Origin of the sequence: Pseudomonas sp. G166, from assembly GCF_037027455.2 — a bacterium.
GTDB lineage: Bacteria > Pseudomonadota > Gammaproteobacteria > Pseudomonadales > Pseudomonadaceae > Aquipseudomonas.
Window position 1 is genome coordinate 1830991 of the sequence record NZ_CP146985.1, and the last position, 57671, is coordinate 1888661.

Consider the following 57671-nt stretch of genomic DNA (forward strand, 5'->3'; position numbering starts at 1 on the left):
CCGGCCAGATGTGTTGTTCGAGCCAGGTCATCAAGGGCAGGTCGTCGGCCAGGCCACGGAATAAAGTCATTGCCGCGTGGCCGTGGGCGTTGATCAGGCCCGGGCTGAGCAGCATGCCCGGTAACTCGCGGACCTGGGTGGCATTGCACTTCAGGGCTTCGGCCCGCGGGCCGATGAACACGATGCAGCCGTCGCGAATGCCCAGGCCATGATCCTTGAGCACCACACCGGCGGGTTCGACAGGCACCAACCAGGTCGGCAGCAGTAATAAGTCGAGCGCAACGGCAGGCTTGGGCATCGTGGAACGGTTCCATGGGTTATAAAGGATGGCGAAGTATACCCGAGCGTCTTCGCGGAGGGATCGCTATAATCGGCGGCTTTTGTTCATGAGTGCGGGGTGAGGGATGCGCGATCGACTGTTGGCTGCGGAGAAAGTGAAGGCCATCGATTGGCGGGATGGTGCCCTGTACCTGCTGGATCAGCGTGTGTTGCCGTTCGAGGAAAACTGGATCGGCTACACCAGCGCCGCTGGTGTAGCCGAGGCCATTCGTTCGATGGTGGTACGTGGCGCGCCAGCCATTGGCATCAGCGCCGCCTATGGCGTAGTGCTGGCCGCACGGGCCAGAGTAGCCGAAGGGGGTGACTGGCAGGCGGCGCTGGAAGCCGATTTCGCCTTGCTGGCCGATTCCCGGCCGACAGCGGTGAACCTGTTCTGGGCTTTGGACCGCATGCGTGAGCGGCTTGTGCGCTTGAAAGAGCACGCCGAGCCATTGGCTGCCCTTGAGGCCGAAGCCATCGCCATCCATGAAAGCGACCGCGAAGCCAATCTGACCATGGCCCAGCTTGGGGTCGACCTGATCCGCAAGCATCAGGGCAACGCCCAGGCCATCCTGACCCACTGCAACACCGGCGCCCTGGCCACCGGCGGTTTCGGCACGGCCCTGGGGGTGATTCGCGGTGCGTTCCTCGAAGGCATGGTCGAACGTGTCTATGCCGACGAAACCCGACCATGGCTTCAGGGCTCGCGCCTGACCGCGTGGGAGCTGGCCAACGAAGGCATCCCGGTGACCCTCAACGCTGACTCCGCCGCCGCCCACATCATGAAAACCAAAGGCGTGACCTGGGTGATCGTCGGCGCCGACCGCATCACCGCCAACGGTGACGTGGCGAACAAGATCGGCACTTATCAACTGGCGGTCTGCGCCATGCACCATGGGGTGCGCTTCATGGTGGTGGCACCGAGTTCGACCATCGACATGAACCTGGCCAGCGGGGACGACATTCCGATCGAAGAACGCGACGGGCGCGAGCTGCTGGAAGTCGGCGGCAAACGGGTCGGGGCGGATGTAGAAGCGTTCAACCCAGTGTTCGACGTCACTCCGGCGGACCTGATCGACGCCATCATTACCGAGAAGGGCATTGTCGAACGGCCAGACACGGCGAAAATGGCGCAGTTGATGTGTCGCAAGCGGTTGCACTGAGGGCTCTCAGTGCCTGATCTGCCGCCTTCGCGAGCAGGCTCGCTCCCGCATTGGTTCGTGTTGTGACCCGAATCTCAGGCATGCACAGTCTCCTGTGGGAGCGAGCTTGCTCGCGATGAGGCCCGTAAAGCCAGCAAATGAGCCTGAATCGGGGCGAAAATCTTCATTCGCAGCGTCTCTGAGCCCCTCTCGTCCTCTATCAGCCTGTCACCGGTCAACTAACTATGCTCCATGCGCATCAGGGGGATAGGTGCGTGGCGGCTCTTGTGATAACATCCGGCGGTTTCCAGGGCTGCCTCGCGAGGTAGCCTTTACTGCGCAGATCCATGGCATAACTCGTTGATTTGTCGTAAGTCGCTGCATGGCACTTGTTCTGCAGCGGCGAGCTTCGTTCGTCCCATCTGGATGTGACGAGGTTTCACCAGAAAAAGGAATCAGGCTTCTCATGGGCGAACTGGCCAAAGAAATCCTCCCGGTCAATATCGAAGACGAGCTGAAACAGTCCTACCTCGACTACGCAATGAGCGTAATCGTCGGGCGGGCGCTGCCGGATGCGCGCGATGGCTTGAAGCCCGTGCACCGGCGCGTGCTGTTCGCGATGAGCGAGCTGGGCAACGACTTCAACAAGCCGTACAAGAAATCCGCCCGTGTCGTCGGCGACGTGATCGGTAAGTATCACCCCCACGGTGACACCGCCGTGTACGACACCATCGTGCGGATGGCCCAGCCATTCTCCCTGCGCTACCTGCTGGTAGACGGCCAGGGCAACTTCGGTTCCGTGGACGGCGACAACGCCGCGGCCATGCGATACACCGAAGTGCGCATGACCAAGCTGGCCCACGAGCTGCTGGCCGACCTGCACAAGGAAACCGTGGACTGGGTGCCGAACTACGACGGCACCGAAATGATCCCGGCGGTCATGCCGACCCGTATCCCCAACCTGCTGGTCAACGGCTCCAGCGGTATCGCCGTGGGCATGGCGACCAACATCCCGCCGCACAACCTCGGTGAAGTCATCGACGGTTGCCTGGCCCTCATCGACAATCCCGAGCTGACGGTCGATGAGCTGATGCAATACATCCCCGGTCCGGACTTCCCGACCGCCGCGATCATCAACGGTCGTGCCGGTATCATCGAAGCCTATCGCACCGGCCGTGGCCGCATTTATATGCGCGCCCGCTCGACCATCGAAGACATCGACAAGGTCGGTGGCCGCCAGCAGATCGTCATCACCGAACTGCCGTACCAGCTGAACAAGGCTCGTCTGATCGAGAAGATCGCCGAGCTGGTGAAAGAGAAGAAACTCGAAGGCATCACCGAGCTGCGTGACGAGTCCGACAAGGACGGTATGCGCGTCGTGATCGAGCTGCGTCGCGGCGAAGTGCCTGAGGTAATCCTCAACAACCTCTACGCCCAGACCCAGCTGCAAGCGGTGTTCGGTATCAACATCGTGGCGCTGATCGATGGTCGTCCGCGGATCCTGAACCTCAAGGACCTGCTGGAAGCCTTCGTGCGTCACCGTCGCGAAGTGGTCACCCGCCGCACCGTGTTCGAACTGCGCAAGGCGCGCGAGCGCGGTCACATCCTCGAAGGCCAGGCTGTTGCCCTGTCGAACATCGACCCGGTCATCGCCCTGATCAAGGCCTCGCCAACGCCGTCGGAAGCCAAGGAAGCGCTGATCAGCACACCTTGGGAGTCCACCGCGGTGGTGGCGATGGTCGAACGTGCCGGTGCCGATTCGTGCCGTCCGGAGAACCTCGACCCGCAATACGGCCTGCGCGAGGGCAAGTACTTCCTGTCCCCGGAACAGGCCCAGGCCATCCTGGAACTGCGTCTGCACCGCCTGACCGGTCTGGAACACGAGAAGCTGCTGGCCGAGTACCAGGAGATCCTCAACCAGATCGGCGAGCTGATCCGCATCCTCAACAGCGCCACGCGCCTGATGGAAGTGATCCGCGAAGAGCTGGAAGTGATCCGCGCCGAATACGGCGATGTGCGTCGCACCGAGATTCTCGATGCGCGCCTGGACCTGACCCTGGGTGACATGATCCCGGAAGAAGAGCGCGTGGTGACCATTTCCCACGGCGGCTACGCCAAGACCCAGCCGCTGGCCGCCTACCAGGCCCAGCGTCGTGGCGGCAAAGGCAAGTCGGCGACTGGCGTCAAGGACGAGGACTACATCGCCCACCTGCTGGTCGCCAACAGCCACACCACGCTGTTGCTGTTCTCCAGCAAGGGCAAGGTGTACTGGCTCAAGACCTATGAAATCCCCGAGGCGTCCCGCGCGGCTCGCGGTCGTCCGCTGGTCAACCTGCTGCCGCTGGACAGTGACGAATACATCACCACCATGCTGCCGGTGGAGGAATACACCGAAGGTCACTTCATCTTCATGGCCACCGCCAAAGGCACCGTGAAGAAGACCCCGCTGGAATCCTTCAGTCGTCAGCGTAGCGTTGGCCTGATCGCTCTCGAATTGGACGAAGGCGACGTGCTGATTTCCGCCGCCATCACCGACGGCGAGCGCGAAGTCATGCTGTTCTCCGACGGCGGCAAGGTCACCCGCTTCAAGGAATCCGACGTTCGCGCCATGGGCCGTACCGCCCGCGGCGTACGAGGCATGCGCCTGCCGGAAGGTCAGAAGCTGATTTCCATGCTGATCCCTGAAGAAGGCAGCCAGATCCTCACCGCTTCGGCGCGTGGTTATGGCAAGCGCACGGCCATCAGCGAGTTCCCTGAGTACAAGCGTGGCGGCCAGGGCGTGATCGCCATGGTCAGCAACGAGCGTAACGGTCGTCTGGTCGGCGCTGTCCAGGTGCTCGATGGCGAAGAGATCATGTTGATCTCCGACCAGGGCACCCTGGTGCGCACGCGAGTTGCCGAAGTATCGAGTCTGGGTCGTAACACCCAGGGTGTGACACTGATCAAGCTGGCCAATGACGAAACGCTGGTCGGGCTCGAGCGGGTCCAGGAACCATCGGAAGTCGAAGGCGAGGAGCTGGAAGGCGAGGAAGGCGTGGCGTTTGACGGCACCCTTGGCGCCGATGTCGACGACATGACCGGCGATCAACCGCTCGACGCTGCCGCTGACGAAGAAGAACCGCAGGACTAAGCGGACACGCAGGGGGCGGATGAAGATTCGCCCCCTTGTTGTTTGTCCCGTTTGAAAATTTGCGACACTGCGCATTCCGCCCTTTGTGGGAGCGAGCCTGCTCGCGATTTCGGTGGGTCAGCAGCATTGATATTGACTGACACACTGCAATCGCGAGCAAGCTCGGTCCCACATTGGGCCCTATGTGCAGAACACAAGATGTATGTGACCACCAGATCAGAGCGAGATTGGATGTGAGCAAGAGAGCCTATAACTTCTGTGCCGGCCCGGCGGCGTTGCCTGAAGCGGTCCTGAAACGTGCCCAGGGTGAACTTCTCGACTGGCATGGCAAGGGCCTGTCCGTCATGGAAATGAGCCATCGCAGTGATGAGTTCGTGTCCATTGCCACCAAGGCCGAGCAGGACCTGCGTGATCTGCTGAACATCCCGTCCAATTACAAGGTGTTGTTCCTGCAGGGCGGCGCCAGCCAGCAGTTCGCCCAGATTCCGCTGAACCTGCTGCCCGAAAGCGGTAAGGCCGACTACATCGATACCGGTATCTGGTCGCAGAAAGCCATCGAAGAAGCCTCGCGTTATGGCCACGTCAACGTTGCCGCCACCGCCAAGCCCTACGACTATTTCGCCATTCCGGGTCAGAACGAGTGGAACCTGTCCAAGGACGCGGCCTACGTTCACTACGCGCCAAACGAAACCATTGGCGGCCTGGAGTTCAACTGGATCCCGGAAACTGGCGACGTGCCATTGGTGGCCGACATGTCTTCGGACATTCTGTCGCGGCCTGTGGATATCTCCCGTTTCGGCATGATCTACGCCGGAGCCCAGAAGAACATCGGCCCGAGCGGCATTCTGGTCAGCATCATCCGTGAAGACCTGCTGGGTCGCGCCCGTTCCCTGTGCCCGACCATGCTCAACTACAAGGTCGCGGCCGACAACGGCTCGATGTACAACACCCCGCCGACCCTGGCCTGGTACCTGTCGGGCCTGGTGTTCGAGTGGTTGAAAGAACAGGGCGGTGTCGAAGCCATCGGCAAGCTCAATGAAGTGAAGCAGCGCACGCTGTATGACTTCATCGATGCCAGCGGCCTCTACAGCAACCCGATCAACAAGACTGACCGTTCATGGATGAACGTGCCGTTCCGCCTGGCCGATGACCGTCTGGACAAACCATTCCTGGCCGGTGCCGACGAGCGCGGTCTGCTGAACCTCAAGGGCCACCGTTCGGTCGGTGGCATGCGCGCCTCCATCTACAACGCCGTCGACATCAACGCAGTCAATGCGTTGATTGCCTACATGGCAGAGTTCGAGAAGGAACATGGCTGATGTCTGAGCAAGAACTCAAGGCGCTGCGCCTGCGCATTGATGCCCTGGACGAAAAAGTCCTGGAGCTGATCAGCGAGCGTGCGCGCTGCGCCCAGGAAGTCGCCCGGGTGAAGATGGCTTCCCTGGCCGAAGGCGAAGTGCCTGTGTTCTATCGCCCTGAGCGTGAAGCGCAGGTTCTCAAGCGCGTCATGGAACGCAACAAGGGGCCGTTGGGCAACGAAGAAATGGCGCGGTTGTTCCGCGAGATCATGTCTTCGTGCCTGGCCCTTGAGCAGCCGCTGAAAGTCGCCTACCTGGGGCCGGAGGGCACCTTCACCCAGGCCGCGGCCATGAAGCATTTCGGTCATGCGGTGATCAGCAAGCCGATGGCGGCCATCGACGAAGTCTTCCGCGAAGTGGCGGCCGGGGCGGTGAATTTTGGCGTGGTGCCGGTGGAGAACTCCACCGAAGGCGCGGTCAACCACACCCTGGACAGCTTCCTCGAGCACGACATGGTGATCTGCGGTGAAGTCGAGCTGCGTATCCACCATCACCTGTTGGTCGGCGAGAACACCAAGACCGACAGCATCAGCCGGATCTATTCCCACGCCCAGTCCCTGGCCCAGTGCCGCAAGTGGCTGGACGCCCATTATCCGAACGTCGAGCGCGTGGCGGTATCGAGCAACGCCGAAGCGGCCAAGCGGGTCAAGGGTGAGTGGAACTCGGCGGCGATTGCTGGCGACATGGCGGCCGGCCTCTACGGGTTGACCCGCCTGGCCGAAAAAATCGAGGACCGCCCGGACAACTCCACGCGGTTCCTGATGATCGGCAGCCAGGAAGTGCCGCCGACCGGCGACGACAAGACTTCGATCATCGTCTCCATGAGCAACAAGCCTGGTGCGCTCCACGAATTGCTGGTGCCGTTCCACGACAACGGTATCGATCTGACGCGGATCGAGACCCGTCCGTCGCGCAGCGGTAAATGGACCTACGTGTTCTTCATCGATTTCGTCGGCCACCACCGCGATCCGCTGGTAAAAGGTGTGCTCGAGAAAATCAGTCAGGAAGCAGTGGCACTCAAGGTGCTGGGTTCCTACCCCAAGGCAGTTCTTTAAGGGCGGATAGCAAATGAGTGGCAACTTCCTCGCTCTGGCACAGCCAGGCGTGCAACAACTCTCGCCTTACGTTCCAGGCAAGCCTGTGGACGAACTGGCCCGCGAGCTGGACCTGGACCCGGCCAGCATCGTCAAGTTGGCGAGCAACGAAAACCCGCTGGGCGCGAGTCCCAAGGCGCTGGCGGCGATCCGCGACGAGCTGGCCGAGCTGACCCGTTACCCTGATGGCAACGGCTTCTCGCTCAAGAGCCTGCTGGCCGAACGCTGTGGCGTGGAGCTGAACCAGGTGACCCTGGGCAACGGTTCCAATGACATTCTCGAGCTGGTGGCGCGTGCCTACCTGGCGCCGGGCCTCAATGCGGTGTTCAGCGAGCACGCGTTTGCGGTCTACCCGATCGCGACCCAGGCCGTCGGCGCGGACGCCCGTGTGGTTCCGGCCAAGAACTGGGGGCATGACCTGCCAGCCATGCTGGCCGCCATCGACGCCAACACCCGTGTGGTTTTCATTGCCAACCCGAACAACCCGACCGGTACCTGGTTCGACGCCCAGGCCCTGGATGACTTCCTGCAGGATGTGCCCGAGCACGTGCTGGTGGTGCTGGACGAGGCCTATATCGAGTACGCCGAAGGCAGCGACTTGCCCGATGGCCTGGACTTCCTGGCTGCCTACCCGAACCTGTTGGTCTCGCGTACGTTCTCGAAGGCCTATGGCCTGGCCTCGCTGCGAGTCGGCTATGGCCTGTCCACCGCGGTGGTGGCCGATGTGCTGAATCGCGTGCGTCAGCCGTTCAACGTCAACAGCTTCGCCCTGGCCGCCGCCTGCGCTGCATTGCAGGATGACGCCTACCTGGCCGAAAGCCGCCGTCTTAACGAGGCTGGCATGCAGCAACTGGAAGCCGGGTTCCGTGAGTTGGGCCTGAGCTGGATTCCATCGAAAGGCAATTTCATCTGCGTCGATGTCGGGCGTGTCGCCGCGCCGGTATTCCAGGGCTTGCTGGGTGAAGGCGTGATCGTGCGTCCGGTGGCCAATTACGGCATGCCGAACCACCTGCGTATCACCATTGGCCTGCCAGCAGAAAACAGCCGTTTCCTCGAGGCGTTGAGCAAGGTCCTGGCTCGTGGTTGATGTCACTTCACTGCAACCTGCTGCCCCTATGATCGGTCGCCTGGTGGTGGTGGGCCTGGGGTTGATCGGCGGTTCGTTTGCCAAGGGCTTGCGTGAAAGCGGCCTGTGCCGTGAGGTGGTCGGTGTCGATCTGGATCCGCAGTCGCGCAAGTTGGCGGTGGAGTTGGGGGTGGTCGACCGCTGTGAGGATGACCTGGCAATCGCTTGCCAGGGCGCCGATGTGATCCAGTTGGCGGTGCCGATCCTGGCCATGGAAAAATTGCTGGTGCGCCTGGCTGCCATGGATCTGGGGAGTGCCATTCTCACGGATGTCGGCAGCGCCAAGGGTAACGTCGTACGTGCTGCCGCCGAAGCCTTCGGCGGCATGCCAGCGCGCTTCGTGCCCGGGCATCCGATCGCCGGCTCCGAGCAGAGTGGGGTGGAAGCCTCCAACTCGGAACTGTTTCGTCGTCACAAAGTGATATTGACGCCGCTGGAGCAGACCGACCCGGCTGCGCTGGCGGTGGTGGACCGTTTGTGGCGCGAACTGGGTGCCGATGTCGAGCACATGCAGGTCGAGCGTCACGACGAAGTGTTGGCCGCTACCAGCCATTTGCCGCACCTGTTGGCGTTCGGTCTGGTGGATTCATTGGCCAAACGCAATGAAAATCTTGAGATCTTCCGTTACGCTGCCGGCGGTTTCCGCGATTTCACAAGAATCGCCGGAAGCGACCCGGTCATGTGGCACGACATCTTCCTCGCTAACCGCGAAGCTGTCCTGCGCACACTCGATACATTTCGCAGCGATCTCGACGCCTTGCGCGACGCGGTCGATGCTGGGGACGGGCACCAATTGCTGGGCGTTTTCACACGCGCCAGGGTGGCCCGCGAGCATTTCAGTAAAATCCTGGCCCGTCGGGCCTATGTGGACGCTATGAACTCCAACGATCTGATTTTCCTGGCGCAACCTGGTGGCTCCCTGAGTGGGCGTATTCGTGTACCGGGCGATAAATCGATTTCCCACCGTTCGATCATGCTTGGCTCCCTGGCCGAAGGTGTGACCGAGGTGGAAGGTTTCCTCGAGGGCGAAGACGCCCTGGCGACGCTGCAGGCGTTTCGTGACATGGGCGTGGTCATCGAAGGCCCGCACCACGGTCGCGTGACCATCCATGGTGTCGGCCTGCACGGCCTCAAGCCTGCTCCGGGCCCGATCTACCTGGGTAACTCCGGTACCTCGATGCGCCTGTTGTCCGGCCTGCTGGCCGCGCAGGACTTCGACAGCACCCTGACCGGTGACGCCTCGCTGTCCAAGCGCCCGATGAATCGCGTAGCCAACCCACTGCGGGAAATGGGCGCGGTCATCGAGACCGCGGCTGACGGCCGTCCACCGATGACCATTCGCGGTGGCCACAAGCTCAAGGGCCTGACCTACACCATGCCGATGGCCAGCGCCCAGGTGAAATCCTGCCTGCTGCTGGCCGGCCTCTATGCCGAAGGCAAGACCACCGTCACCGAGCCGGCTCCGACCCGCGATCACACCGAGCGCATGCTGCGTGGCTTTGGCTACCCGGTCACGGTCAACGGTGCCACGGCTAGCGTCGAGTCCGGCAACAAATTGACCGCGACCCACATTGAAGTGCCGGGCGATATCTCGTCGTCGGCGTTCTTCCTGGTGGCCGCCTCGATCGCCGAAGGTTCTGACCTGGTGCTCGAGCACGTCGGCATCAACCCGACCCGTACCGGCGTGATCGACATCCTGCGTCTGATGGGCGCTGATATCACCCTGGAAAACCAGCGTGAAGTCGGCGGCGAACCGGTAGCAGACTTGCGCGTACGAGCAGCTAAACTCAAGGGTATCGAGATTCCCGAGGCGCTGGTCCCGCTGGCCATCGACGAATTCCCGGTGCTGTTCGTGGCGGCCGCCTGTGCAGAAGGGCGCACCGTGCTGACCGGCGCCGAAGAACTGCGGGTCAAGGAGTCGGATCGCATCCAGGTGATGGCGGATGGCTTGCTCGCCCTGGGCGTCAAGTGCCAGCCCACGCCGGACGGCATTATCATCGACGGCGGCCAGATCGGCGGCGGCGAAGTCCATGGCCACGGAGACCATCGCATCGCCATGGCCTTCAGTGTTGCGTCGTTGCGCGCCAGTGCGCCGATTCGCATCCATGATTGCGCCAACGTCGCAACGTCGTTCCCGAACTTCCTGGCGCTGTGCGCGCAGGTCGGTATTCGAGTGGCACAAGAGGCGCAGTCGTGAATATCAAGGCACCGGTCGTCACCATCGATGGCCCAAGCGGCTCGGGCAAGGGCACCGTCGCCGGGATCCTGGCCAGGCAACTGGGCTGGAACCTGCTCGATTCGGGTGCCCTGTATCGTCTGCTGGCATTCGCCGCCGCCAATCATGGCGTCGATCTGACCAACGAAGAGTTGCTAAAGGCGCTGGCCGCGCATCTGGACGTGCAGTTCATCGCGGCGACCGACGGTCAGTTGCAGCGCATCATTCTGGAGGGCGATGAAGTCAGCGATGTCATCCGCACCGAAAGTGTCGGTGCCGGTGCTTCCCAGGTCGCCGCGCTGCCGGCGGTGCGCGAGGCGTTGCTGCAACGCCAGCGCGCCTTCCAGGAGCCACCGGGGCTGGTGGCCGACGGTCGCGACATGGGCACGGTAGTGTTTCCCGATGCGCCGCTGAAGATTTTTCTCACCGCCAGTGCGGAGGAGAGGGCGCGTCGCCGTTATTTGCAGTTGAAGGGCAAAGGCGAGGATGTTAGTCTGTCGAGTCTGCTAGATGAGATCCGTGCACGCGACGAGCGTGACACCCAGCGCGCAGTAGCCCCGCTCAAGCCGGCGGCTGACGCGATACAGCTGGATTCCACGGAGTTGTCCATCGATCAGGTGTTGCAACGCATCATGAGCGAGATCGCCATTCGCGATATCGCCGGGTGACCAGGAAGCTCCGCAGGGGACCAGTCATAGTCCTGCGGTGCTTCTTTTATATGAAACTAACCCACACTGTCTGGGGTGTGGAGGCGGGCGTATTCTTCGCCCTAATCAACAGGAATTAAAATGAGCGAAAGCTTTGCGGAACTCTTTGAAGAAAGCCTGAAAACCCTGAACCTTCAGGCAGGCTCCATCATCACCGGTGTTATCGTTGATATCGATTACCAAGCTCGCTGGGTAACCGTTCACGCTGGTCTGAAGTCTGAAGCACTCATCCCGCTTGAGCAGTTCTACAACGACGCTGGCGAACTGAACATCAACGTCGGTGACGAAGTTCACGTTGCGCTGGACTCGGTTGAAGATGGCTTTGGTGAAACCAAGCTGTCCCGTGAAAAAGCCAAGCGCGCTGAATGCTGGATCGTTCTGGAAGCGGCTTTCGCAGCTGAGGAAGTGGTCAAGGGCGTTATCAACGGTAAGGTTAAAGGCGGCTTCACTGTCGACGTTAACGGCATCCGTGCGTTCCTGCCAGGTTCCCTGGTTGACGTCCGTCCAGTGCGCGACACCACGCACCTGGAAGGCAAAGAGCTGGAATTCAAGGTCATCAAGCTGGACCAGAAGCGCAACAACGTTGTCGTTTCCCGTCGCAGTGTCCTGGAAGCCGAGAACTCCGCCGAGCGTGAAGCTCTGCTGGAATCGCTGCAGGAAGGCCAACAGGTCAAAGGTATCGTCAAGAACCTCACCGATTACGGCGCATTCGTCGATCTGGGTGGCGTCGATGGCCTGCTGCACATCACCGACATGGCCTGGAAGCGTATCAAGCATCCTTCGGAAATCGTCAACGTTGGCGACGAGATCGATGTCAAGGTTCTGAAGTACGATCGCGAGCGCAATCGTGTTTCCCTGGGCCTCAAGCAACTGGGCGAAGATCCATGGGTTGCTATCAAAGCCCGTTACCCAGAAGGCACTCGCGTCACCGCTCGTGTTACCAACCTGACCGACTACGGCTGCTTCGCTGAGCTGGAAGAAGGCGTTGAAGGCCTGGTACACGTTTCCGAAATGGACTGGACCAACAAGAACATCCACCCTTCGAAAGTCGTACAAGTCGGCGACGAAGTGGAAGTCATGGTTCTGGACATCGACGAAGAGCGTCGTCGTATCTCCCTCGGCATCAAGCAGTGCAAGTCCAACCCATGGGAAGACTTCTCTGGCCAGTTCAACAAGGGCGATAAAATCTCCGGCACCATCAAGTCGATCACCGATTTCGGTATCTTCATTGGTCTGGACGGCGGCATCGACGGTCTGGTTCACCTGTCCGACATCTCCTGGAACGAAGTGGGCGAAGAAGCCGTACGCCGCTTCAAGAAGGGCGACGAGCTGGACACCGTTATCCTGTCGGTTGACCCAGAGCGCGAGCGCATTTCCCTGGGTATCAAGCAACTGGAAAGCGATCCGTTCTCCGAGTACGTTCAAGAGAACGACAAAGGCGCAATCGTTAAGGGCATCGTGAAAGAAGTTGACGCTAAAGGCGCCATCATCACCCTGGCCGACGATATCGAAGCGACTCTGAAAGCCTCCGAAATCAGCCGTGACCGCGTTGAAGACGCGCGTAACGTCCTGAAAGAAGGCGAAGAAGTAGAAGCCAAGATCATCAGCGTTGACCGCAAGAGCCGCGTAATCCAGCTCTCCATCAAGTCGAAAGACGTTGAAGAAGAGAAAGAAGCAATCCAGAGCCTGCGCGACAAGCCAGCTTCGGACACTGCTGCTCCTGGTCCTACCACTCTGGGCGACCTGTTGCGTGCACAAATGGAAAAACAGAACTGAGTTCTGTCAGACCATAGAAAAAGGGCGACTTCGGTCGCCCTTTTTTGTGCCTGCGATATTTCAGAATTTTCCGACTCCCGTAAACGCCGCAGAGTTGCGATCATTCGAGACGCTACGAAACCAACCGCTCAGCCTGGCTGTCTCTTTTATGAAACAGATCAATAATCTCTTCGGGGCTCTGGCTTGTGTGCGTAATCGGTCCTGGCTCTCTACCTAAAGGATCTGAATGAACAAGTTCTATCTGGTGTTGGCCGTCCTGGTGCTAGCGGGTTGCTCTACAAGCGCCAAGACCCACGCAGTGCGTGGTGTCAGCGGTATCGAGGTCGATTGCTCAGGGTTGGGGTCCGGTTGGGAGAGGTGCCATAAGCGCGCTGCAAGGGAGTGCAAGGGTGCAGGTTACAAGGTCATTACCCGCTCTGACGATGCGAAGGATGAAGATCAATATCCCTTTGGTTTCAATCCGGCAGGTTACCTGACTCGCACGATGCTGGTGATCTGTCGATAGCATGAGGAAAGTCATGCTGCCTGCATGGGAAGAGCCTGCAAGGGGGTAATGAAGAATGTCAATACTTGGGCTGTTCAAATCCCTCCGACCATGCTAAAACCTTTTCAAGCGATTTTCCTAGCTGCTTGAAAAAGAAGGGAAAAATATGACGAAGTCGGAGTTGATCGAACGAATTGTCACCCATCAAGGGCTACTCTCATCCAAGGATGTGGAGCTGGCTATCAAGACCATGCTTGAGCAAATGTCCCAATGCCTGGCTACCGGAGATCGTATCGAGATCCGTGGTTTCGGCAGCTTCTCCCTCCACTACCGCGCCCCGCGAGTAGGTCGCAATCCAAAAACCGGCCAGTCCGTCAGCCTTGATGGGAAGTTCGTTCCTCATTTCAAGCCGGGCAAGGAGCTCAGGGATCGCGTAAACGAGGAGGAGGAGGGTGATGACCTTTGACGGGGCAGCCCAAGAAGGAGGTGTTCATGTGGAACTTTAAGCGTTTGGCATTTGTCGTACTTGCGGTGCTCGTGGCTTCAGCTATCGTACTGTTCGTGCTTGAAAATAATCAGCCTGTCGCGCTGCTGTTCCTGGGATGGTCGGCTCCGCAATTTCCTGTTTCAGTTTTTGTGTTGCTGGCGCTTCTCGTGGGTATGATGATCGGCCCGCTGCTCGGATGGCTCGTGGGCGTGCGTCGGCGGTTGAAATAATGGATGTGTGAAGCCTGGAGTCTTGGAGTAAGGATCACTGCCTACAATTTTTTCTGACTTTGGGTGCTTTTTTGTTCGTATTTAATCTGACTTCGTTTGCCGTAGTGTCTGCCGGGGACTTGCCCGTCTTGCCTTTTAATGCGTTCAGGGTGTCTGTAAGCGCAATGTCGAAAAAAGCAAGCGAGGCTGCTCATGCAAAATAATCATGTTGAAGGCCATGGCGCGGATGAGATCGATCTGATTGAGCTTGTGCGCGGATTATGGGCTCAGAAGTGGTTGATCCTTGGTATTACTTTGCTAGTTACTGTTGGTGCGGCTGCGTATGCGTTCCTCAGTAAACCTGTCTATGAAGCAAAGCTTTTCATCATGCCTCCTACTCAGAACGGTATTGCTGAGTTGAATTATGGGCGGGGGAAAAGTACCGAGCTGGAAACTTATTCCATCGCATATGTTTACGACGTATTCGCTCGAAATCTTCAGGGCGAATCCCTTCGTCAAAAATTTTTCAATGACGTTTACCTGCCTTCGCTTGAAGAGTCCCGGCGAAAGGGCGCGCTCGACCGTTTGTACGAGCGTTTTTCCCGTGAGCTGGTGATTAAAGGGCCGGGTAAGGATACGCCGGATCGTTTTTCGGTCACGGTTCAAGGTGGAGATCCTGTCCAGGCCACTGAATGGGCAAAGGCTTACGTCCAGCGCGCTAGCGAAGCAGCCGAGCTGGAGCTGATCAAGAACGTCACGAGTGAGGCGTCTGTGAGGGCGCGAAATCTGGAGCAGCGGATTGTTAGCTTGCGCGAGACCGCGCAACGGGTGCGTGAGGATCGGATTCAGCAGTTGCGTGAAGCGTTGAAGATTGCCGAGGCGATTGGCTTGGCTACGCCGACAATAAACTCCTCTGCTGCGGTGGATATTACTGTAGAAGCTGCTAATAAGATGGATTATCAGCGTGGTAGCAAGGCTTTGGCTGCTGAAATCAATGCGCTGGAGTCCAGAACTTCTGATGATGCCTTTATATCCGATTTGCGCCCGCTGCAGATGCGTTACAATTTTTACCGTAAGCTTAATATAGATTCTGAACGTATTTCAGTATATCGGCAGGATGGTAGTGTTGAAGTTCCAGAGAGTCCGATCAAACCTAGAAAAGGTTTAATTGTGGTGTTGGGGGTGATTGCTGGTCTGATATTGGGTGGATTCATCGCCTTGATTAATTTTGTTCTGGTTCGGAATCGAAAGGTAGCGTGATAGCTGTTATCTTAATGGTTTAAGTTATATATGTTAGTGCTATCCATGAAGTCGAGTTCTTATAGTTTTTAAGCTGTTTGGCCTGTCGTCGCAAAGGTATTTGCAGCGGCAGGCCTTTCTCATTTATGTTTCTGGTGTTGATGCTTGCCCTATTAGTGAGTGATGCCTCAATGATGTCATTTGCGGTGGTTTCCTCGCGCTAAGGATAAAGTGGCTATCGATTTGCCTCTCGTAAAATTGTCGGAGATCAGCGACATATTTTGCAAGGGGCGTATAATCGCTGCCATTTAGGCAGGCGGCATTGTGCTGTGTCGTATTGGAAAGTGCTCTCATGGGGAGGCAGAGTGTAAGCGGCAACTCCTAGGGTGACGGTTGTGAAGATTTTATTCGCAGTCATCTGAGGTTTTGGATGAGTTGGTCTAGCAGGAGAAGCGAAAGCGCAAGGGTATCGCGATTGCTTCCAGGTCGATGAGGCAGCCTTAGGATGGCACATGGCGTGTCGGCCAGTCACGGTTATCGTTTTACTGCAAAATTAGGGGGGGGCAGGAGGGTTATGTTGACGAAATATAAAATTATGCGAGGCCTGTTTAAACGCAGGATGGTCAGGACTTTAGTTTGGAAGATCGTAGCATACTTTAATAAAGGGCGGCTGGAGGTTTTTTGTAAAGAGCAGCTAAGAAGAAGGCATGAGTCCTTTGTAGCTTTTGATGCTAATTCCATTGCGCCGGTAGTTGCAGAGTTGGAAGCCAGTGGTGCCATGGTCGGCCCCTCATTGCCTAAAGAAGTTATTCAGTACCTATCGGAGTATTCTGAGGCGCATCCCTGTTTCGCTGATAGAGATCAAACAAAAGGATTTTATCTAAAAGATAGGGAAAAGGCGGAAAAGTCGTTGGGGAAAGAGCTTCTTCTGGCCCAATATTTTAATGCGGGAGAAGACGCGGTAATTGCTAAAATAGCCAATGATCCTTATCTGCTTTCGATTGCTGCCAGCTATTTGAAGGTTCCACCAAAATTGATGAGTGTCAATATGTGGTGGACTTTTCCCGTGGATGCGAGCGAGGAAGATAAGGCGCGCCATGCGCATGTTTTTCATTTTGATTTGGATGATCTTAAATTTGTTAAGTTTTTCTTTTATTTGACCGATGTTGACGATCAAGCAGGTCCTCATGTTTTTGTGAAAACTTCAAATAGAATAATCAATTATAAAACCCCAATGCTCAGGTCTCGTCGTTTCACCGATGAGGAAATAGTTGCAGGGTACGGCGCGGACAACATTGTAAAAGTATTCGGGCCTGCTGGGACTTGTTTGATAGAAGACACAATTACTGTACATAAGGGGGTGACCCCTGTCTCACGTGCCAGGCTCATGTTGCAGTTTGAATACTCAATTAACACCTACTCGGAAATTAGTTGTGTCAGTGATAGGAACGCTCAAAAAATATTCGTCTAGGATGCATGCTTGGTCCTATCTTTTATTTGCAGGCGCTGCATCTATGGTCGCCGCACTTAAGGGTTTTGCCTATGCTCATCTTCTTTCCGTGAGTCAGTATGCCCAAATAAATTATTATTTGCTGATTGTTGGGTTGGGGGCTCTCGTTGTTGGTTCTGGAGTAATAATAAAATGTCACTCTGAGATGCCGCTGCTTGTTAAAGATGCGGCAAAGTTGTCTGAGTTTACCTCTAATGTAAAATGGTTCGGTGGCGGTTTCTGGTTGATTGGGTTGGTAGGGTTGGTTGCATACGGCGTTTTGTCGAGTGCCCCACTTTTTATTTTTATATTGTCACTTGTCCAAGTGCTGATTTTTTTTATTTTTACGATTGATTTGATGGTAATAAAAAGTAAAAAAAAATTTGTGGAGTATGCTAGGCAGTTATTCTTCAGGAATCTGATGGTTGCCTTGGCGGGTTTGTGTGTGGCATTTGTTATGGCTGATGCTGCGCTTGCAATTTTGGCTGAAGTTTGCATAGGTTTTTTGCTTTGCTTCAGATCGCTTGCAGGTTGGCTTGTAAATGCGACCGTTCCGGGTCGAGCTTTCATGATCGACTGTCTGAAGTTTGTCCCTGTTACGTGCGTGGGGGCTTTTATGCAATATATAGACAGGGTGTTTGCCGCTTATTTTATGAGCGCAGAAGAGTTTTCCCGGTTTTCATATCTTTCGCTTGTCGTAATGGTGGCGCTTTCTATTCAGCAGTTAATTAATACAAGGGTAATAACCTTGCTTCCGGAAATTTGCCAAGTGAGCGCTAAGGCAGGATTCAACTATGTTGTCAAAATTTCCCTTCTGGTATGCATGTTTTTATCGGTAGTGTTGTTGTGCCTGTTGTGGCTTTTACAGAGTCGTTGGTTCGCAGCAGCATGGCTCGACGTGGGTATTGGAGTGAGTGCTGTTTTTCTAGCCTGCGCAATTCTGCGTGCAGCCGACTTCTATTCGGCTTATCTGTTGGTAATGTCTCAAAAAAATAAACTTCTGGTGATCCAGATCGGAATGCTCGGATTTTTTGCCGTCTTGACACTCCTGTACGGTTTCTGGTTTCGCTCTGGTGGAATTTTTGCCTATGTATTATTGATGTGTATCGGCTTTTTTTTGTCGTTGATGCTGTTGATTTATACATCTTGGAGAGTCAGTGTTGTTAAAGAAATTATATGACGGTATACATGCACGACTTCGTGTTGTTGGCTTATTCATTAGAGTGCTTCCAAGAAAGTCATTGTTTTCGCCTTTTGCAAGGATTTCTAGGCGAGGGAGTGTATTGATTGGTGAGCGAACGACGGTGAAAAGCGCATTGTTGAATGCCGGTACCGGAACGATCAAGCTGGGTGATCGTGTATGGCTAAATGATGGCGTTGAGCTTTCGGCTATGACGGATATTTCTGTAGGCGAAGGGACGACCATTCAACGAAACGTCACCATCAATGGTGACGTTGCAATCGGCAAGGAGTGCCTCCTGGCACCAAATATTTTTATCTCATCCACCTCGCATGTGCATGATCGCTACGCTGGAGTGAGTATCCGCGAACAAGAGCGGCGAATCACGCGTGAGGATTTTTTAGCGAATTACAACAAGCCAATCCAGATCGGCGACGATGTTTGGATAGGCGCGAATGCGGTTATAATGCCCGGTGTTAAAATTGGATCGCACGCGGTGATCGGCGCGAATTCCGTAGTGACCAGGGATGTTCCGGTAGGGGCAATAGTAGTAGGTGGTCCTGCAAAAATAATTAAGTTTCGCTTTGGGTTTGAGGGCGTCTAGATGTTGAGTAATAAAACAATTTTGGTGACAGGCGGTACCGGTTCTTTCGGGAATACATTTGTGCCGATGACCCTGGCCAAGTACAACCCGAAGAAGATCATCATCTTTTCCAGGGATGAGATGAAGCAATGGGACATGGCAAAAAAATTCCAAGGCGATTCGCGTGTTCGCTTCTTCATCGGCGACGTTCGCGACAAAGAGCGCCTTTATCGCGCTCTTGATGGTGTTGATTACGTAGTGCACGCCGCAGCCACAAAAATTGTCCCCACTGCCGAGTACAACCCGTTTGAGTGCATCAAGACGAACATCAATGGCGCCATGAACCTGATCGATGCCTGTATCGACAAGGGCATCAAGCGTGTTGTGGCGCTGTCAACCGACAAGGCGAGCAGTCCGATTAATCTGTACGGCGCAACCAAGTTGGCATCCGACAAGTTGTTCGTTGCTGGTAACTCCTATGCTGGCGGTCACGAAACCCGCATGGCGGTGGTGCGTTATGGCAATGTGATGGGGTCGCGCGGTTCGGTTATCCCATTTTTCATGTCCATCAAGGATTCCGGTGAGCTGCCAATCACTGATGATCGCATGACCCGCTTCATGATTTCCCTCGAAGAGGGCGTTGAACTGGTCTGGCATGCCTTCGAGGACATGGAAGGTGGCGAAATCTATGTGAAGAAGATCCCATCGATGAAAGTGACCGATCTTGCTCGCGTAGTAGCGCCGGATGCCAAGCAAAAAATCGTCGGTATTCGTCCCGGGGAAAAACTGCACGAACAAATGATCAGTGCTGAGGACTCTTATTACACTTATGAGTACCCAGAGCACTTCAAGATTCTGCCCGTTATCAACGAATGGGCGACTTGTCCGAAGCGCATCAAGGATGGCAAAAAGGTTCCAGAAGGCTTCGTTTATGCCAGTGACAACAATACCGAATGGATGAGCGACGAAGATCTTCGCAATTGGATTAGCGTCAACGAAACCAAGATCGGGAGTATTTGATACATGATTCCGTACGGTCGCCAGGACATAACCCAAGCTGATATTGATGCAGTGATTGGTGTGTTGCAATCTGATTTTCTCACCCAAGGCCCCATGGTGCCTCGTTTCGAGCAGCAGGTTGCTGAGCATGTAGGAGCCAGTCACGCGTTAGCGGTCAACAGCGCGACATCTGCTCTGCATATCGCGTGTCTTGCGCTGGGGCTCGGCCCTGGCGATCGTTTATGGACGAGCCCCGTCACCTTCGTCGCTTCCGCCAACTGCGGTTTGTACTGCGGTGCACAAGTTGACTTCGTGGACATCGATCCTCGTACTTACAATCTTTGTCCGCAGGCGCTGGAACGTAAACTGGAACGGGCTGAACGAGAAGGTACGTTGCCCAAAGTGGTTGTACCCGTTCATCTTTGTGGTCAGCCCTGCGACATGCAGGCAATCCACAAACTCGCTAAACGTTACAGCTTCAAGGTCATCGAAGACGCGTCACATGCCATCGGCGGTAAATATAAAGGCGAATTTATAGGTAACGGTAAATATAGCGATATCACTGTATTCAGTTTCCACCCAGTCAAAATCATTACTACCGCCGAAGGTGGGATGGCGCTGACTAACGATGCTGAGCTGGCCAATAAGATGGCGCTGTTGCGCAGTCATGGTATTACCCGTGATCCGCAACAGATGACTCACGAGACGGACGGCCCTTGGTACTATCAGCAGATCGAACTCGGCTTCAATTATCGAATGACTGAGCTGCAGGCCGCCTTAGGTGTCAGCCAGATGGAGCGTTTGGATCAATACATCGTGCGGCGTCATCAGTTGGCTGCTCGCTATAATGATCTGTTGGCGGAGTTACCAGTGGTTACTCCTTGGCAACATGTAGACAGTTATTCGGGGCTTCATCTGTACGTGATTCGCTTGCAGCTGGATAAAGTAACCAGGAGTCACCGCCAAGTGTTCGAATCCCTTCGCGAACAAGGGATTGGCGTGAACCTGCATTACATCCCTGTCCACACCCAACCGTATTACGCGCAGATGGGGTTCAAGCCTGAGGACTTCCCGGTCGCGCAAGCTTACTATCGTGAAGCCATCAGCATCCCGATGTTCCAGACAATGAGCAATGAACAGCAGGATCAAGTCGTCGCCGCTATCGCCAAGGCACTGAAGGCATGAAACTGGCCGTCATTCCTGCCCGGGGTGGCAGCAAACGTATCCCGCGAAAAAATATAAAAATGTTTTGCGGCAAGCCGATGATCGCCTGGTCAATCGAAACCGCGCTTGAAAGCGGCTGCTTCGATAAAGTCGTGGTCTCTACTGATGACGAGGAGATTGCAAATGTTGCGCGCCAATACGGAGCCTGTGTTCCGTTCATGCGCCCGGCGGAGCTGTCGGATGATTACACCGGAACCATACCGGTCATCCAGCAGGCCATTGAATGGCTGAGCGCTGACGGTTTCGATGCTCAACAGGTGTGCTGTGTCTATGCAACAGCTCCCTTTGTTAGCTCCGATGACTTGCGACGCGGTTTGGCTCTCTTGGAACAGACGGGAAGCCAGTACGCATTTTCGGTTACCAGTTATGCATTTCCAATCCAGCGAGCGATTCGCCTGACAGAATCGGGGCGTGTTGAAATGTTCAACGCTGAACATTTCAACACCCGCTCTCAAGATCTTGAAGAGAGTTATCACGATGCCGGGCAATTCTATTGGGGACTGGCCAGTGCATGGTTGGACGGGAAAATGATTTTCGGTCCTGAATCCAGCGCGGTGCTGCTACCGCGTCATCGGGTGCAAGATATCGATACTCCAGAAGATTGGGTCCGAGCGGAGTGGATGTACAAGGCACTCCAAGCGGAGGCGGGCCCGTTGTGAACGGCATGAAAGTGGTATTCCGGGCCGATGCTTCGCTGCAGATAGGTAGCGGACACATTATGCGTTGCCTAACGTTGGCCGAGGCGTTGAGGGCAGAAGGGGTTGAGTGCCATTTTATTTGTCGAGAACATCCAGGAAACTTGCTCGATTTCATTCGCAATAAAGGTTTTGAAGCGTTTGGTCTGAAGCCAGTAGTTAACGCTGATTTTGTTGATCGCCAGGTTCTGCAAGGGGATCATCTCGCTCACTCAGACTGGCTGTGTGCTACTCAATCACAAGACGCGCAGGAGTGTGCTGCCCTGCTTGGAGGCTTAAGGCCAGATTGGTTGATAGTAGATCACTACGCCTTGGACATGCGTTGGGAAGCATCATTGCAGAAGTACTTCAAACATCTTCTGGTCATTGATGACCTGGCGGATCGCAAACATATCTGTGATCTACTTCTTGACCAGAACCTTGGTCGTGCGGAACAAGACTATGTGGGGCTCGTTCCAGAGAGTTGCCACGTAATGGTAGGGGCACAGTTTGCGCTCCTGCGCCCCGAGTTTGCTCGCCTGCGTATGCAAAGTCTGGAGAGCCGTGGGTCAGCTATGCTTCAACATCTTTTGATCACGATGGGAGGCGTGGACCAAGCGAATGCAACTGGAGCCGTCCTGCAAGCCTTGAAAGCCTGTTCTTTACCTGACGGTTGCCGAATTAGCGTAGTGATGGGGCTTAAAGCGCCATACCTAACGTCGGTAAAAGAAGTCGCGAGCACTATGCCATGGCCAACTGAGGTGCTGGTTAACGTAACAAATATGGCTGAGCGCATGACCTGCGCAGACCTTATCGTTGGCGCCGCTGGAAGTACTTCTTGGGAGCGATGCTGCCTGGGGGTTCCGACCATTATGGTGGTGTTGGCGGATAACCAGAAACCTGCAGCTAGAGCGCTTCTAAGCTCTGGTAGCGTTCTGCTTATTGAGCTGGTGCAGGACATACCTGCATGCTTGCCTCCGGCCATACTCGCTCTGGCCCAGCCAGGCGCCTTACTGGAGATGAGTGAGCGTGCGCGAAAATATTGCGATGGGCTAGGCGCTGAGCGAGTGATTAAAAGAATGGGCGATAGGAATGAATAGTTCGCAGGAGACTCGTTTATCAGTTCGTGTCATGACGTCAGATGATCTGGACACTGTTCTCACATGGCGGAATCATCCGAACATCCGTCGCTATATGTATACCCAGCATGAAATCGCGTTAGAGGAGCATCGTGCCTGGTTCAATCGTGCCTCTGGTGATTCCAGCAAGCATCTTTTGATCTTTGAAGTGAATGGATCGGCGCGGGGGTTCGTGAGTTTCATCGTACGAGAGGTGCCGGGCGTTGCGGACTGGGGATTCTATGTTGCTCCCGAGGCAGAGAAAGGTACGGGACGGCAATTGGGACAAACAGCCCTGAAATACGCGTTCCAAAGCCTTCATCTTCATAAGGTTTGTGGGCAGGCTCTGGTGTTTAACGAACGCTCCATCAAATTCCATCGTGGTTTAGGGTTTCAGCAGGAAGGCATTTTGCGTGACCAGCACTACGATGGCCAAAATTATCATGCGGTCATTTGCTTCGGTTTGTTGAACACCGAATGGCAGCCAAATGGGAGTCAGGCGTATGCAAAACCCTAGTATCAACATCGCGGGCCGCAAAATTGGTGCTGATGAACCTCCGTATATTATTGCTGAGCTTTCTGCCAATCATAACGGTAATTTTGAAACCGCAAAGCGAATCATGGAAGAGGCCAAGAAGGCCGGCGCCGACGCGATCAAATTGCAAACGTATACGGCGGATACTATTACGCTGGATTGTGACTCCAAAGATTTTCAAATCAGTGGTGGGTTGTGGGATGGACGGACGTTATATGAACTCTATCAAGAGGCACATATGCCTTGGGAGTGGCATGCTCCGTTATTTGACTATGCTAGAAAATTGGGTATCACTATTTTTAGTTCGCCTTTTGATTCTACAGCAGTTGATCTGCTCGAAAGTCTTAATACTCCAGCATATAAAATTGCTTCGTTCGAGGCGATTGACTTACCGCTGATCAAATATGTTGCCCGTACAGGGAAGCCTATGATCATTTCTACTGGGATGGCCGATGCCGAAGAGATTGCGGAAGCTATTGAGGCCGCTCGAGAAGGTGGCTGTAAAGAGCTCGCGATTCTTCATTGTGTAAGTGGTTACCCTGCTCCCGCGCAAGATTACAATCTACGCACGATACCAGACATGATTCAGCGTCATGGTCTGGTGACCGGCTTATCCGATCACACCTTGGACAATACCACTGCGATTACGAGCGTCGCCCTAGGTGCATCGATCATTGAAAAGCACTTCACCCTTGATCGAAGAGGTGGCGGCCCTGATGATAGTTTTTCCCTTGAGCCGGCGGAGCTTGTAGCTCTGTGTCGGGATAGCCAAACAGCATGGGCGGCGCTGGGAAAGGTTGATTACGGTTGTAAGTCGAGTGAGCAGGGAAATGTGCAGTTCAGGCGATCTCTGTATGCTGTAGAAGACATTTCTAAGGGCGAATTTCTAAGCCTCAAGAATGTGAGGAGTGTACGGCCGGGTTATGGTCTGGCACCGAAGCATCTGGAGGCGATTCTAGGAAAAACCGCATCTGTGGATATCAAGAAAAATACTCCTTTGAGCTTTGACATTTTAAGATGAAGTGCGCAGTGGGCTGGAAGGAGTAGGTGATATTGATTATCACAAAAAAAAATTTATGGCAGATACTTTCGCCCATCATAATAGTCCTGATGGTGGCGGTGTTCTTTGCTGCTTTGGAGTTGTCCATTCCGTTCACATCCGCATTTGCGGATGTGTATCCGGCCTATGGCGTATATGCTCTGTTTTATATGTTGCTTGTTATCTCTTATCTTGTTCTGTCGTTTAATTTGTACGCTCTGAGCCCTTGCGTGACTCCAAAGCTAACATATTCACCTCCTAGTGCTCTTTATTTAGTCATGCGGCTCTCATGTTGGATCTCAATAATAGGGTTGCTTTTTTTGGTGATTGACCGTTCTTTATATCAGGGTGTGGATTTTTTAAATGATAATTTTGTTGAAATAAGATCTCGCCTAAATGGTGAGAGGGGAGGTGGAGAAGGGGTTTCCTCTGTTTTTAGTGTCTTAGGGAATCTTTTACAGTTTTGGTATTATTTTGCTTTTGTGTTTTTGATTTATTATTATGAGTTTTTTTCAACTAGGCAAAGGCGAACTCTTGGCGTTCTGATTATTATTTCATTATTGACGGGGTCGTATATTTTAGGTGGCAGATCGTTAGTCGGTGTGCTGGGTGTAAGTTTTATTGCTGTGATTATCGCTCGAGGAAGCTCGGGGCGTGGCGTCTATTCTGAATTGTTCAAGGTTAGATCTTTGGTTTGGATTTTTTTTGCAGGCATGTCGTGTCTGGTTATTATTATGTATGTCTTCTATGCTCGGGCTTCTGTCGGGGGAAACAACTCTGAAGCTTACTTGAATAGCTTTGTGGATCATCTGCACGGCGTAAAAACTCAATCCTATGAGGCTTGTAGTGGGGGCGCTGTATGCGATTTGAAGAATTATCTACTACTGACGGCTTTGTATGTAACGCACACTTTTTGGGTGCTTTCTGAAAATATTCAATATACACCTTCCGATGCGGGCGGGTCGGCATTGTGGGGAGGGGTACTTGCGCTGTATTCAAAGATTGGTAGTGCGGCAGGAGGTGAATACCAATATGCTGGGTTGTTCAACTCATTACCTGGCTCGATTTATTATGAATATGGCCAACTTGGGGTGATGGTAGGTGCTCTTCTTCTCGGCGGTTTGCTTTCGTTAATGAATTTTTTGCTGCTGCGATCTACAGGAGTCTTCAAGGTTATATTTTACGTTGCTCTGTTGGATACTTTGCTGGTTGCTCCCGTTTTGTCATCTCTAAATGTAATTATGTTTATATTTGTTCTGGCTTCTCTGTGTGTAACCGCTTTTATATATGTTTTTTTGTGCTCGATGAGAAGGGAGTGAAGGTTGATGAGAATTGGGTTTGTTAATATGTTCTCTTTTAGGCCTCACGTCGAGCATCTTTATTACTTGGCTGCAATTGTAGCTAAAGATGGTCATGAGGTTTTTTTTCTAACTTGCGATGGTGTGGTCTCTAATTGCTATTCAAGGGCCATTAAAGGTAAGCGCAAGTTGGTTGAGTGCCCTAAATGTATATTGGGTGGGGTTAGAAGTTTCCCTGTTAAAAATATTACTTCTGTGAGTAGAAGCTCAACGCAACTAGATGTGAAGGTGCTGGATGAACTGGCGCTGTCCAGCTCATGTACGTTAAATCGGACCGAGTCTGAAGTTGAGTGGAATGAGCCTCAGGTCGTTGCGGTGAGAGAAAGTCTGTATGAGCCTATCAATAAAGTTCACCAAAGCGCGCTTCGCTGGATAGAGGATAATGGTCTTGAAGCGGTTGTTTGCTTCAATGGTCGTATGGACCTGACCCGTGCAGTGACTTATGCGTGCGAGCAAAAGAACATCCCTTATGTAACCCATGAGCGAACCTGGTTCGGCGACGGGCTTCAATTGATCCCGAATGCGAACTGTTTGTCACTCAAGGCGTTGGGCGATATGGTCAAGGAATACGATGATAAGCCATTGACCAGCGAGCAGGCGTATCTGGCTGGACGACTGGCCGGTGAGCGTTTTTTGCAAACGAACTCTCTTGAGTGGCGGTTATATAACGAGAATCCAGAGCCTGCACCTTGGCCATTGAAGAGTGATGGGCCAAAGGTGCTTGTTATTCCAAGCAGCAAGAACGAATTTGCAGGCCACGACGAATGGCGGACGGACTGGGAAGATAACACCAAGGCACTCGATGATTTATTCGAAGCATTTTCCATCAGGCCCGACCAAGTGGTAGTTCGTTGTCATCCTAATTGGGCCGAGAATATTGGCAAAGTCGTAGGAGACCGGTCATTGGCCTTATATAGGAATTGGGCCGAGAGGAATAGTATTTATTGTATTTCCAGTGAGCAGAAGGCGAGCACCTATGATCTTATCCAGCAGGCAGATATAGTCGTTCTAAACGGAGGGAGCTCAGCAGTAGAGGCTGGTGTCTGTGGGAAACAGGTTATATGCATGGGGCCATCGACTTACCAGGAGGCCGGATTTGTAAGGGTTTTTCGCGATAAGCAATCGTTATATAGGGATGAGGCTCTGGTTTCACTGGATCCTGATACGATCATTCGTAAGACCCTACGTTTCCTTTATTTAAGGTCTCATCGATTTGCTCAATATGTCGATTATGTCCGTGCTATTGAAACCACCCGTTATGAGTATTTCGAAGGGGCTGATCCTGAGAGAATCATCTCAATGCTCAAAACGGGTAAAATGACAGCCGATGATGCTTCCTTTGCTGATGACAGCCGAAGTGAAGATGACGTGGTTGCTGCTTTGAAAAATAAAGAATGGAAGAAACTGGCAGGTTATGAAGTCAAACGTATCAAGTTGAAACCACTTCTGATTCAGCGACGTTTTGGATTGCGCTGGGTAGATAATATCAGGGCTAAAATGCCAAGAGGAGATAGAGGTTGAGTGAGTTAGCTCGGGAGCTGGTTTCTGTCATCATGCCGTCCTATAACGCTGCGGCACTGATCGCGCGGTCGATACAGTCTGTGATTGATCAGACTTACCCCGATTGGGAGCTGATTGTTATAGATGACTGTTCGAAGGACTCGACTCGCCAAGTTGTCCAGTCATTCGTAGAGAAGGACTCAAGAATCAAACTTATTCCTTTGGACAAGAATAATGGAGCCCCTGCGGCGCCCAGAAATATAGGCGTTCGTAGTGCGCGCGGCTCATGGATAGCCTTTTTAGATGCGGATGATATTTGGCATCCGCAAAAGTTGATGCTCCAGATGGATGCGCTTGAAAAACATAATCTGGAGTTTTGCTGTACCCAGATGAAGGATTTTACTGACGACACACGCTTGTCTTTTGATCCAGTTGAAAATATTGGCTGTGAACATATCAGTTTTGCTAAGCAGCAGATAAAGGGACGCATTCCAACTTCGAGCGTCGTCCTGAAAAAGGAAATTATGCTGCGTTTTCCTTTTAATGAAGATATCCGTTATAAGGCCGTCGAAGATTACCATTGTTGGCTAAGAGTGCACGAAGCGATAGGCAATACTGTCAAATTGTGCTATCCCTTGTTGAGCTATCGGCGAATAGCCGGTCAAATCTCGGGCTCAAAGCGATACATGCTTGAACGTATGTATATGGTTCACAGGGAGTATCCAGGAACCTCCAGCGCCCAGGCGGCGCTTTATACCCTCACTCATGCGTTGGGTGGATTTTACTATCGAATTTTAAGGAAGGGATTATGAAACGTGTCATGGTAACTGGTGGTGCCGGCTTCTTGGGTTCTCATCTATGTGAGCGGTTGCTTGAGCAGGGCTCCGAAGTGCTTTGTGTCGATAACTTCTACACCGGTGCGAAGCGTAATATTGCGCACCTGTTAACGAATCCTTATTTCGAGCTTCTTCGCCATGACGTTACCTTTCCATTACACGTCGAGGTTGATGAAATATATAACCTGGCATGTCCTGCGTCACCTGTCCATTACCAATTTGATCCGGTGCAGACACTGAAAACAAGTGTTCACGGGGCCATTAATATGTTGGGCCTTGCCAAGCGTACCAAAGCCAAAATCTTCCAGGCTTCTACTAGTGAAGTGTACGGAGATCCTGAGGTTCATCCGCAGCCTGAATCCTATTGGGGGAAGGTAAACCCTATCGGTATTCGTTCCTGCTACGACGAGGGTAAACGTTGTGCCGAGACCTTGTTTTCCGATTACCATCGCCAACACAATGTACGTATAAAAATTGCACGTATCTTTAATACGTATGGTCCACGCATGCATCCGAACGACGGTCGTGTAGTGAGCAATTTTATTGTTCAGGCGCTTCGGGGTGACGATATCACTATCTACGGTGAGGGGCAGCAAACTCGCAGCTTCTGTTATGTGGATGATCTTGTTGAAGGTTTCTTGCGTCTGATGAATACCTCAGATGAGATCACCGGCCCCGTTAATCTTGGAAATCCCGGAGAGTTTACCATTCGGCAATTAGCAGAGCGGGTGCTTGAGTTGGTGGGGTCGAACTCAAAACTTATTTTTCAGCCATTACCTCAAGATGATCCGCAGCAACGCCAGCCTGATATTAGCTATGCTAAGGAAATTCTGGATTGGCAACCAACGATAATGCTTGATCAGGGCTTGGAAAAGACGATTAAGTATTTTGATAATTTGCTGTCAGAAAAATAATAGAAAGTTGGTGCTGATGAAAATTACAGTATTCGGTAGTGGGTATGTTGGGCTCGTCACAGGCGCTTGCCTTGCTGATGTTGGGCATTCCGTGATGTGCATTGATATCAACAAAGAAAAAATTGATGCATTGAACAGGGGCGTTATCCCGATATACGAACCTGGTCTTGATGAGCTTATTCTAAATAATGTCCAGGCCGGACGATTGAAGTTCTCTACCGATGCGGCGGAGGGTGTTGGACACGGCTACCTTCAGTTTATTGCCGTGGGCACCCCTCCAGATGAGGATGGCAAGGCTGACTTGCAATATGTCTTGGCGGTTGCCAAAACTATTGGACTTTACATGGACAGCGAGAAGTTGATCATTGATAAATCGACTGTTCCTGTTGGGACCGCTGATCGGGTAAAGGCAGTTGTTCAACACGAACTCGACGTAAGGGGCAAGGTTGTCGCGTTCAATGTTTGCTCCAATCCAGAGTTTCTCAAAGAGGGGGCGGCTATTGACGATTTTACGAAAGGCCCTCGTATTATCGTGGGTACGGATTCGGAAAAAGTCGTTGAGGATATGCGTCATTGCTATGCGCCGTATAACCGTAATCATGACAAAATCATGTTCATGGATATCCGTTCGGCGGAGCTCACTAAATATGCAGCCAACTCCATGTTGGCTACCAAAATCAGCTTCATGAATGAGTTGGCCAATTTGGCCGAATGTCTTGATGCGGATATAGAGAGTGTTCGTCTTGGTATCGGTTCTGATCCGCGGATCGGTTACCACTTCATTTACCCTGGATGTGGTTATGGCGGCTCCTGTTTTCCCAAGGATGTTCAAGCCTTGGCTCGAACGGCTCAGGAGGCAGGATATCAGCCTGAACTGTTGCTGGCTGTCGAAGCGGTTAATAATCGTCAGAAAGATATATTGTTTAAAAAGCTGATGCAGGCGTTTGATGGGCAGCTGAAAGGGAAGTGTATTGCGTTGTGGGGATTGGCATTCAAGCCAAACACAGACGACATGCGAGATGCTCCCAGCCGAACGCTAATGGAAGCACTATGGGCCGCAGGTGCCTCTGTCAAGGCTCATGATCCAGAGGCGATGGAAGAATGCAAACGAATCTATGGCATTCGCGATGACCTTGCCCTGTGCACTTCGCGGGAGGAAGCTGTAGAAGCTGCCGACGCGTTAGTCATCTGTACCGAATGGAAGGCATATAGGGCACTCGAACCCGAATGGCTGAAAAGTACTTTGCGCTATCCAATCGTCGTGGATGGTCGAAATGTTTTCAACCCGGTTGAGATGGCGCAGGCAGGTCTTCTGTATTTTGCGATAGGGCGAGGGATCTCTGGCCGTGACCATCAATAATCAGGAGGGGGCGCGGAAGGTCCTGGTGACAGGCGCTAACGGGTTTATTGGCAGGGCTCTTTGCCATAGTCTTTTGCTGGCCGGTTACGAGGTGTGTGCCGTAGTCCGAAAACTGTCTGATCCGATTGATCGTGTCAATTACTTGGTGGCTGATCTCGAGCGTCCCGATGACCTGAGTATTGAAGGACTGGGAATCGACTGCATTGTTCATTTGGCGGGGCGCGCCCATATACTCGGTGAACAAAACATCGATGCCCTCGAGCGATATCGTGCTGCCAACCGTGACGCGACAGTGTGTCTGGCTCAGTTAGCGATTGCAGCGGATGTGAGGCGTTTTATATTTATCAGCTCAATAGGCGTCAACGGTTCGGAAACTACTGCTGAGGCTTTTGATGAACGGACGCCTCCGCTACCACATGCCGACTATGCGGTCTCGAAATATGAGGCGGAGTTGCAGCTCAATGCGATTCTGGGGAGTTCTTCTGTCGAGCTTGTTACTGTTCGTCCTCCGTTGGTTTATGACGCGCAAGCTCCGGGAAATTTTGCCAGGCTTTTGCGACTTGTTTCCACTGGACTACCGCTGCCTTTCGCAGCTGTAGATAATAAGAGAAGTATGGTTTCGCTCAGGAACCTGATAGGTTTTCTTAAATTATGCATCGAGCACCCAGATGCTGCGCAGGAGCTTTTTCTCATAGCTGATGGAATCGATCTATCGACGGCTGATTTAGTAAGACTTCTTGCTGAGGGAATGGGTAAGCGTCCACGTATGTTTTCTATCCCGAATAGTTTGGCTTTATTTGGAGCAAAACTGGTCGGTCGTCAAAATTTATACGTTCAACTTTACCGTTCGCTGCAGGTTGACTCAGGCAAAGCCAGACGCTTATTGGGGTGGCAGCCAGACGAGAATGCACGGGAAGCATTGGTCAATGTGGGGCGCAGTTGGAGTGAAAGGCGCTCCGGTTGAAATATTGGCAGGCTCTAGATGCAGTATAGGTAGGGTTCTACGTTGGACGTTGATATGAATGTTATGTTGTCGTTGTTGCTTGTCGGTTTTTCATGCGTGCTTACCTGGTTGCTGCGTCGTTACGCTTTGGCCCGTAGCATTATTGACATCCCCAACGCCCGTAGCTCACACACAATCCCAACCCCTCGGGGTGGCGGGGTGGCAATCGTCCTCAGTTTCCTGTTGGCCCTTCCTGCATTGGCTGTAGACGGTCTTCTGGCCTGGCCGATCATGTGGGCGATGCTGGGCGCTGGGGCGGGTATCGCTGTATTGGGATTCCTGGATGACCATGGCCACATTGCAGCGCGCTGGCGGTTGCTGGGACATTTCGCGGCATCAGTGTGGGCGCTGTATTGGTTGGGCGGTCTGCCAGCAATCACGCTATTCGGTTTCCGACTGGATTTAGCTTGGTTAGGGAATATTCTGGCTGTCCTCTACCTGGTGTGGATGCTCAACCTCTACAACTTCATGGATGGCATCGACGGCATTGCCAGCGTCGAAGCGATTTGCGCGTGCCTTGGAGCCTGCCTACTTTATTGGCTGGGCGGTTTTGAAAGCTTGATTGTCGCTCCACTGCTACTCGCAATGGCAGTGGCAGGTTTCCTGTATTGGAATTTTCCTCCCGCGCGCATCTTTATGGGAGACGCAGGCAGCGGGTTTCTTGGCATCATCCTGGGTCTGCTATCGTTGCAGGCAGCTTGGATTTCACCGGAGCTACTCTGGGTTTGGTTGATTTTGCTGGGTGCCTTTATTGTCGATGCAACCGTAACCTTGATACGGCGTCTGCTGCGTGGCGATAAGGTGTATGAGGCGCACCGCAGTCATGCCTATCAATTTGCTTCGCGTCAGTGTGGCCGGCATCTGCCAGTGACGCTAACTGTGGCAGCGATCAATCTGTTTTGGCTGTTGCCTCTGGCGGCCTGCGTCGTATTGTGGAGTTTGGATGGTGCCTTGGCGTTAACGATCGCTTACGTGCCATTGGTGCTGCTGGCCATCAAGTTTCATGCGGGCGAGCTTGAGAAGGTCTGATTTCAAGGTAAGGTTCGCGTTTTTCGTTTATCGATTGTCCAATGCTCGGCGATGGAACCGCGTGCATCAGGAATGGATTAGTTTAGGAGCTGGCCAAGGTGCGTGAAGGGTTTATGGATAAATTAAGAACAGCTTTGCTGGGGTTGCCAAGACGTCACAAGCGCGCAATTCAGGTGGCCACCGATGTCATCCTGGTCTGGATTGCCTTGTGGCTGGCATTTGTTGTTCGGCTGGGCGTCGAGGCATTGGCGAGTCCGATTGCTACACATCTTTGGCTTTTTGCTTCCGCTCCGCTGATTGCCATTCCGATTTTCATCCGCTTTGGCATGTATCGCGCCGTCATGCGTTATTTCGGTAACGACGCGCTGATCACTATTTGCAAGGCTGTCAGCCTTTCAGCGCTGCTGTTAGCCCTCGTGGTGTATTGGTACAGCAATCATAAAACCGTGGTTCCACGCTCGATCATCTTCAACTATTGGTGGCTCAGCCTGATCATGATCGGCGGTTTACGCCTGATGATGCGGCAATATTTCTTGGGCGATTGGTTCACCGCCGCTCAGCATGTGCCGTTTACCAGTCGTGACGATGGTCTGCCTAAAGTCGCCATTTATGGCGCCGGGGCTGCGGGTAATCAGCTCGTGGCCGCGTTACGCATGGGGCGGGTCATGCGACCGGTCGCGTTCATCGACGACGATACCAGCATCGCTGATCGTGTCATTGCCGGATTGCAGGTGTATCACCCCAAACACATTCAAAAAATGATCGATGCGACTGGCGCGCAGGAGATTTTGCTGGCAGTGCCGTCCTCGTCACGTGGCCGTCGTCGAGAGATATTGACGCTGCTTGAAGGGTTCCCGCTGCATGTGCGAAGCGTGCCGGGTTTTATGGATTTGGCCAGCGGTCGGGTCAAGGTCGATGACATTCAGGAAGTGGATATTGCCGACCTTCTTGGGCGCGATCCGGTGCCTGCGCAAGCAGATTTGTTAGAGCATTGCATTGCAGGGCAGTCAGTGCTGGTGACCGGTGCCGGTGGTTCGATCGGTTCGGAACTTTGTCGACAAATCCTGGCGCTGAAGCCGACAACGTTGCTGCTTTTCGAGCATAGCGAATTCAATCTCTATAGCATTTTGTCCGAACTTGAACCTCGCCTCGTTCGGGAGTCGTTGTCCGTGCGGTTGTTGCCTATCCTGGGGTCGGTCCGGGATCAGAGCAAGTTATTGGACGTCATGAAAACCTGGAATGTCGACACGGTCTATCATGCCGCCGCTTATAAACATGTCCCCATGGTTGAACACAATATCGCCGAAGGTGTCCTGAACAATGTGATTGGGACGTTGAACACGGCGCAGGCCGCGTTGCAGGCGGGTGTGTCGAACTTCGTCTTGATCTCCACAGACAAGGCCGTGCGCCCGACCAATGTAATGGGTAGCACCAAGCGGCTTGCGGAAATGACCTTGCAGGCCCTCAGTCGCGAGCTTGCGCCCGTGCTGTTTGGCGATAAAGCCAACGTATCCCGCGTCAATAAAACCCGTTTTACGATGGTCCGATTCGGCAATGTGCTGGGCTCGTCAGGGTCGGTTATTCCGCTGTTCCATAAACAGATCAAATCCGGTGGGCCCCTGACTGTCACGCATCCGAAAATTACGCGTTATTTCATGACCATCCCCGAAGCCGCTCAGTTGGTGATTCAGGCGGGTTCCATGGGTTTGGGTGGGGATGTGTTTGTGCTGGACATGGGCGAACCGGTGAGGATTGTCGAGCTGGCGGAAAAAATGATTCATTTGTCTGGTTTGAGTATCCGTTCGGAGAAAAACCCCCACGGAGACATCTCAATTAAGTTCACAGGCCTTCGTCCAGGCGAGAAGCTTTACGAGGAGTTGCTGATTGGCGACAACGTCGTTGCGACCCAACACCCGATGATCATGAGTGCCAACGAAGATCATCTGCCGTGGGATATGCTCAAGGCGAGCCTGTCTGAGCTGCTCGCTGCTATCGAGCGCGATGACTACGCCAGAGTCCGCCAACTGCTTAGGAACACGGTCAGTGGTTACGCCCCGGACGGTGAGATTGTCGACTGGATCTACCAGCAGCGCCGCCTTGAACCCTGATTGTTACACACGCTGTAACGTACACATTTTTGACAGCGAATCATCATCGCCTAAGTTTGAGAAGCAGCTTCGGAAAAGCTGCTTCTTTCTTAACGATGTCATGGAGCGTCACTTATGCGTACAGGCTATTTCTATTCTCTGGTTTTTGCCCTTCTGACTAGCGCCTCTATAGCGGTAATCGCCGCGCCTGTGGTCAAACCCGAGACGATGGCTGCACCGCAAACATTGGAAGTATCGGCAAAATCGCAAAGTGCCAAGGTTGATCTTAACGGGGCGGATGCCGCGACTCTGCAACGCGAGTTGACTGGGATAGGCAAGGCTAAGGCTGAGGCGATTGTTGCGTACCGTGAGAGTAATGGGGCCTTCTCGTCGGTGGAGGAGTTGCTGGAGGTCAAGGGTATTGGCAAGGCGCTTCTGGAGAGGAATCGCGACAAGCTGGAAGTGAACTGAGGTGAGGTAGCGAGAAAGGCCAGTCGGGATGACTGGCCTTTTTGCGTTCTGGTGATAGACGCCAAGGAAGATGATTGTGGCTGAGATCCAGCCTCAGGACGTCGGCATGGCGATATGGCACAAATTGTGATTACCCATTGCCAATCGATTGTTGAACAATCTCGAGCCCTTGAACATGAACAGCGAACTCTCCCTCGCCGACCACATCACCCTCGAACTACGCGCCGACATCATCGGGGGGCGTTTGCTGCCCGGCATGGCCCTGGTGGAAAACGACCTGGTGGAGGCCTATAACGCTTCACGCAACACCATTCGCGAGGCGCTGCATCGCTTGGGGCAGGAGGGGCTGACGCGCTATGTGCGTAACAAGGGGGTGATGGTCCGCAGATTGAACGCCGAGGATGTGCGGGACGTGTTCAAGGTCCGTCGCACCCTGGAGCTTCAAGCCATCATGGGCAGTCAACCACTGCGTGAGTACCAATCCGACCGAATGCTCGAAGCCCTTGAGGCCGCCGAGCTGGCCCGGGAGCGTGAAGATTGGCGTGCGGTCGGTACCCATGGCTTGGCGTTCCATCAACATGTCGTTGGGTTGATGGGCAGCCCGTTACTCAATGAGTTTTTCACCAACGTGGTCGCACAACTGCGCCTGGTGTTCTACGCCGCACCCGATGAACCACGTTTCCAGGCTCCGTGGCTGGTCCGGGATCGCGAGATCCATGACTGGCTGGCCGAAGGCGACAAGGATGCTGCCTATGAAGCGATGAGCCTTTACCTAGACGATTCCGAGCAACTGCTGTTGCAGTTCCTGGCCCCATCTATCCCCCACTGATCAAGGACCCGCGCCATGTACAAAGACTACCCAGCCGCCTACCAGGTCAGCAAAGGCTCAGCCCTGCAAGTGGACAAACCCTTCTACGACCGCATCCGTGCCGAGCAGGACAAGCGCACGTTGATTGAGCAGTTCGAAGTGCCGATCCGCACGGGGAGGGCGTGGCATGTGCCGGCTGGGCATGTGTTTCGTGTCACTACACCTGTAGGCCCGCAGGTGGGCGACTTCAACGTCTGGAACGCTCACGATCCGCGGGAGCGTCTGTGGGCGGCACGTACGCGTCAGCTTCAGGGCGCTCACGTCAGCACCTATGATCGGTTGTGGTCGAACCTGCCATTCCTCAGGCCATTGGTGACGATCACTGATGACAGCCTGGCCGGTTATGGCATCGACGAGCATGGCGGGCGGTTGCACGATTTGCTGGGGACCCGCTGTGACCCGTACGTGAACAAGATGCTGACCGGCGAGGACTTCCACCATCACTGCCACTCGAACCTGACCCGTGCGGTGTTGCCCCATGGCTTGACGGAGTTCGACGTGCACGACGTCTTGAATATTTTCCAGTGCACCGGGCTCAATCATGACGACATGTACTTCATGAAGGCCTGTCCGGCGCAGAAGGGCGATTATCTGGAATTTTTTGCCGAGATCGATCTGCTGTGTGCCTTGTCGACTTGCCCTGGCGGGGACTTGTCGCTGGCGATGTGGGGGCCGGATGCGCAGGATCCGCTCAGTGTCTGTCGTCCGCTGGGGGTGGAGATCTATCGGCTGGAGGATTCATTGCTGGAAGGCTGGAGCCAGCCGGAGCGGGCTGCGTACAAGGGGCTGCATGGGTTGCACATTGCCAAGGCGGATTGGGAGAAGTAACGCGGCGCACGCTGCCTATGTGCAGGCCTTTTGTGGCGAGGGGTTTATCCCCTCGCCACAAAAGTATTGGACAGGTCAGCAATCAACGATCCTTGGCCTCCTTCGCATCCATCTCGGCATTGCGTTCGGCAACACGCTTACGCTGTTCATCCGTCAGCTCGACCTTGTTGGCGGTGTCGCGCAGCATCATCAGACCGCCGACGATCGAGCCGATTGCAACAATCAGAATCAACCAGGCATACCAGGGCATAGGGTTCTCCTTGAGGGGGCGATGGCGGACGAACATTTCGCCGGTCCATCGCACCTACCACTTATGAGCGAAGGTTGTTCGCAGTGGTTCAATACTACGCCCGTTATGCCTGGCTCACCTCATAGCCCGGTCAACATCGCATCGGCCGGCGCATCCGCACGCAGTTGTGCGGTGAGCAGGAAATACAGGAAACCCACCACCATGAAGCCGAGGAAGATCAGCCCGATCAAGGCGTTGAACCAAGCCATCGCCACCAGGCACACCACGGCCAATACCAGGGCGATGCCGGGTACAAGTGGATAGCCCGGCGCGCGGAAGGTGCGTTCCAGGTTGGGTTCGGTTTTACGCAGTTTGAACAGGCTGAGCATGCTCATGATGTACATGACGATGGCGCCGAACACGGCCATGGTGATCATCGCGGCCGTCAGGGTCATGCCGCCTAGGTTGATCAAGCCGTCGCTGTAGATCGCTGCGATGCCGATCAACCCGCCGGCGATGATGGCCCGGTGCGGGGTCTGGAAGCGCGAGAGTTTGGCGAGGGAGGCGGGCAGGTAGCCGGCGCGGGCCAGGGCGAAGAACTGCCGGGAATAGCCAAGAATGATGCCGTGGAAACTTGCCACCAGGCCAAACAGGCCGATCCACACCAGCATGTGCAACCAGCCGGAGCTTTCGCCGACTACGGTTTTCATGGCTTGGGGCAGCGGATCGTTGATGTTCGACAGAGTGCGCCAGTCGCCGACGCCACCGGCGAAGAACATCACGCCCATGGCCAGGACCACCAGGGTCAGGATGCCGCTGATGTAGGCCTTGGGAATCGTGCGTTTCGGGTCCTTGGCTTCTTCGGCCGCCATCGCAGCGCCTTCGATAGCCAGGAAGAACCAGATGGCGAAGGGAATTGCCGCGAACATCCCGGCAATCGCCGGTGCACCGAACGCATCGGAGCCGGCCCAGCCGTTCAGGGCGAAGTTGCTGAAGCTGAATGCCGGGGCTACGACGCCCATGAACACCAGCAGTTCGGCCACTGCCAATACGCAGACGATCAACTCGAACGTCGCCGCCAGTTTCACCCCGAGGATGTTCAGGCCCATGAATACGATATAGGCCCCGACCGCCGCGTGTTTCGGGTCCAGGGCCGGGAACTGTACGTTCAGGTAGGCGCCGATGGCCAGGGCAATGGCCGGTGGCGCGAAGACGAATTCAATTAATGTCGCCAGCCCGGCGATCAAGCCGCCTTTCTCGCCGAAGGCGCGACGGCTGTAGGCAAACGGCCCGCCGGCATGAGGAATGGCGGTGGTCAGTTCGGTGAAACTGAAGATGAAGCAGGTGTACATGGCCGCGACCATGAACGATGTCACCAGAAAGCCCAGCGTCCCGGCAACGCCCCAGCCGTAGCTCCAGCCGAAATACTCGCCGGAAATCACCAGGCCAACGGCAATGCCCCATAAATGCAGGGTGCCCAGGGTCGGTTTGAGTTGTGTATTCATGGGTGGCTCCCCTTCGATCCATAGCAAAAGCGCTGGAAGGGGGCATTGCAGTGGGCGTGCCAGGGTGGCGGGAGCCGTCGTAAAGGCTGAAATCGTGTCGTATCGGGGATGTTCGCTGCCGGATCGCTCGGTTTTGTGCTCCAGTTCAGGGCGTCAGTGGCTGGGCTGGCCTCATCGCGAGCAAGCTCGCTCCCACGGGGGATCTTCAGTGGCCATAGATTTTCTATTCACAACAGGTCAACTGTGGGAGCGAGCTTGCTCGCGATGAGGCCATCCCAGTTAGCCGAAAAAACCATTCTTTACACATTCTTTATCCCCCAAGCCCTCCTTCGGTCTCGTTCCTTTACACCCTCCCTGCCGACAATCACTCCACACACGGCACGACGCCGTATCACGGAGAAATCCCATGAGTGTTCTGGACGGGGTGTCGCTGCTGCTGGCAGCGGCGCTGTTCATCTATCTACTGGTTGCGCTGTTACGCGCGGATCGGAACTAGGAGCGGCTATGCACGGTTATGACTACGGGCTGATCCTCGCCTTTTTCGCATTGGTGCTGATTCCCGCGCCGTTTCTGGGGCGTTTTTACTTCCAGGTGATGGAAGGCCAGCGCACTTGGCTATCACCTGTTTTCGGCCCGGTGGAGCGCGGTTGTTATCGCCTGGCCGGTGTCGATCCCGCTGCTGAGCAGAGCTGGCAGAAATATACCCTGGCCTTGCTCGCGTTCAACCTGGCGGGTTTTGTGTTGCTATTCACGGTTCTCCTGCTGCAGGGCCATCTGCCCCTCAATACCGAGCAACTGCCGGGCATGGAATGGACCCAGGCCTTCAACACGGCCGTGAGTTTCATGACCAACACCAACTGGCAGTCCTACAGCGGCGAAGCCTCCCTGAGCTACCTGAGCCAGATGATCGGCCTGACGGTGCAGAACTTCGTCAGCGCGGCCACCGGCCTGGCCGTGCTGGTGGCGCTGTGTCGTGGGATCGGGCGCAAATCCACCGCAACGCTGGGTAACTTCTGGGTCGACATGACCCGCGCCACCCTCTACGGGTTGTTGCCGCTGTGCCTGCTGCTGGCGCTGTTCCTGGTGTGGCAGGGCGTGCCGCAAACCTTCGCGCACTATGTGCACGGGGTCACGATGCAGGGCGCAGACCAGGTTATCCCGCTGGGCCCGGCCGCCAGCCAGATCGCGATCAAGCAACTGGGCACCAACGGCGGCGGTTTCTTCGGCGTCAACTCGGCGCATCCGTTCGAGAACCCGACGGCCTGGAGCAATCTGTTTGAACTCGCGTCGATCATCCTGATTCCTGCCGCGTTGGTGTTCACCTTCGGCCATTACGTCAAGGACCTGCGCCAGAGCCGGGCGATCATCGCCTGCATGCTCGTGCTGTTTTTGCTCGGCGGCGCCACATCGCTGTGGGCCGAGTACCAACCCAATCCGGCCTTGAACAACGCTGCCGTGGAGCAGACCGCGCCGCTGGAAGGCAAGGAAGCGCGCTTTGGCACCACTGCCACAGTGCTGTGGTCGGTGACCACCACGGCGGCGTCCAATGGCTCGGTCAACGCCATGCACGACAGCCTCAACCCGCTCAGCGGGATGGTCTCGCTGGTGAACATGATGGTTGGCGAAGTGATTTTCGGCGGCGTCGGCGCCGGGCTCTACGGGATGTTGTTGAACGTGCTGATCGCGGTGTTCCTGGCCGGGTTGATGATCGGTCGCACGCCGGAATACCTGGGCAAGAAGCTGGGGGCCAGGGAAGTGCAGCTGCTGGTGGTGACCCTGCTGGTGATGCCGGTGAGTGTGCTGGTGCTGGGTGCCATCGCTGCGAGCCTGCCCGGGCCGGCCGCGGCGGTGAGTAACCCCGGTGCCCACGGTTTCAGCCAATTGCTCTACGCCTATACCTCGGCAGGGGCGAACAACGGTTCGGCCTTCGCCGGTTTCGGTGCCAACACGCCCTTCCATAACCTGATGCTGGGCCTGGGCATGTTGATCGGCCGTTTCGGCTACATCCTGCCGGTGCTGGCGTTGGCCGGCAGCCTGGCGCTGAAGAAAACCGCGCCGATTGGCCAGAACAGCTTCCCCACCCATGGGCCGCTGTTCGTGACCTTGTTGACCGTGACCATCCTGCTGGTGGGTGGCTTGACCTTCCTGCCGACCCTGGCCCTGGGGCCGATTGCCGAACACCTGAGCCTGGGCTTCTGAGGGATATGAAGATGAATATGCCGATGAGCAAAACCGTCGTCGCCAAGGCGCCGGAGCAACCGAAAACCGCGATCTCCGCCCTGTGGCGGCCAGCCCTGGTACAAGCTTTCGTCAAGCTCGACCCGCGCCAATTGCACCGCGCCCCGGTGATGCTGGTGGTGGAGTTGACCGCGATCCTCACCACGGTGTTGTGCTTCATTCCTGACAACGCCGTGCCGACCTTCGTTGCCGCGCAAATCGCCCTGTGGCTGTGGTTCACCGTGCTGTTCGCCAACTTCGCCGAAGCCTTGGCCGAGGGGCGCGGCAAGGCCCGGGCTGACAGTCTCAAGGCCGGCAGTGAAGGCCTGAGCGCACGCCGCCAGACGGCCAGCGGTTTTGAAATGATCCCCGCCACCCGTTTGCGCAAAGGCGATGTGGTGCGCGTCGAAGCCGGGGAGATGATTCCCGGCGATGGCGAAGTGATCGAAGGCATCGCTGCGGTCAACGAAGCGGCGATCACCGGCGAATCGGCACCGGTCATCCGCGAGTCCGGCGGGGATCGCTCGGCCGTCACCGGCAATACGCGGTTGGTTTCCGACTGGTTGCTGGTGCGCATCACCAGCAACCCCGGCGAGTCCACCCTGGATCGCATGATTGCCCTGGTCGAAGGCGCCAAGCGCCAGAAAACCCCGAATGAAGTGGCGCTGGATATCCTGCTGATCGGCCTGACACTGATCTTTCTGCTGGTGGTGGTGACGCTGCAACCGTTCGCCCATTTCGCCAACGGTAATCTGCCGCTGGTGTTCCTGGTGGCGCTGTTGGTGACGTTGATCCCTACCACCATCGGCGGGCTGTTGTCGGCCATCGGCATCGCCGGGATGGATCGGCTGGTGCGCTTGAACGTGATCGCCAAGTCCGGCCGCGCGGTGGAGGCGGCGGGGGACGTGCATGTGTTGATGCTGGACAAGACCGGCACCATCACCTTCGGCAATCGTCGCTGTGCAGCGGTCTATACCGCTCCAGGGGTTAGCACCAAAGAGCTGGCCGAAGGCGCACTGTTCGCTTCATTGGCCGATGACACGGCTGAGGGCAAGTCCATCGTCGAGTACCTGCGAGGCTTGCATGCGCAACCCGAACCAAGCCTAGAGGCGTTGACCGTCGTGCCGTTCAGCGCGGAAACCCGGCTGTCTGGTGTCGATTATCAAGGGCGCGTCTACCGCAAGGGCGCCGTGGATTCGCTGCTGAGCTTTATCGGTCTGGCGAAAAGCGAGTTGCCGCCGGCGCTGGCCCGGGAAGTCGACAAGATTGCCCAAAGCGGTGGCACGCCATTGCTGGTGTGTGCCGACGGCAAGCTGTTGGGTGCCATTCATCTGAAGGACGTGGTCAAGCCCGGCATCCGCGAGCGTTTCGCCGAGCTGCGCAAGCTGGGGATCCGCACGGTGATGGTCACCGGCGACAACCCGCTGACCGCCGCCGCGATTGCCGCCGAGGCGGGTGTGGACGACGTGCTGGCCGAGGCCACGCCGGAGAAAAAACTGGCGCGCATCCGTCATGAGCAGAACGACGGTCGGCTGGTCGCGATGTGCGGCGACGGCGCCAACGACGCTCCGGCCCTGGCTCAGGCGGATGTCGGCATGGCGATGAACGACGGCACCCAGGCGGCGCGAGAGGCGGCCAACATGGTCGACCTCGACAGCGACCCGACCAAGTTGCTGGACGTGGTGCAGATCGGCAAGGAGTTGCTGGTGACCCGCGGGGCGTTGACGACGTTTTCCATCGCCAATGACATCGCCAAGTACTTCGCGATCCTACCGGCGCTGTTCGCCTCGATTTATCCACAGCTCGGGGTGTTGAACGTGATGCACCTGAGCAGCCCGCAGAGCGCGATCCTGTCGGCCATCGTCTTCAACGCTTTGATCATTGTGGTGCTGATTCCCCTGGCCCTGCGCGGCGTGCGGGTACAAGCGGCGAGCGCGGCGGCGCTGTTGCGGCGCAACCTGTTGATCTACGGCCTGGGCGGGATTGTGGTGCCGTTCGTGGGGATCAAGGCGATCGATATGTTGTTGACGGCGTTGGGGCTGGTTTAAGCCTGATGTGTGGTGAGCATATTTGTGGTGGCAGGCAGATTGTTGTGGCGAGGGAGCTTGCTCCCGCTGGGCTGCGAAGCAGCCCCAGAGCCAGCAATCCCAATGCATCGGACAAGGCAGCGTCCAGTCTTTTTGGGGCGGCTGCGCAGCCCAGCGGGAGCAAGCTCCCTCGCCACAATGTGTATGCCTGGAAATTAACTGTTTCTGATTCGAGGATTTTGAAATGTCCAGTCTGATTCGTCCGGCCTTGAGCCTATTACTGCTGATGACCCTGATCACCGGCGTCGCTTATCCACTGCTGGTCACCGGCGTGGCGCAAGTCGCCTTTCCCGCCCAGGCCAATGGCAGCCTGATCCTCGATGCCGCCGGCAAGGTCCGTGGCTCGACGTTGATCGCCCAGGATTTCACCGGCGATGCCTGGTTTCATCCACGGCCATCGGCCGGAGCCTTCGCCACGGTCGCCAGCGGCGCCAGCAATTACTCCCCGAGCAATCCGGCCCTGGCCACTCGGGTGATCGATGACGCCCACAAACTGCTGGTGCCCGGTCAGGGACCGGTGCCGCTGGCATTGCTGACCACCTCTGGCAGCGGCTTGGACCCGCACTTGCCACCGGCCGCGATTGCCTATCAACTGGCGCGTGTGGCCGCGGCGCGCAACCTGCCGGTTTCGACGGTGCAGCAACTGCTCGATGCCCACATCGAGCAGCCCCTGGTGGGGCCGCCGGTGGTGAATGTGCTGGCGTTGAACCTGGCCCTGGAAAAACTGTAAACCTGTGGAAGTAGAGCCTGTGGGAGCAAAGCTTGCTCGCGATCAGGACGACACGGCTCAACAGCAGAACCGCGTTATCGTTCATCGCGAGCAAGCTTTGCTCCCACAGGATGATTGAACATATTCGAAACAAGAGCCCCCCCAGCATGAGCGACTCCGGCCGCGCCGACGCACTGTTAGCCAATCTGCCTCGCAACGACCGTGGCCGGCTCAAGGTCTTCCTTGGTGCGGCGCCCGGTGTCGGCAAGACCTACGCCATGCTGCAAGCGGCCCACACTCAACTGCGCCAAGGCGTGAAAGTTGTCGCCGGTGTGGTGGAAACCCACGGTCGCGCCGAAACCGAAGCACTGCTGGGCGGCTTGGTGCAGCAGCCGTTGGTGCGCTCGGAATATCGCGGCGTGATGCTTGAGGAAATGGACCTCGACGGTTTGCTCGCGGCGCGGCCGGCCCTGGTGCTGGTGGACGAACTGGCCCACAGCAACGCCCCCGGCAGCCGCCATGCCAAACGCTGGCAAGACATCCAGGACCTGCTCGCCGCCGGCATCGATGTCTACACCACTGTCAACGTGCAGCATCTGGAAAGCCTCAACGATCAAGTGCGCGGCATCACCGGCGTGCAGGTTCGCGAGACGCTGCCGGATTGGGTCTTGCAGGAAGCCGATGAACTGCTGCTGATCGACCTGCCATCGCGCGAACTGCTCGAGCGCCTGCGTGACGGCAAAGTCTATGTGCCGGAACAGGCTCGCGCGGCGATCGATGCGTTTTTCACCCAGACCAACCTGACCGCGTTACGTGAACTGGCCATGCAGACCGCCGCCGCCCAGGTCGACAATGACCTGGCCCAGGGTTATCGGCAACTGGGCCAGGCCGCTCCGGCCGTGCGTGGACGATTGCTGGTGGGTGTGGACGGTGATGTTCAGGCCGAGCGCCTGGTGCGGCACGCCAGCCGCGTCGCCCAGCGTCGGCATCTGCCGTGGAGCCTGGTGCACGTGGACAACGGTGGTGTGCGGGACGAGGCATCGCGCCAGTACCTGCAAAATGCCCAGCAGCTGGCGGAACGCCTCGGTGGGGAAGTGGTGCTGTTGCGGGCTGGGGAAGTCGCCAAGACCTTGATCCAGCATGCCAGCGAACGGCGCGCCACGCTGGTGCTGGTGGGCCAGTCCCGACCGCGTTGGTGGCGGCGGCTGTTTGGCGGTGGCTTGGCTTCACGCTTGCTGCGCGATGCCCGGGGATTGGAAATCAACGTGCTGGATAGCGATGAACAGCCCCGGCCCGCCCGCGAGCGCTCAAGCACCGTCCAGACTGGGTTCGACTACATGCTGGCGCTGGCGGCGACCGTGGCGGCCAGCGCGTTGGCCTGGGGCATTTCCGGGGTGCTGGCATTGCCCAATATTTCCCTGGTGTTTCTGATGGCTGTGTTGCTGGTGGCGGTACGCAGCAGCCTCGGCCCGGCGCTGGCCTGCGCGGCGCTGTCGTTCCTGGCCTATGACTTTCTGTTCATCCCGCCGAATTTTTCCCTCACCATCCAGCGCGAAGAAGACGTGCTGACGCTGGTGTTCTTCCTGTTGATGGCGGCCCTGACCGGCAACCTCGCGGCCCGTCAGCGCCGGCAGTTGCAGGCGTTGCGCGACACCCAGCAGGAAACCGGTGAGTTGCTTGACCTGTCGCGCAAACTCACCGCCGCCACTGACCGTCAGGCGGTGGTCAGCGCCGCCGCGCAGCACCTCAATGGCCTGCACGACTTACAGCTTTGCCTGCTCAATCGCAACGGTCAGAGCGATTGGACCGTCGAGACCGGCGAGCCATTGACGTTCACCGAAGCCGAACGTGCGGCGGCCGATTGGGCCTGGCAGCACGACCAGCCGGCGGGCGCTGGCACCGGGACGTTGCCGTCCGGGCGTTGGTGGTGGTGGCCGTTGTCGGCGGAGGGTGGGCCGCTGGCGTTGCTGGGCGTGTGCCCGAAAGAGGGCAAGCCGCTGAGTGGCCAGCGTCGCCGTTTGTTGGCCGCCCTCAGTCAGCCCCTGGCTCAGGCGCTGGCTCGGGCGCAACTGGCCCAGGACTTGGAAGCGGCACGCCTGCACGGCGAGACCGAGCAACTGCGCAGTGCCTTGCTGGCCTCGGTGTCCCACGATTTGCGCACGCCGCTGACGTCCATGCGCGGCAGCATCGACAGCCTGCTGGCGCTGGGGGAAGCGATCCCACTGGCGGATCGTCGTGAACTGCTCGAGGGCACCCGCGATGAAGCCGAACGGCTGGATCGCTACATCCAGAACTTGCTCGACATGACCCGGCTTGGCCACGGCGCCCTGAAGCTGGCGCGGGACTGGGTAGCGCCGGCCGACATCGTCGGCAGCGCGCTGAACCGTCTGCGGGCGGTGTTGGCGCCCCTGGCGGTCGGCGTCGAGGTGCCTGCCGAGTTGCCCTTGTTGTATGTCCATGCGGCGTTGATCGAACAGGCGCTGGTCAATGTGCTGGAGAACGCCGCGCGATTCTCGCCGGCCCATGGGCGGCTACTGCTGAGTGCCGGCGCGACGGACAGCGAGGTGTTTTTTGCCGTCGCCGATGAAGGGCCCGGCATCCCGCAGGAAGAGCGGGAGAAAATCTTCGACATGTTCTACACCGCTGCACGCGGTGATCGAGGCGGGCAGGGCACCGGGCTGGGCTTGGCGATCTGTCAGGGCATGGTCGGTGCCCATGGTGGGCGAATCAGCGTCGACGACGGCCTCGACGGGCGCGGCACCTGCATCACTTTGCACCTGCCTTTGCAAAAGCAGCCGGGCATGGACGATGAAGCCTGAGCGGCGCTGAGTTACTCTCTCACCCATTGATTGCATTGAACGGATCCCATGAGCCAGACCGCGACCCTTTTGGTCATCGATGACGAACCGCAGATCCGCAAATTCCTGCGCATCAGCCTGGCCTCCCAAGGCTACAAGGTGCTGGAAGCCGGCAGCGGTACCGAAGGCTTGGCCCTGGCGGCGTTGAACAAGCCCGATCTGCTGGTGCTCGACCTGGGCCTGCCCGACATGGACGGCCAGCAGGTGTTGCGCGAGTTTCGCCAATGGTCTGTGGTGCCGGTGCTGGTGCTCTCGGTGCGGGCCAGCGAAGCGCAGAAAGTCGAGGCACTGGACAACGGCGCCAACGATTATGTGACCAAGCCGTTCGGTATCCAGGAATTCCTCGCTCGCATTCGAGCCCTGCTACGTCAGGCCCCGGCAGGCGAAGCGCAGGAAGCGGCGCTGACGTTCGGCCCGCTGACGGTGGACCTGGCGTACCGCCGAGTGCTGTTGGACGGTGCCGAAGTGGCCCTGACCCGCAAGGAGTACGCCGTGCTGGCGCAACTGGCGCGCCACCCGGGTCGGGTCATCACCCAGCAGCAATTGCTCAAGGACATCTGGGGCCCGACTCACACCGAGGACACCCATTACCTGAGGATCGTGGTCGGCCATCTGCGCCAGAAACTGGCCGACGACCCGACCCGGCCTCGGTTCATTGCGACCGAAGCGGGGGTGGGGTATCGGTTGTTGGGGGAGGGTGGTTTTTAACTACAAGGTTTCCGGCCTGGCGCTGATGTGGCGAGGGGATCACGCTTAATTTTGCTCCTTCTCATACCGATCCAAAGTATCCCGGGCAATCTCCCGCCCCAGCGCGATCAACTCCGGCGCCTTGTAGAACTCGAAAAAACGACACACCCGTTTCGGCACGTTGATCAACACGTCCGGCGGGTAACCGGCGATTTTGTATTGGGCCAGCGACGTCTGCATCACCTCGAAACTCTGGTTGATCAAATCCAGCAACGAGGCCGGGCCGACGTTATCGATGATGAACGAGCCAGTGGCGGATTTCGGCGCGCCATCGGTCTCTGGCGCGGCAGCCGGTTGCTGGCCTTCGGGCTCGGCCGATTCGATCCACGGGTTGATTTCGCCGGCCTCGGCCTTTAACGCTTCCTGCTCCAGCAGCAACAATTGCTCGGCCTGTTTGCGGCGAAACGGCAGGCGCGAGCCCAGGGAATTGACCAGGGTGTCGAAGCGCCGCCTGAACGCGGCAGGGCGCTGGATCACTGGCAGTCTGTACTGCTTCTGGTTGGTGGCGTTGAGGTTGACCGCGATGATCAGGTCACAATGGCTCGACACCACCGGCACGATCGGCAGGGGATTGAGCAGGCCACCATCGACCAGCATGCGATTGCCTTGCATCACCGGCGTGAACAGGCTGGGTATCGCCGCCGAGGCGCGCATCGCCTGGTGCAGGCAACCTTCCTGGAACCAGATTTCCTGCTGGTTGGTCAGGTCGGTGGCCACGGCGGTGTAGGGAATGCGCAGGTCTTCGATATTGAGTTCGCCGACAATCTTGCGGATCTGCCCGAAGACTTTCTCGCCGCGAATAGCCCCGAGGCGAAAGCTGACGTCCACCAACCGCAGGACATCCAGGTAGTCCAGGCTTTCGATCCAGTTGCGGTAATCCTCGAGCTTGCCCGCGGCATAGATCCCCCCCACGACGGCGCCCATGGAACAACCGGCGATGCAGGCAATGTCGTAGCCGCGCCGTTCGATTTCTTCGATCACCCCGATATGGGCATAGCCCCGGGCGCCGCCCGAGCCCAATACCAATGCGACACGTTTTGTCATGACCCGGCCTCTTGTCCAACAGACTTCAACAATGCACTCATCGACGGCTGCGCTCAATCGTTCTGGCGCAGGCGTCGTTTTTTGACACGCCGTGGCGGCATTTGCGTATGCTCGCCCACACTGGAATTTACGCGGTCAAGCAAGGCACTTTTCGCCGTTGCCACCGTCTTAACAGCACGACTGTTTGACCTGACTTGAGGTGTAATCGATGAAAGCCCAGATCCGCCTGCCCCTGGTGGCATCTTTGATGATTTTGGCCCTGGCCGGTTGCGCAGGCAAAACCGCTTACCGCGACAGTTGCGCCAGCCAGCTCGACAGCGCTTGGCATGAGTTGGACCTGGCCAAGGCCGAAGGTTTTGCCGGCACCGTCAGCTACTCCAAGGCCCTGTCGCTGCTGACCGGTGCCAAGACCCAACAGCAATTCGAGGCGTTCGAAGGCTGCTCGAAGAAGGCCGAGAAGGCGCGTTTCTACATCCGCGAATCCCGCGCAGGACGTTAAAAGCAGCGACAAGCTGTCAACTGCGAGCTACAAGAGAGGGACAATACCGCTCTCACTTGAAGCTTGCAGCTTGACGCTACGGAGTACGTCCCCATGATCGATCGGCTGGTGGCCCGGATACTGGGCCTGGAAGTCCGCCTGCTGGCCTGCCAGGCCCGCCTGAATGCCCATACCGACAGCGAAGCCTTGCATGATCTGCGGACTACCGTTCGCCGTTTGCGCAGCCTGCTTCGCCCGTTACGCGGATTGCCCGGCGTCGAACAGCTGGAAACAGCCGCTTCGGCGGTCGGCACCCTGACCACCCCCCTGCGCGACCGTGAAGTACTGGCGGCTTACCTTGAGCTGCACGGCAAGCGCGAGGCGGCGCTGCGGCGCCAAGTGCAAATGGTCGACGCTTATCCCGCCGTCGCCAGCAGCCCGGAGCTGGTGCAGTTGCTGATGATCCTCGACGCCTTCCCACGCTTTGTGCGTGCCGCCCAGCGTCAGGGGTTACTCAAAGGGCTACGCAAACGCATCGAAAAACGCCTCGACAAACAATGGAAGAAACTCGGCGAGGCCTTGCGCGATCCAGCCCATGACCGCCATCGATTGCGGCTACTGATCAAGCGTGTGCGTTATGCCATCGAAGCCTATCCCGAACTCGACCGTCTGCCCGAAGCGGCCATGCCCCGGCTCAAATCCGCCCAGGCCGCGCTGGGCGACTGGCACGATTGCTGGCAGTGGTTGGCCAGGGCCGAACAGGAGAGCGACCTGCAATCGTGTGTACCGACTTGGCGGGGGACGATGGAAGAGGCCGAGGCCAAATCCGATAAGGTGCTCGATAAACTGATTGCCAGTTGCTTCGAAAAATCCTGAACCCACCCCAACACCTGTGGGAGCGAGCTTGCTCGCGATGACGTTGGGTCAGCTTGCATCTATGTTGACTGACCGACCGCTATCGCGAGCAAGCTTGCTCCCACAGTGGCTTGGGGTGAATTCAAAGTTCGCGGCTCTTCTGTCAGTCTCTTTGGCCGGAATGAGCGCTGTGCCGCCCGCCCGGGCTGGTTAAGATGCCTTCATCTTTTTCCCTGTTGTCGAGGTCTTCATGCGTTTTTCCGATTTGATCGATGCCGTGCGTCGTCAGCCAGACGCCGTGACCATCGCGCCTGAATGGGGCCAGGGTCGCGCCACTTTTGGCGGCCTGGTTGCGGCGTTGCAGTACGAGGCGATGCGCGCGCAGGTGCCGGCGGATCGCCCGGTGCGTTCGCTGGCGATCACCTTTGTCGGTCCGGTCGAACCCGATGTGCCCGTCAGCTTCGAAGTCGAGGTAGTACGTGAGGGCAAGGCGGTCAGCCAAGTATTGGGCCGAGCCGTGCAGAAGGGCCAGGTAGTCACCGTGGTGCAGGGTAGTTTCGGTGCATCGCGGCCCTCCGTGGTGGCGGTGCAAGCCGACCCCGCGCCTGAATTCAAAAGCGTTGAGCAATGCCAGGAGTTGCCTTATATCAAGGGCGGTACTCCGGAATTCATGCGGCACCTGGCGATGTGCTGGAGCGTCGGCGGCCTGCCGTTCTCGGGCAATAAATCGCGGAGCATGGGGGGCTGGGTACGCTTGCGCGGGGACGTGAAAGAGGAGCCGTTGAACGAAGGCCACATCCTGGCACTGGTGGATGCCTGGCCGCCGGCCTTGTTACCGCACCTTACTCAAATGGCCCCGGGCAGTACGCTCACCTGGACCATTGAGTTCGTCCAGCCGCTGCTGGAACTCACGACACTGGACTGGTGCAAATACCTGGCTGAGATCGAACATGCCCAGGACGGCTACGGCCATGTCGCCGCGAAATTCTGGAGTGCCGATGGCCGCTTGATCGCCCTGAGCCGGCAGACGGTCACCATCTTCGCCTGAGGGCCTTGAGCTGTTCAGTGGCGGTGGCGATCCCGCCAGGCGCGCCACCAGCCACCGCTGAGAAAGAACCGGGGAAAGGTCAGGAACTGTTCCACCAGCAGGCGTGACATTGCATCTTTGCGATCGCTGAACGGTTCGGAGGCCTGGGTCTCCAGGCTGTGGCCGTGGCGCTGCAAGCCGAGGGCCGCGAGCACACCAATGATGCCGATGGCCACATCGGCCAGGCTCAGGCTGAACACCCCGGACACAATCAACAGAAACGCGACGATGAACAGCGGCACCGCAATCAGGTGCAACACCAGGTTGGTCGGGTGGCGATGGTTATCAGGATAGGCGCGCCATTGCCAGGCCGGGAGGTTGGGATGACGTTTGCCCATGATGCTGTTCCTTGAGTTCATCAAACTGAATGACCCAAGAATAGGCCTGGCCGGACCGGGCGGCGAATCGCGGTTGGCTATCGACGCGATAGGCGGCGATAGCGCTTTCATCTATGCGGCAAGAGACTGCTTGTGTGGCGAGCAAGCCTGCTCCCTCGCCACAGGCGCTGCCGCACTGTTCTAAAGCTTGAGCTGCCCGATCGCCTTGTTCAACTCACCCGCCAACGTTGCCAATTCATGGCTGGTGGTGGCCGAGTCCACCGTCTGGCGCACTGTGTTTTCGGTCACGTCGCGAATACTCACCACCGCTCGGTTCATTTCCTCGGCAACCTGGCTTTGCTGCTCGGCCGCGACAGCAATCTGGGTGTTGCTCTCGCGCATCTGCGCCACTGCATTAGTGATCTGCTCCAGTGCTTCGCCGGCCTCGCGGGCCTGCTGCACGCAATCGTCGGCCTTGTACGAACTCTCCTGCATGAAATCCACCGCGTCTTGGGTACCGGCCTGCAGGGCTGAGACCATGGTGGTGATTTCATCCGTGGAAGTTTGTACCCGCTTGGCCAGGTTGCGTACCTCGTCGGCCACTACGGCAAAGCCCCGTCCCATCTCACCGGCCCGCGCTGCTTCGATGGCCGCGTTGAGAGCCAGCAGGTTGGTCTGTTCGGCAATACTGTGGATCACGCTGACCACGCTGTTGATTTTCTGACTGTCTTCGGCCAGGCGTTGGATCATTTCGGCGGTCTGCTGTACGCCCGAAGACAGCCCAGTGATCGACTGTTGTACGCGGCTGACCACTTCACGACCGTTGCCGGCCAGGGTGTCGGCGGTTTTCGACAGGTCGCGGGTGGCGCCGGCATGCTGGGCGATGTGATACACGGTGGTGGACATTTCGTTGATCGCCGTGGCCGCCTGATCGGTTTCGCTTTGCTGGCCGAGCATGCCGTGGCGAACATCGTTCATGCTCGATGCCAGGCGCGCCGCACCGCTGTCCAGTTGTCGGGCAGTATTGGCAACCGTGTCCACCACACGTTGATAACCGGCCTGCATGGCGTTGAACGCGGCGGCCATCTGACCCACTTCGTCCTTGCAGGCCAGGGGCACGCGGGCGGACAGGTCACCGGTTTTTTCCACATGCAGCATCACGTCCTTCAGGGTGTTGAGCTGGCTGAGCAGAAAACGGATCAACAATTGCGAGGCCCCCAGCATCGCCAACATCAACACGAACACCGCCACGGCATATTGGCTGAAGCGCTCGCCGAACACTTGGCCCAGGCTCGCGCCATGGGCCAGGACCGCGAGCCGCTGGTCGTCGCCTCGACGGATCACTTCGGCACCCAGCAGCGGATCGTTGCCGAACAACGGTCCGGCGTTCAGTTCGACCCAGCCGTCGGCCTGCACCAGCGACGGCAATGCCTGGTCGTGGAAAACGGGGGCCTGATCGCGCTGGAATGTCAGGAGGTAGTCGGCCTTGGGCAAGGGTTGTCCGACAGGCCAGGCATTGAGCAAGTGTGCCTGTGCCTGGGCGTTCGCCTGGGCCGCGTGGTTGCGCGCTTGTTGCTCCAGGTGCACGGCGTAGAGCACCAGCAGCAAGGTGGTGACAAAGGCGACCGCATTGACCGCCCAGAATTTGTACTTCAGTGAGATGTTGCTAAGCCAGGCACCCATGGAAGGTCTTCTCTGATAGCGGAAACAGCATTGGCAAGGTGCCATTATTCTGCCGCTACTCAGGCGCCGGGATTTTGATGTGGGTCAACAGACAACACCGAGCCCAGGTTTTTGATGTGGTTCAATAAACAGCAAGGATCCCTTGTGGGAGCGAGCCTGCTCGCTCCCACAAGGGATCTATGTGATCAGGAGATCGTGGGCAAGCCGAAAAACGCCCGGGCACACGCCGTGCTGTGGGCCGCCAGGTCTTCCAGGGTTTCGCCTCGATGCAAGGCGACTTCCCGCAAGACTTCTGGCAAATAGGCCGGTTCGTTACGACCATTCTTGGGTTTTGGCCGCAGCGTACGGGGCAGCAGGTACGGCGCGTCGCTTTCGAGCATCAACCGACCGCGAGGAATTTCGCGCACCAGCGGGTGCAGGTGCGTACCCCGGCGTTCATCGCAGATCCACCCCGTAATGCCGATGTGCAGGTCCAGGTCGAGGTAGCTGAACAGGGCCTTTTTTTCACCGGTAAAACAATGCACCACCGCGGCCGGCAACTGGTCGCGAAACTCCCGCAGGATTTCCAGCAGACGCTGGTCGGCATCCCGTTCGTGAAGAAAGACCGGCAGTTGCAGCTCTACCGCCAGGGCGAGATGTTCTTCCAGGACTTTTTCCTGCTGCGGGCGGGGGGAGAAGTCCCGGTTGAAATCCAGCCCGCATTCACCCACCGCGCGGACGCGGCTTTGCATCAGCAAGTCCTTGAGATGCCGGGTGCTCTCGGCGCTCCAGTCGCTAGCGCTGTGGGGATGGATACCAGCGGTGGAAAAGAGCCGTTCGCCGCTGTCGTCGAGGCGTTCGCACAGCGCCAAGGCCTGTTCGCTGCCCTCGACGCTGGTGCCGGTCAGGACCAGTTGGCAGACCCCGGCTGCATAGGCGCGTTCAAGCACCGCCTGGTGTTTGTCGGCAAAACTGGGGTTGGTCAGGTTGACGCCGATATCGATGAGTTGCATGGTGCTACCTCGGCCCAAAGGCCGGAAAGCATATCAGAGCTGTAGATTTATAAGAAAAGCCAAGAACTACAACGAGTTGAGGCTGTCTGTTAAGGCCGCTAGATAAGTCGGGTTGGTATAAACGCCATCACTGTGCCAGTCTTGCGCACTTTTTCAGCGCCCCAGGTGCTCTGTTTCTGTCGACCCAGCCTCGATTTTTTTCAAAGAAGGCGGTCCGCGGTATTCCTTCCGGAGAGTGGATGACACGTCCCCAGGTGTTGCTACTGTTGTGTTGTTCGCTGTTATTGCCGATGCCGGCCGAAGCGCGGCTGCCTGGACCTGTGCAAGCGGTGGCGCCGGGCACGGTGCGCGACTTGGCGCAGATCCGCAGCAGCCGGGTGTTGAAGGTTCTGGTCAACCAGAGCCGCAACAGCTCCGGCGAAGTCCAGGGCCAGCCCATTGGTGTCGAATATCACCGGTTGCGGGCCTTCGAGCAATACCTCAACGGCCACGCCCGGGATGGCCAGGAAATCACCCTCAAGATCATTCCCAAGGCCAAGGACCAATTGCTCGGCGCCTTGCAGCGCGGGGAGGGCGACCTCGTGGCACCCGGTGAGTTGCTCGATCCCCAGACCGGCCATGCGGTCAGCGCCAGCGATCCGATCCGTACCGGCGTGCCGTTGTTGCTGGTGGGCATCAAGGGTGAGAAGCGCTACACCCGGGTGGAGCAACTGTCCGGCAAGACCCTGGCCCTGCCTAACGGCAGTGCGGCAGGGGATGCGGTCAGCCAGATCAACCAGAAACTCGCGTTGCTCAAGTTGCCACCCGTGAAGGTCGAATGGGTCGACCCCACCTTGGCGGTGGAAGATGTATTGGAAATGGTCCAGGGCGGGATTTTCCACCTGACCATCGTCGAGCAACCTATCGCCGAGCGCTGGGGCAAGATCCTGCCCAAGTTGCGCTTCGATCGTCAGGTGCTGATCGGTGAACCGGGTGATGAGTATTGGTTCGTACGCCGCGATGCCGCCATGCTACGAGCGAGCGTCGACCAGTTCCTGGCGACCTACAAGGTACCGTCCAACCAGGACGCAGCGTTCCTGCGCATCTATCGCCGTTTGTACCAGGTCCACTATCCGCTGGCCCGGGCTGATCGCCAGCGCCTGGAAAAACTGCGTCCGGTGCTGCAAAAACATGCCGAGGCCCAAGGCATGGACTGGCTCAACCTGGCGGCCCTGGCATTCAAGGAGTCAGCCCTGCAGCCCAATGCCCGCAGCGGCAGCGGGCCCACCGGCCTGATGCAGATCACCCCGTCGGCGGCTCAGCGGGTCGGGGTCAATAACATCCAGGACCTGGACGCCAATGTCCTGGCTGGCGCTAAGTACCTGGCCCTGATCCGTCGCAAGTTCTTTGCCAGCCCCAAGCTCAACGAGCGCGAACGCATGGCCTTCGTATTGGCTGCCTACAACATGGGGCCTGAGCGCGTCCAGGGCATGCGGGCCGAGGCCCGGCGGCGAGGGCTGAACCCCAACCAATGGTTTTTCCAGGTCGAGCGCATTGCCATGGAGCAGGTGGGGATGGGCGCCGTCAGCTACGTTAATAGCGTGAACAAATATTATTTGGCGTTTGATCGGGAGCGGGAGTCGCTGGAGCCTCAGGAAAAGGTCGCTCAGCGAAAATGATCGATTAAACTGATTGTTATGTCGAAATTTATCCGCTTTTAACACAAGTTTTTTTGATTAATATGGCGACCAACAACCACACACCTAAGGATGACCCCACATGAGCTCGCTGATCAATAAAGTCCTGTTTACCCGCGCCGGCTATGGCCTGACTGTCCTGCGCATCGTTGTCGGTATCATTTTCGCCGCGCACGGCTCGCAAAAACTCTTCGGCCTGTTCGGTGGCTACGGCCTGGCGGGGACGGCGCAGTGGATGGAAAGCATCGGCCTGACCCCGGGTTATGTGATGGCGACCTTGGCTGGTGGCACCGAGTTTTTCGCCGGGCTGGCGCTGATCATCGGTTTACTGGCCCGTCCGGCAGCATTGGGCCTGGCGTTTCTGTCGCTGGTGGCGATTTTCTCCGTGCACATTGGCAATGGATTGTTCATGGCCAACAACGGTTATGAGTTTGCCCTGGCCTTGCTGGCCGGCAGTATTGCGGTGCTGATCGAAGGCGCTGGCAAGTTGTCGGTCGATCGCGCCATCGCCGGTTGATTGCACGATTTGAATCTCGAGGCCCGTCTTGTACGGGCCTTTTTTATGAGCAGCGATTCTTGACACTGGCCAGTCAGCTTCTCTAGGATGCCGCTCATGCGCCGATTTAAACAGCTACTTGCGGGGCGCCAGGTGACTCATCCAGTTGCCGATAGAAGCCGGAAAGCCGGGCTTCGAAATACCGCTAAAGCGCTGGTTCGGTGTTGCCTCTCACCTGCCATGCAGACTTTTGAGGCAGAGACACGACACGATGAACGCACCCAGCCCCCTTGTACGTCTTGCGCCGATTACGGCGAACCTTCTGCAGCGCAATCCAAAAATTCTCCTGGGCGGTAGCCACCAGCCAACGCTGTTGCGTTATCTCGATGGCTGGCCGCGACGTAGCCACGGGCCGGCAGCTTTCCTGATCCAGTTCATAGAAGACGGTGAGTCACTGGCGCGTTTCGCCGACGACAGTTTCGACCTGGCCGTCATCCAGTCCCCCAGTGCGGCGCAAGCGCCTGAAATGATCCGGCAACTGACCCGAGTTGCACGGCAGGGCTTGATCACTCGTCGTTGAGGTACAGGGCCTCTGACGCGAGGCCGATGGGGCGTGGGGTTACGGGTAAGTGATGTCCACGATGTAGACCCGTTTCTCACCGGTAGGCGTCTGGACGCGAACTTCGGCGTCCAGGGCCTTGCCAATCAGTGCCCGCGCCAGCGGTGAATCGATACTGATCAGGTTCTGTTTCAAATCCAGCTCGTCCGGGCCGACGATGCGATAGCGTGACTCCTTGCCATCCTCATCTTCGACAGTGACCCAGGCGCCGAAATACACCTTGTTGGGGTCGCTGGGTTTTTCGCTGACCACTTTGAGCGCTTCGAGGCGCTTGGTGAGGAAGCGCACGCGACTGTCGATTTCCCGCAGCATTTTCTTGCCGTAGGTGTATTCGGCATTTTCCGAGCGATCACCCTGGGCTGCCGCTTCGCTGACCGCCTGGGTCACTTGCGGACGGCGCACATGCCACAGTTCATGAAATTCGGCGCGCATCCGCGCTTCACCCTCGGGGGTGATCAGCGCGGTGCCGGCGGTGCGGGGTGGACGATAGCGGCTCATGGCAACTTCTTGTGATGACGAAGCCGGGAGTCTATCAACCCTCGCGCAATACTGTCAGCGGGCTGGCATTGAGCGCACGACGGGTGCCAAACACGCCGGCGGCGCCGATCAACAGGGCCCCCACCAGCGGCAATACCAACAGCCACGGATGCGGATGCCAGGGTAGGTCGAAGGCGTAACGGTAGAGCACCAGGCTCACCAGTTCCGAACCCAGGGCCGCGAGCAGGCCGCTGACCGCACCCAGCAAACCGAACTCGATGCGCCGGGCCTTGACCAGCAGTGGCCGCTCGGCACCGAGGGCGCGCAGCAGCGCACCTTGGCGGATCCGTTCGTCTAGGGTGGCCTGCAGGCCAGAGAAGAGCACGGCCATCCCTGCCGCCAGCACGAACAACAACACGTACTCCACGGCCAGGGTGACCTGGGCCAGGATGCTACGCAGTTGTTCCAGCAAGGCTTCGACCTGCAGGATCGTCACCGCCGGGAAGGATCGGGCCAGGTCGACAATTTGCTGGTCGTGACCGGCTGCCAGATAAAAGCTGGTGAGGTAGGTGGCTGGCAGATCCTTCAGGGTACCGGGCTGAAAGATCATGAAGAAATTAGGCTGGAAGTTATCCCAGTTGATCTCTCGCAGGCTGGTGACTTTCGCTTCACGGTTGACGCCACCCACGCTGAAGACCAGGCGGTCGCCCAACTTGATCTTGAGGTTCTCGGCCACTTTGCCTTCCACCGAAACCCCAGGGATATCGTCCGTTGGCTGTTGCGACCACCAGGCCCCGGCCGTGACGACATTGCCCGCTGGCAGGTCGGCGGCCCAGGTCAGGCTCAGGTCGCGTTGCAACGCCCGGTCGCCGGCCGAGTCCTTGGTGACGAACTCTGTGGCCGGCTCGCCGTTGATGCTGATCAGTCGCCCCGGCACCACAGGGTAGAGCGGGGCCGATTGTGCCGACAGCGCCAGCAGCTTGTCGGTGAAAGCCTGCTTGTCATTGGGCAGAATGTTCAGGGCGAAATAGTTCGGGGCGTTTTTCGGCAACTGGTTTTGCCAGGTGTCCAGCAACTCGCCACGTAACAGCGCGATCAACGCCATGGACAACAGGATCAGGCCGAATGCCAGTGCCTGGCCGGCTGCGGCCAATGGATGGCGCAGCAACTGGCCGAGGCCCAGCCGCCAGGGCAAGGAGGCACGGGCCAACAGGC

At 56.9% G+C, this 57671-nt stretch carries 54 protein-coding genes (2 of these 54 only partly in view); 45 read left to right on the forward strand and 9 right to left on the reverse strand.

The genetic code is table 11. From position 1 onward, the window contains the following. Window positions 1–298: the 5' portion of a TRZ/ATZ family hydrolase gene (locus tag SGN16_RS08245; RefSeq protein WP_335945625.1), read on the reverse strand. It extends 1034 nt beyond the left edge of the window; the window shows 298 of its 1332 coding nt (coding positions 1–298); it begins with the start codon at window positions 296–298; its stop codon lies off the left edge, out of view. A gap of 106 nt (window positions 299–404) precedes the next feature. Here SGN16_RS08245 and mtnA point away from each other — a divergent pair, with 106 nt between their 5' ends. From mtnA to SGN16_RS08405, 32 genes are all read left to right on the forward strand, one after another. Next, on the forward strand, window positions 405–1481 hold the full coding sequence (mtnA, locus tag SGN16_RS08250; protein ID WP_210643479.1) for an S-methyl-5-thioribose-1-phosphate isomerase: 1077 nt from the start codon (window positions 405–407) through the stop codon (window positions 1479–1481). A gap of 445 nt (window positions 1482–1926) precedes the next feature. Then, on the forward strand, window positions 1927–4590 hold the full coding sequence (gene gyrA / locus SGN16_RS08255) for a DNA gyrase subunit A (protein ID WP_210643480.1): 2664 nt from the start codon (window positions 1927–1929) through the stop codon (window positions 4588–4590). 233 nt (window positions 4591–4823) lie between these two features. Further along, entirely contained in the window at window positions 4824–5909 is a 1086-nt protein-coding gene (gene serC / locus SGN16_RS08260; protein ID WP_003199231.1) for a 3-phosphoserine/phosphohydroxythreonine transaminase, read from the forward strand. Next, entirely contained in the window at window positions 5909–7003 is a 1095-nt protein-coding gene (gene pheA, locus SGN16_RS08265) for a prephenate dehydratase (protein ID WP_003199233.1), read from the forward strand. Before serC ends, pheA begins: the two co-directional genes overlap by 1 nt. Before the next feature lie 13 nt (window positions 7004–7016). Then, window positions 7017–8129 carry a histidinol-phosphate transaminase gene (gene hisC / locus SGN16_RS08270; protein WP_210643481.1) on the forward strand — a complete coding sequence of 371 codons (1113 nt, stop codon included), beginning with the start codon at window positions 7017–7019 and terminating at the stop codon, window positions 8127–8129. 28 nt (window positions 8130–8157) lie between these two features. Next, window positions 8158–10365, forward strand: coding sequence for a bifunctional prephenate dehydrogenase/3-phosphoshikimate 1-carboxyvinyltransferase (locus SGN16_RS08275; RefSeq protein ID WP_335945675.1), 2208 nt, complete (start codon window positions 8158–8160; stop codon window positions 10363–10365). Beyond that, entirely contained in the window at window positions 10362–11051 is a 690-nt protein-coding gene (cmk, locus tag SGN16_RS08280; RefSeq protein WP_135844356.1) for a (d)CMP kinase, read from the forward strand. Before SGN16_RS08275 ends, cmk begins: the two co-directional genes overlap by 4 nt. Window positions 11052–11171: 120 nt before the next feature. Further along, window positions 11172–12866: a 30S ribosomal protein S1 gene (gene rpsA / locus SGN16_RS08285; RefSeq protein ID WP_210643483.1), complete on the forward strand. Its 1695-nt coding sequence runs from the start codon at window positions 11172–11174 to the stop codon at window positions 12864–12866. A gap of 226 nt (window positions 12867–13092) precedes the next feature. Next, complete coding sequence (locus SGN16_RS08290; RefSeq protein WP_335945626.1) at window positions 13093–13371, forward strand: hypothetical protein; 279 nt, start codon at window positions 13093–13095, stop codon at window positions 13369–13371. Window positions 13372–13516: 145 nt separating this feature from the next. Continuing rightward, entirely contained in the window at window positions 13517–13816 is a 300-nt protein-coding gene (ihfB, locus tag SGN16_RS08295) for an integration host factor subunit beta (RefSeq protein ID WP_135844358.1), read from the forward strand. Between the two features lie 26 nt (window positions 13817–13842). Further along, window positions 13843–14067 carry a LapA family protein gene (locus SGN16_RS08300; RefSeq protein WP_335945627.1) on the forward strand — a complete coding sequence of 75 codons (225 nt, stop codon included), beginning with the start codon at window positions 13843–13845 and terminating at the stop codon, window positions 14065–14067. Between the two features lie 192 nt (window positions 14068–14259). Further along, window positions 14260–15306: a Wzz/FepE/Etk N-terminal domain-containing protein gene (locus SGN16_RS08305; protein WP_335945628.1), complete on the forward strand. Its 1047-nt coding sequence runs from the start codon at window positions 14260–14262 to the stop codon at window positions 15304–15306. 553 nt (window positions 15307–15859) lie between these two features. After that, window positions 15860–16756 carry a hypothetical protein gene (locus SGN16_RS08310; protein ID WP_335945629.1) on the forward strand — a complete coding sequence of 299 codons (897 nt, stop codon included), beginning with the start codon at window positions 15860–15862 and terminating at the stop codon, window positions 16754–16756. Window positions 16757–16799: 43 nt separating this feature from the next. Further along, entirely contained in the window at window positions 16800–17954 is a 1155-nt protein-coding gene (locus SGN16_RS08315; protein ID WP_335945630.1) for a hypothetical protein, read from the forward strand. A 124-nt stretch (window positions 17955–18078) separates the two neighbouring features. Beyond that, complete coding sequence (locus SGN16_RS08320) at window positions 18079–18558, forward strand: DapH/DapD/GlmU-related protein (RefSeq protein ID WP_335945631.1); 480 nt, start codon at window positions 18079–18081, stop codon at window positions 18556–18558. Beyond that, on the forward strand, window positions 18559–19557 hold the full coding sequence (gene pseB / locus SGN16_RS08325; RefSeq protein WP_335945632.1) for a UDP-N-acetylglucosamine 4,6-dehydratase (inverting): 999 nt from the start codon (window positions 18559–18561) through the stop codon (window positions 19555–19557). It begins immediately after the preceding gene. 3 nt (window positions 19558–19560) lie between these two features. Beyond that, window positions 19561–20721 carry a UDP-4-amino-4,6-dideoxy-N-acetyl-beta-L-altrosamine transaminase gene (pseC, locus tag SGN16_RS08330; RefSeq protein WP_335945633.1) on the forward strand — a complete coding sequence of 387 codons (1161 nt, stop codon included), beginning with the start codon at window positions 19561–19563 and terminating at the stop codon, window positions 20719–20721. Continuing rightward, a complete protein-coding gene (gene pseF, locus SGN16_RS08335; RefSeq protein ID WP_335945634.1) occupies window positions 20718–21419 on the forward strand; it encodes a pseudaminic acid cytidylyltransferase in 702 nt (233 codons plus the stop codon). The genes pseC and pseF overlap by 4 nt, the downstream gene beginning before the upstream one ends. Window positions 21420–21424: 5 nt before the next feature. After that, window positions 21425–22534: a UDP-2,4-diacetamido-2,4,6-trideoxy-beta-L-altropyranose hydrolase gene (gene pseG, locus SGN16_RS08340; protein ID WP_335945676.1), complete on the forward strand. Its 1110-nt coding sequence runs from the start codon at window positions 21425–21427 to the stop codon at window positions 22532–22534. Then, the gene (gene pseH, locus SGN16_RS08345) at window positions 22527–23069 is read left to right on the forward strand and encodes a UDP-4-amino-4,6-dideoxy-N-acetyl-beta-L-altrosamine N-acetyltransferase (protein ID WP_335945635.1); all 543 of its coding nucleotides are present in this window, start codon (window positions 22527–22529) and stop codon (window positions 23067–23069) included. Before pseG ends, pseH begins: the two co-directional genes overlap by 8 nt. Next, window positions 23056–24108: a pseudaminic acid synthase gene (gene pseI, locus SGN16_RS08350; RefSeq protein ID WP_335945636.1), complete on the forward strand. Its 1053-nt coding sequence runs from the start codon at window positions 23056–23058 to the stop codon at window positions 24106–24108. Before pseH ends, pseI begins: the two co-directional genes overlap by 14 nt. Before the next feature lie 32 nt (window positions 24109–24140). Further along, window positions 24141–25445 carry a hypothetical protein gene (locus SGN16_RS08355; RefSeq protein ID WP_335945637.1) on the forward strand — a complete coding sequence of 435 codons (1305 nt, stop codon included), beginning with the start codon at window positions 24141–24143 and terminating at the stop codon, window positions 25443–25445. Between the two features lie 6 nt (window positions 25446–25451). Beyond that, window positions 25452–27005 (forward strand): capsule biosynthesis protein, encoded by a 1554-nt coding sequence (locus SGN16_RS08360; protein ID WP_335945638.1) that lies wholly within the window; start codon window positions 25452–25454, stop codon window positions 27003–27005. Next, entirely contained in the window at window positions 27002–27796 is a 795-nt protein-coding gene (locus SGN16_RS08365) for a glycosyltransferase family 2 protein (RefSeq protein WP_335945639.1), read from the forward strand. The genes SGN16_RS08360 and SGN16_RS08365 overlap by 4 nt, the downstream gene beginning before the upstream one ends. Continuing rightward, on the forward strand, window positions 27793–28734 hold the full coding sequence (locus SGN16_RS08370; RefSeq protein ID WP_335945640.1) for a UDP-glucuronic acid decarboxylase family protein: 942 nt from the start codon (window positions 27793–27795) through the stop codon (window positions 28732–28734). Before SGN16_RS08365 ends, SGN16_RS08370 begins: the two co-directional genes overlap by 4 nt. A gap of 16 nt (window positions 28735–28750) precedes the next feature. Continuing rightward, a complete protein-coding gene (locus SGN16_RS08375) occupies window positions 28751–30094 on the forward strand; it encodes a UDP-glucose/GDP-mannose dehydrogenase family protein (RefSeq protein WP_335945641.1) in 1344 nt (447 codons plus the stop codon). Next, the gene (locus SGN16_RS08380; RefSeq protein ID WP_335945642.1) at window positions 30081–31058 is read left to right on the forward strand and encodes an NAD-dependent epimerase/dehydratase family protein; all 978 of its coding nucleotides are present in this window, start codon (window positions 30081–30083) and stop codon (window positions 31056–31058) included. Before SGN16_RS08375 ends, SGN16_RS08380 begins: the two co-directional genes overlap by 14 nt. Window positions 31059–31112: 54 nt before the next feature. After that, window positions 31113–32126, forward strand: a complete 1014-nt coding sequence (locus SGN16_RS08385) for a glycosyltransferase family 4 protein (protein WP_335945643.1) — start codon at window positions 31113–31115, stop codon at window positions 32124–32126. Between the two features lie 113 nt (window positions 32127–32239). Beyond that, complete coding sequence (locus SGN16_RS08390) at window positions 32240–34234, forward strand: nucleoside-diphosphate sugar epimerase/dehydratase (protein ID WP_335945677.1); 1995 nt, start codon at window positions 32240–32242, stop codon at window positions 34232–34234. Window positions 34235–34348: 114 nt separating this feature from the next. Next, window positions 34349–34684 carry a helix-hairpin-helix domain-containing protein gene (locus tag SGN16_RS08395; RefSeq protein WP_210643509.1) on the forward strand — a complete coding sequence of 112 codons (336 nt, stop codon included), beginning with the start codon at window positions 34349–34351 and terminating at the stop codon, window positions 34682–34684. A gap of 175 nt (window positions 34685–34859) precedes the next feature. Next, window positions 34860–35513: a GntR family transcriptional regulator gene (locus SGN16_RS08400; protein WP_335945644.1), complete on the forward strand. Its 654-nt coding sequence runs from the start codon at window positions 34860–34862 to the stop codon at window positions 35511–35513. A 15-nt stretch (window positions 35514–35528) separates the two neighbouring features. Then, complete coding sequence (locus SGN16_RS08405) at window positions 35529–36380, forward strand: DUF1989 domain-containing protein (protein ID WP_335945645.1); 852 nt, start codon at window positions 35529–35531, stop codon at window positions 36378–36380. Window positions 36381–36462: 82 nt separating this feature from the next. On the opposite strand, the gene SGN16_RS08410 is transcribed toward SGN16_RS08405, so the two are convergent. Both SGN16_RS08410 and eat read right to left on the reverse strand, forming a co-directional pair. Next, the gene (locus SGN16_RS08410; RefSeq protein WP_003183831.1) at window positions 36463–36630 is read right to left on the reverse strand and encodes a DUF2897 family protein; all 168 of its coding nucleotides are present in this window, start codon (window positions 36628–36630) and stop codon (window positions 36463–36465) included. A 119-nt stretch (window positions 36631–36749) separates the two neighbouring features. Next, a complete protein-coding gene (eat, locus tag SGN16_RS08415) occupies window positions 36750–38114 on the reverse strand; it encodes an ethanolamine permease (RefSeq protein ID WP_210643512.1) in 1365 nt (454 codons plus the stop codon). 406 nt (window positions 38115–38520) lie between these two features. On the opposite strand from eat, the gene kdpF reads away from it, so the two are divergent. The 6 genes from kdpF to SGN16_RS08445 all read left to right on the forward strand — a co-directional run bounded on the left by kdpF (window position 38521) and on the right by SGN16_RS08445 (window position 46693). Continuing rightward, window positions 38521–38610 (forward strand): K(+)-transporting ATPase subunit F, encoded by a 90-nt coding sequence (gene kdpF / locus SGN16_RS08420; RefSeq protein ID WP_210643513.1) that lies wholly within the window; start codon window positions 38521–38523, stop codon window positions 38608–38610. Between the two features lie 8 nt (window positions 38611–38618). Next, the gene (gene kdpA / locus SGN16_RS08425) at window positions 38619–40313 is read left to right on the forward strand and encodes a potassium-transporting ATPase subunit KdpA (protein WP_335945333.1); all 1695 of its coding nucleotides are present in this window, start codon (window positions 38619–38621) and stop codon (window positions 40311–40313) included. A gap of 11 nt (window positions 40314–40324) precedes the next feature. Further along, a complete protein-coding gene (gene kdpB / locus SGN16_RS08430; protein WP_335945334.1) occupies window positions 40325–42379 on the forward strand; it encodes a potassium-transporting ATPase subunit KdpB in 2055 nt (684 codons plus the stop codon). Between the two features lie 223 nt (window positions 42380–42602). Then, window positions 42603–43148: a potassium-transporting ATPase subunit KdpC gene (kdpC, locus tag SGN16_RS08435; RefSeq protein WP_335945335.1), complete on the forward strand. Its 546-nt coding sequence runs from the start codon at window positions 42603–42605 to the stop codon at window positions 43146–43148. Between the two features lie 146 nt (window positions 43149–43294). Beyond that, a complete protein-coding gene (locus SGN16_RS08440) occupies window positions 43295–45946 on the forward strand; it encodes a sensor histidine kinase KdpD (RefSeq protein WP_335945336.1) in 2652 nt (883 codons plus the stop codon). 48 nt (window positions 45947–45994) lie between these two features. Next, window positions 45995–46693: a response regulator gene (locus SGN16_RS08445; RefSeq protein ID WP_335945337.1), complete on the forward strand. Its 699-nt coding sequence runs from the start codon at window positions 45995–45997 to the stop codon at window positions 46691–46693. A 45-nt stretch (window positions 46694–46738) separates the two neighbouring features. Here the strand turns inward: SGN16_RS08445 and SGN16_RS08450 are convergent, their stop codons facing one another. Next, complete coding sequence (locus SGN16_RS08450) at window positions 46739–47776, reverse strand: patatin-like phospholipase family protein (protein ID WP_335945338.1); 1038 nt, start codon at window positions 47774–47776, stop codon at window positions 46739–46741. Window positions 47777–47984: 208 nt separating this feature from the next. Here SGN16_RS08450 and SGN16_RS08455 point away from each other — a divergent pair, with 208 nt between their 5' ends. From SGN16_RS08455 to SGN16_RS08465, 3 genes are all read left to right on the forward strand, one after another. After that, complete coding sequence (locus SGN16_RS08455; RefSeq protein ID WP_210643519.1) at window positions 47985–48275, forward strand: hypothetical protein; 291 nt, start codon at window positions 47985–47987, stop codon at window positions 48273–48275. A 93-nt stretch (window positions 48276–48368) separates the two neighbouring features. Then, window positions 48369–49130, forward strand: coding sequence for a CHAD domain-containing protein (locus tag SGN16_RS08460; protein WP_335945339.1), 762 nt, complete (start codon window positions 48369–48371; stop codon window positions 49128–49130). A 229-nt stretch (window positions 49131–49359) separates the two neighbouring features. Further along, window positions 49360–50157 carry an acyl-CoA thioesterase domain-containing protein gene (locus tag SGN16_RS08465; RefSeq protein WP_210643521.1) on the forward strand — a complete coding sequence of 266 codons (798 nt, stop codon included), beginning with the start codon at window positions 49360–49362 and terminating at the stop codon, window positions 50155–50157. A 14-nt stretch (window positions 50158–50171) separates the two neighbouring features. Here SGN16_RS08465 and SGN16_RS08470 read toward each other — a convergent pair whose 3' ends face one another. Beyond that, the gene (locus tag SGN16_RS08470; protein WP_210643522.1) at window positions 50172–50534 is read right to left on the reverse strand and encodes a terminase; all 363 of its coding nucleotides are present in this window, start codon (window positions 50532–50534) and stop codon (window positions 50172–50174) included. Here SGN16_RS08470 and SGN16_RS08475 point away from each other — a divergent pair. Beyond that, window positions 50533–50718 (forward strand): hypothetical protein, encoded by a 186-nt coding sequence (locus tag SGN16_RS08475; protein ID WP_335945340.1) that lies wholly within the window; start codon window positions 50533–50535, stop codon window positions 50716–50718. The genes SGN16_RS08470 and SGN16_RS08475 overlap by 2 nt on opposite strands. On the opposite strand, the gene SGN16_RS08480 is transcribed toward SGN16_RS08475, so the two are convergent. Further along, window positions 50715–52196, reverse strand: a complete 1482-nt coding sequence (locus SGN16_RS08480; RefSeq protein WP_335945341.1) for a methyl-accepting chemotaxis protein — start codon at window positions 52194–52196, stop codon at window positions 50715–50717. The genes SGN16_RS08475 and SGN16_RS08480 overlap by 4 nt on opposite strands. A gap of 185 nt (window positions 52197–52381) precedes the next feature. Beyond that, entirely contained in the window at window positions 52382–53188 is an 807-nt protein-coding gene (locus SGN16_RS08485) for a TatD family hydrolase (RefSeq protein WP_335945342.1), read from the reverse strand. Between the two features lie 239 nt (window positions 53189–53427). Between SGN16_RS08485 and SGN16_RS08490 the strand changes: the two genes are divergently transcribed. The 3 genes from SGN16_RS08490 (at window position 53428) to SGN16_RS08500 (ending at window position 55940) form a co-directional block, all read left to right on the forward strand. Next, the gene (locus tag SGN16_RS08490) at window positions 53428–54846 is read left to right on the forward strand and encodes a transglycosylase SLT domain-containing protein (RefSeq protein WP_210643526.1); all 1419 of its coding nucleotides are present in this window, start codon (window positions 53428–53430) and stop codon (window positions 54844–54846) included. Between the two features lie 100 nt (window positions 54847–54946). Then, window positions 54947–55381 (forward strand): DoxX family protein, encoded by a 435-nt coding sequence (locus SGN16_RS08495; protein WP_018603042.1) that lies wholly within the window; start codon window positions 54947–54949, stop codon window positions 55379–55381. 250 nt (window positions 55382–55631) lie between these two features. After that, window positions 55632–55940: a class I SAM-dependent methyltransferase gene (locus SGN16_RS08500; protein ID WP_210643527.1), complete on the forward strand. Its 309-nt coding sequence runs from the start codon at window positions 55632–55634 to the stop codon at window positions 55938–55940. Between the two features lie 39 nt (window positions 55941–55979). Here the strand turns inward: SGN16_RS08500 and greB are convergent, their stop codons facing one another. Beyond that, entirely contained in the window at window positions 55980–56477 is a 498-nt protein-coding gene (gene greB / locus SGN16_RS08505; protein ID WP_210643528.1) for a transcription elongation factor GreB, read from the reverse strand. 34 nt (window positions 56478–56511) lie between these two features. After that, window positions 56512–57671: the 3' portion of an ABC transporter permease gene (locus tag SGN16_RS08510; protein ID WP_210643529.1), read on the reverse strand. The gene runs 1345 nt beyond the window's last position; only the last 1160 of its 2505 coding nucleotides appear in the window; its start codon lies beyond the right edge, outside the window — the gene reads right to left on this strand; it ends in the stop codon at window positions 56512–56514.

Excerpts from the sequence above, each read along its gene's own strand:
- mtnA (WP_210643479.1), top strand. The coding sequence starts at position 405 with ATGCGCGATCGACTGTTGGCTGCGGAGAAAGTGAAGGCCATCGATTGG.
- gyrA (WP_210643480.1), top strand. The coding sequence starts at position 1,927 with ATGGGCGAACTGGCCAAAGAAATCCTCCCGGTCAATATCGAAGACGAG.
- pheA (WP_003199233.1), top strand. The coding sequence starts at position 5,909 with ATGTCTGAGCAAGAACTCAAGGCGCTGCGCCTGCGCATTGATGCCCTG.
- hisC (WP_210643481.1), top strand. The coding sequence starts at position 7,017 with ATGAGTGGCAACTTCCTCGCTCTGGCACAGCCAGGCGTGCAACAACTC.
- SGN16_RS08275 (WP_335945675.1), top strand. The coding sequence starts at position 8,158 with ATGATCGGTCGCCTGGTGGTGGTGGGCCTGGGGTTGATCGGCGGTTCG.
- rpsA (WP_210643483.1), top strand. The coding sequence starts at position 11,172 with ATGAGCGAAAGCTTTGCGGAACTCTTTGAAGAAAGCCTGAAAACCCTG.
- SGN16_RS08290 (WP_335945626.1), top strand. The coding sequence starts at position 13,093 with ATGAACAAGTTCTATCTGGTGTTGGCCGTCCTGGTGCTAGCGGGTTGC.
- ihfB (WP_135844358.1), top strand. The coding sequence starts at position 13,517 with ATGACGAAGTCGGAGTTGATCGAACGAATTGTCACCCATCAAGGGCTA.
- SGN16_RS08300 (WP_335945627.1), top strand. The coding sequence starts at position 13,843 with ATGTGGAACTTTAAGCGTTTGGCATTTGTCGTACTTGCGGTGCTCGTG.
- SGN16_RS08305 (WP_335945628.1), top strand. The coding sequence starts at position 14,260 with ATGCAAAATAATCATGTTGAAGGCCATGGCGCGGATGAGATCGATCTG.
- SGN16_RS08310 (WP_335945629.1), top strand. The coding sequence starts at position 15,860 with ATGTTGACGAAATATAAAATTATGCGAGGCCTGTTTAAACGCAGGATG.
- SGN16_RS08315 (WP_335945630.1), top strand. The coding sequence starts at position 16,800 with ATGGTCGCCGCACTTAAGGGTTTTGCCTATGCTCATCTTCTTTCCGTG.
- pseB (WP_335945632.1), top strand. The coding sequence starts at position 18,559 with ATGTTGAGTAATAAAACAATTTTGGTGACAGGCGGTACCGGTTCTTTC.
- pseC (WP_335945633.1), top strand. The coding sequence starts at position 19,561 with ATGATTCCGTACGGTCGCCAGGACATAACCCAAGCTGATATTGATGCA.
- pseF (WP_335945634.1), top strand. The coding sequence starts at position 20,718 with ATGAAACTGGCCGTCATTCCTGCCCGGGGTGGCAGCAAACGTATCCCG.
- pseG (WP_335945676.1), top strand. The coding sequence starts at position 21,425 with ATGAAAGTGGTATTCCGGGCCGATGCTTCGCTGCAGATAGGTAGCGGA.
- pseH (WP_335945635.1), top strand. The coding sequence starts at position 22,527 with ATGAATAGTTCGCAGGAGACTCGTTTATCAGTTCGTGTCATGACGTCA.
- pseI (WP_335945636.1), top strand. The coding sequence starts at position 23,056 with ATGCAAAACCCTAGTATCAACATCGCGGGCCGCAAAATTGGTGCTGAT.
- SGN16_RS08360 (WP_335945638.1), top strand. The coding sequence starts at position 25,452 with ATGAGAATTGGGTTTGTTAATATGTTCTCTTTTAGGCCTCACGTCGAG.
- SGN16_RS08370 (WP_335945640.1), top strand. The coding sequence starts at position 27,793 with ATGAAACGTGTCATGGTAACTGGTGGTGCCGGCTTCTTGGGTTCTCAT.
- SGN16_RS08375 (WP_335945641.1), top strand. The coding sequence starts at position 28,751 with ATGAAAATTACAGTATTCGGTAGTGGGTATGTTGGGCTCGTCACAGGC.
- SGN16_RS08385 (WP_335945643.1), top strand. The coding sequence starts at position 31,113 with ATGAATGTTATGTTGTCGTTGTTGCTTGTCGGTTTTTCATGCGTGCTT.
- SGN16_RS08390 (WP_335945677.1), top strand. The coding sequence starts at position 32,240 with ATGGATAAATTAAGAACAGCTTTGCTGGGGTTGCCAAGACGTCACAAG.
- SGN16_RS08395 (WP_210643509.1), top strand. The coding sequence starts at position 34,349 with ATGCGTACAGGCTATTTCTATTCTCTGGTTTTTGCCCTTCTGACTAGC.
- SGN16_RS08400 (WP_335945644.1), top strand. The coding sequence starts at position 34,860 with ATGAACAGCGAACTCTCCCTCGCCGACCACATCACCCTCGAACTACGC.
- SGN16_RS08405 (WP_335945645.1), top strand. The coding sequence starts at position 35,529 with ATGTACAAAGACTACCCAGCCGCCTACCAGGTCAGCAAAGGCTCAGCC.
- SGN16_RS08410 (WP_003183831.1), bottom strand. The coding sequence starts at position 36,630 with ATGCCCTGGTATGCCTGGTTGATTCTGATTGTTGCAATCGGCTCGATC.
- eat (WP_210643512.1), bottom strand. The coding sequence starts at position 38,114 with ATGAATACACAACTCAAACCGACCCTGGGCACCCTGCATTTATGGGGC.
- kdpF (WP_210643513.1), top strand. The coding sequence starts at position 38,521 with ATGAGTGTTCTGGACGGGGTGTCGCTGCTGCTGGCAGCGGCGCTGTTC.
- kdpA (WP_335945333.1), top strand. The coding sequence starts at position 38,619 with ATGCACGGTTATGACTACGGGCTGATCCTCGCCTTTTTCGCATTGGTG.
- kdpB (WP_335945334.1), top strand. The coding sequence starts at position 40,325 with ATGAATATGCCGATGAGCAAAACCGTCGTCGCCAAGGCGCCGGAGCAA.
- kdpC (WP_335945335.1), top strand. The coding sequence starts at position 42,603 with ATGTCCAGTCTGATTCGTCCGGCCTTGAGCCTATTACTGCTGATGACC.
- SGN16_RS08440 (WP_335945336.1), top strand. The coding sequence starts at position 43,295 with ATGAGCGACTCCGGCCGCGCCGACGCACTGTTAGCCAATCTGCCTCGC.
- SGN16_RS08445 (WP_335945337.1), top strand. The coding sequence starts at position 45,995 with ATGAGCCAGACCGCGACCCTTTTGGTCATCGATGACGAACCGCAGATC.
- SGN16_RS08450 (WP_335945338.1), bottom strand. The coding sequence starts at position 47,776 with ATGACAAAACGTGTCGCATTGGTATTGGGCTCGGGCGGCGCCCGGGGC.
- SGN16_RS08455 (WP_210643519.1), top strand. The coding sequence starts at position 47,985 with ATGAAAGCCCAGATCCGCCTGCCCCTGGTGGCATCTTTGATGATTTTG.
- SGN16_RS08460 (WP_335945339.1), top strand. The coding sequence starts at position 48,369 with ATGATCGATCGGCTGGTGGCCCGGATACTGGGCCTGGAAGTCCGCCTG.
- SGN16_RS08465 (WP_210643521.1), top strand. The coding sequence starts at position 49,360 with ATGCGTTTTTCCGATTTGATCGATGCCGTGCGTCGTCAGCCAGACGCC.
- SGN16_RS08475 (WP_335945340.1), top strand. The coding sequence starts at position 50,533 with ATGATGCTGTTCCTTGAGTTCATCAAACTGAATGACCCAAGAATAGGC.
- SGN16_RS08470 (WP_210643522.1), bottom strand. The coding sequence starts at position 50,534 with ATGGGCAAACGTCATCCCAACCTCCCGGCCTGGCAATGGCGCGCCTAT.
- SGN16_RS08480 (WP_335945341.1), bottom strand. The coding sequence starts at position 52,196 with ATGGGTGCCTGGCTTAGCAACATCTCACTGAAGTACAAATTCTGGGCG.
- SGN16_RS08485 (WP_335945342.1), bottom strand. The coding sequence starts at position 53,188 with ATGCAACTCATCGATATCGGCGTCAACCTGACCAACCCCAGTTTTGCC.
- SGN16_RS08490 (WP_210643526.1), top strand. The coding sequence starts at position 53,428 with ATGACACGTCCCCAGGTGTTGCTACTGTTGTGTTGTTCGCTGTTATTG.
- SGN16_RS08495 (WP_018603042.1), top strand. The coding sequence starts at position 54,947 with ATGAGCTCGCTGATCAATAAAGTCCTGTTTACCCGCGCCGGCTATGGC.
- SGN16_RS08500 (WP_210643527.1), top strand. The coding sequence starts at position 55,632 with ATGAACGCACCCAGCCCCCTTGTACGTCTTGCGCCGATTACGGCGAAC.
- greB (WP_210643528.1), bottom strand. The coding sequence starts at position 56,477 with ATGAGCCGCTATCGTCCACCCCGCACCGCCGGCACCGCGCTGATCACC.